The following is a 55,147-nucleotide window of genomic DNA, read 5'->3' as shown; positions in this document are numbered from 1 at the left end:
GCAATTGCGGCTCGGCACCCGCAGGCCGTGCAGAGCGTGACGTCGAGGACGGGAGCCTCGGCGTACACAGGATCAGACACAGTGTGCATGGAGAACGTGTCGCCGTTCATCACCAGCACCGCCGATGCGATGCCGGAGACGCGTGCGGGCTCCATGGAGGGGAGGGAGAGCATCACCTATGCCGCCCGCTTCTGTTCGACGGGGGGCGTGTGGCTCGCCATGAAAGCACGGATCTTCGCGTCTGTTTCGGGCCAGACCCGCCGCCCGCCGCGAATGTCGCGAACGAAATGGGGATCCTTAGCGGCCAGCCGGCCAAACGTAACTGGAGCCATGTCGTGCAGCGTCAGGAACGCTTCGATCGTCTCCGGCAGCGGGGGAATTGGCGTGTCCATGGACCAACCATGTACGTAGGAAGCGTCCTACCGTCAAGCAGGATTAGTAGGAACTCTCCTATCATTCACGCTGATCCGGAAATGTGGGATGCATCCTACATGACTGACGAGCCGCTCCCGACGCCATTGCAGGAAATCTTGCTTCGCACGATCTCCACGTCTGGCAAGACGCGAGAGCATTTCGACACGCTTTATCGCGCCAAGATGGGGAAGACCGGGAAGCCGATTTACGACATCATGCGAGGCGTCAGCAAACGCCCGCAGCCTGACACGTTGCGCGCGATCGCGCAGGTCATGGGCATGGAATCAGAGAAGCTGGTCCGCATCGTGTACGGGCAGCCGCTCGCCGTCGCAGCCTCGGTCCCGGATCAGCCGGTCGCGCACTCCGCAGATGGCGGCGACACGGTTGAGATCATCAAGCTGGACCTGGCATTCTCCATGGGAGCGGGCGCAAACGTAGACGATTACGTCGAGGAAGAGCGCGTCGCGTTCGACTTGGGCTATGTCCGGTCGTTTACACGCACGTCACCCGAAATGCTGCGCATCGCAACGGGGGTAGGGGACAGCATGCACCCGACCTTGAACAGCGCGGATCTGGTTTGGATCGACATTACGCAGCGGACGCTCAACCAGGCTGACCGGATATGGGCGGTATCGATCAACGGCGCGGCAGCTATCAAGCGTCTCCGGCCAGTCAAGGATGGGCGTATCCTGGTGGTGTCGGACAACCCTTTGGTCGAGAATTACGAAGTCGAGCCGGGCGAGCTCCTGATCGGCGGTCGGGTCATCCGGTTCGCCCGCGACCTATAAAAGCACGCATCGATGCGGCGAGTCGTTATGTAGGACGTGTCCCACTTAACCGTTGACAGCGTAGGACGTGTCCTACTATAGCGCTTCTATCAGGCTACTCCGGCCCGGTAGGAGATCGACGTGGGCTTTTCCCGCTCAGCATTTCAAACTCGGAAGCCGCCGCGGGCAGGGCGCCCAGCGTGGAAGTGCGCCGAGGAATACAAGCGGTGGCTGCGAAAGCTACCGTGCGCGCGGTGTAAGCATGTCGGCAGCGACACGAACCCGATCGTAGCCGCGCATGTCGACATCGCAGGCGGGAAGGGCGCATCGACCAAAGTCGCTGACCGCCACTGCCTGCCGCTCTGTAATCACTGCCATATCGAGCAGACCGATGTCGTCGGCTGGCCGACCTTCGAGAAGCACCTGGATGGCGGCGACGCCGTGGTGCTGGCCGGCGTCTACTTCATCGAATGGCCCGGCCGCCGGGAATGGGAGCGCGAGCTTTCCGCCAACCCGGCGCCGCAGCGCGGGGCGCTCGCATGACCGGTCGCACGATCAAGTCGCACGACCCTGACCTCGATCAGACGATCCTCGATATGTCATCGGCATGCCATCGGCTGGCGATTGCCGAGGAACGGGTTGCGCTCGCGCACCGCGCTGAGAATTCGCACCAACTGCTGCCCGGCGCGGTCGCGCAGGCCGCAGCGATCCGCGATACCATCGCGGCGCGCGCGCACCGCCTCAACCTCAAGCCATTCGGGCTGCGGCTGATCATCGAGGAACACGAGCGCCTGCGCCAGAAGATGGGGCGCCGCCCGAACATGGAGCAGCTGGAGCGCGCGGTCGAGGCCGCTGCCGCGCAGCTGGCGCGCTTGGCGCAAGCTGATGCAGCCCACCAGTACGACGCCGAGCTCGTCGCGCGCCGTTCGCAGCACATGGCCGGCGCGAGCGTCAAGGCCATCGAATATCTGAGGGCCTGCGCATGACCTATGCCCCACGCCCGCGCGCCATGGGCGAGATCATCGGCCGGCAGCCCGCCACCATCTACGTCACGCCGTCGAAGGCACCGTCGTGCTGGTACGGATCGATCCGTGGTGGCGTGAAGACCGGCTTCGGCGACCACAGCGTCACCGGGGGCGATCGTTTTACGGTCGAGCAGAGCCGGTCTCTGATCAGCCGCGGTATCGACGTACTCACGGCGCCCGCCATGAAGGTGCAGCGTAACGCCGCAGACCACGAGATCTACAGCGGCCTTGGGCTTCCTGCGGTCTACCAGTTCGACTGCCCGATCCTTTCAACGCGCGCAGACGGCAGGGTGCGGGTGATCGCCCCCAACGGCGCCGAGAAGCTCGTCGAGGCTGATGGCTGGACCACCGCCTCGCGCTCGCGCGGCCACACGCGCAGGGCCGCATGACCGGGCCAGCGCTGCCTTGGCCCCAGCTGCCACCCGTTCCCGATCTCGCCGGCCGCGTGTCGCCCGAGATCATGATCGACCTCATTTTCTCAATCGCAAGCCGTGGAGTTCGCCCGTGACCTGGGACCTGTTCATGTACGGCGCCGGTATCGGCTGCCTGTTGTCGATGTTCGTCATCGCGGCTGTAGTCTTCGTCGAAGACCTCTATCACCGCTGGCCCCAGATCATGACCGCCCTGCGCGGCAACGATCGGCGCGGCTTCGTGCCCCTTTCCCCGACTGCCTCGGTCCGTCCCCGCGGGATTCGCCATTCCCGGCCGCCCGTCGTCGAGGCCGACGCCCAGCCAACCTGTTCGAAGGTCGTTGCATGAGCGCTCGCCATTTCGTTGGCGTCGGTGCCGGCAAGGATAGCCTTGCAACAGCGCCGGTTGCGAACGACCGCGCGGAACGCACGCCGGACCGTGGAACGACAGACCGCGCCCTATCAGTACGCTGCGCAGGATTGATGAGTGCCGCGCCTGTCGTCTGCTACCTCCGGAAATCGGTCGTCCGCACGACGAGATCTCCGGCGCGAAGGCCCTCGATACGCCATCGATTTTCGACCGCGGCTCGAAGTAGAGTGGCTACTCTTTCCGGCGATTTGTTACGTTCGAGCAGCGCAAAATGTACGGCCGCCGCTGGTGACAGCTGGCCACGGACAATGGTTGTCACCGGTTCGAAAACTCCGGGGGCACTATTGTCGGTGAATTCCAGTTGGAAGCTGCCGTCGTCATTGATCATAAGCCGCCGGCTCCATCTGATCCGTCACCTGTCTCATTGCGGGACTGGGCAGGTCAATAGCGGCCTGCCCATAAATCACCTCGGTAAGCGTCCTTGCGCCGGTAGCATTCGGTCGAGCTCAGTCCGTCTCGCTGGTGCCGCTTCCGTCGTCGGTCGACTTCCACTTACCCTCGGCAACTTGATCATCGTCATCGCCGTCAATGGCTTGCTCATATGCAGCGCTCTCATCCGCGATGCCGGCGTCGGTGCTTTTTTTCGCCGTGTCCGCGAAGTCAGCCTTGCTCGGGTCGGCTGGGTTGCTCTCGGTCATGATCAACTCCTCTGCTGGAGCGACCTCAACGCGCCATTGCGGTCGGCAGGGCCCGATCGATCTTCCTATCTCACATCAATAGCCGAGAGCTCCCGGCGATGAGCCTTGCTCCGCAGCGGCTGCCTGATTGGCCGGTCTACATGGCCCGTGAACTCGCGCTCTCGTACGCCAGTGTTGCAGCGTTGACCAAGGTTCAGCGAGGCGGTGGCAGTTGGCTTGCCCCGCTCGCCCTTGCCGCAAAAGCCCACCTCACAGATCAGGAAGGACAGAGCCGATGAGCGCCGCCGTCTTCAACGTCACAGGCCTCGCCGATCGGTGGGGCTGCGGGACCGACACAATCTACAGCCTGATCCACAGCGGGAATCTGGTTGCCTTCAAGCTGGGCGGAAAGCTGCTCAGGATCCGCGCCGAAGAGGTGGAGCGTTACGAATGTCAGAATATAGCATCCAACGATACCGAGGCGTCCTTGCGATCGTCTGGTTCGAAGAGGGCAAACGACACCGGCATTCGCTTGGAACGACTGATCGATCGTCAGGCGAGTCCGCAGCGCGCGCGTTCTGGCAGCGGCGCGCAGTAGGCGGCCAGGCGGACACCGTCGGCGAGGCGGTGCGAGCCTATTTGAAGGCTCGGGCCGGGATGCTGTCGATCAAGCGCGCCGAGGTGGCGTGGAAGGCCGCGCAGGAGTTCTGGGACAAGCTGCCGATCGGTCGCGTCGACATTCAGGCGTCAGAAGATTACCGCGCCCGCCGCGCCCATTGCCGCGCGATCACCGTGCGCAACGAACTTGCCGTGATCCGCGCCGCGCTGAACTGGGCAGCGAAGCACAAGATGATCACGGCCGCGCCGTTTATCCAGATGCCGAAGCTGCCGGCGTCGCAGGTCGGCCACCTCTCGAAGGCGGACTTTCGCAAGCTGGTCGACTCGGCGGTCCGGCCGCACGTGCAGCTGTTTATGAAGCTGGCGGTCGGGACCGGGGCGCGGTCCAACGCGCTGCTCGATCTCAAATGGGACCAAGTCGATTTCGCCCGTGGGCTGATCACGCTCAACCCGGTCGATCGGGTGCAGACGAGCAAGTACCGGGCGACGGTGCCGATGAACGCCCAGCTGCGGGCGACGCTCGAGGAAGCGAAGGCCGGCGCGCTGTCGGACTATGTGATCGAGCACGGGCTGGAGAAGATTGGGTCGGTGAAGAAGGGGTTCGCCGCGGCATGCGTGCGCGCAGGCATCAAGGCCACGCCGCATATGCTTCGCCATAGCGCGGCCGTTTGGATGGCCGAGCAGGCGGTCCCGATGACGCAGATTGCGCAGTTCCTAGGCCACACGGACGGCAGGATCACCGAGCGCGTGTACGCGAGGTTTGCACCTCAATTCCTGTCCACCGCCGCCGATGCGCTCGAATGGTAGGTTCAATTGCACCAATGAACTACAGTTGGAAGGAGCAACAAATGGCTAAAAAGCTGGTGCCCCCGGCGAGATTTGAACACGCGGCCTACGGTTTAGGAAACCGTCGCTCTATCCGGCTGAGCTACGGGGGCATCGAGGCTTTTTAGGTCGGTCGGGCGAGGGGATCAAGCGGGGCCTGCGCGCCGCGGATTCTGTCGTCACATCGCCGGTGATGCCGATCAGGCGACGTCGGCCACTTCGTCGAAGCGGCCGGCGTCGCCTGGCATCACGGTCGGGCTCAGGCCTTCACGTGCTGCGAGATGTACTTGTTCATCTCGAACATCGTGCACTTGTCGCGACCGAAAACCTTCTTGAGCTTCTCGTCGGCGAGGATCTCACGCTTGTTCTCGGGATTCTGAAGATTGTTGGCCTTGATATAGACCCACACCTTGCTGATCACTTCGCTGCGCGGCAGCTTGTCCTTGCCGACGATCTCAGCGAGCTCGGGAGAGGGCTGGACGGGGGCGTGGATGCCGCCGGTCTTGGGAGCTGTAGCCATAAGCATTCCTTCCTGTTCGCGTGCGTGCGTTAGGCACTGCGCGCGTGGTCACGCCTTGTTGAGCGCGCCCGCCTTGTGCGCTGCCTTGCCGCCATTGTCACTCCTTACGATGTATTGCGGGTCGTCCGAGGAGGCGCGGACGGTATGTCCCTTGATCTTGGTATCGCTGGTTTGCTTCTTTTCGACCACGCCGTGCGCCTCGCCGCCGGGCGACTTCCAGGTGACCTCGTCGCCCTTTTTGGGATCCTTCACTCTGCCATCTCCTTGATTAGTAAGGATCAAGCGCGTGATTAACGCATTGGTTGCACGGCGCGCGGGTTGCGGATGCCACCACCTCCGGGCATCAGGGCGGCCAGTCAGGAGACCCGTTCATGAAGACCCGCGCTGCCGTCGCGTTCGAAGCGAAAAAACCACTCGAGATCGTCGAGCTCGACCTGGAAGGCCCGAAATTCGGTGAGGTCCTCGTCGAAATCATGGCCACGGGCCTTTGTCACACCGACGCGTACACGCTTGATGGGCTTGATTCGGAAGGTCTTTTCCCGAGCGTTCTTGGCCATGAAGGCGCCGGCATCGTGCGCGAGATCGGCGCGGGCGTGACGAGCGTTGCGGTCGGCGATCACGTCATCCCGCTCTACACGCCAGAATGCCGCCAGTGTAAGTCGTGCCTCAGCGGCAAGACCAACCTGTGCACCGCGATCCGCGCGACACAAGGGAAAGGGCTGATGCCCGACGGCACGACGCGGTTCAGCTACAAGGGGCAGCCGATCTTCCATTACATGGGCTGCTCGACCTTCTCGAACTTCACCGTGCTCCCCGAAATCGCGGTCGCCAAGATCCGCGAGGACGCGCCGTTCGACACGTCCTGCTATATCGGCTGCGGCGTGACGACGGGGGTGGGCGCGGTGGTCCACACGGCGAAGGTCCAGCCCGGCGATACCGTCGTCGTGTTCGGGCTCGGCGGGATCGGGCTGAACGTGATCCAGGGCGCGAAGCTCGCAGGCGCCGGGATGATCGTCGGCGTCGACATCAACCCCGACCGCGAGGAATGGGGCCATCGCTTTGGCATGACGCATTTCGCCAACCCGAAGGAGGTGGGCGACATCGTCCCCCACATCGTCGCGATGACCGATGGCGGTGCCGACTTCACCTTCGACGCGACCGGTAACACCACCGTGATGCGTCAGGCGCTCGAGGCGTGCCACCGCGGCTGGGGCACGTCGATCGTGATCGGCGTGGCCGAGGCGGGCAAGGAGATCAGCACGCGCCCGTTCCAGCTCGTCACCGGGCGTAACTGGCGCGGAACCGCGTTCGGCGGCGCGCGCGGGCGGACGGACACGCCCAAGATCGTCGACTGGTACATGAACGGGATGATCGAGATCGACCCGATGATCACGCACCGCCTGACGCTCGACGAGATCAACAAGGGCTTCGACCTGATGCACGCCGGCGAGAGCATCCGCTCCGTCGTGATCTATTGAGAGGGAACGCCATGTTTTCGCACATCATGATCGGCGCCGACGATATCGGCGCATCGAAGGCGTTCTACGATGCCGCGCTGGGCGCGCTCGGCGTGCCGGCGGGTATCGTCGATGAATGGGGCCGGGTGATCTACGCGCATGGCGGCAGCCGTTTCCTGCTGACCAAGCCGATCGACGGCGAGCCTGCGACGCACGCCAATGGCGGCACGCTGGGGTTCGCTGCCGAATCGACCGACGCCGCCGATGCGTGGCACGCGGCGGGGCTGGCCGCGGGGGGGACCGCCTGCGAAGATCCCCCCGGCATCCGTGAGGCGACCGGCGGACGAAGGCTGTACCTCGCCTATCTGCGCGATCCCGCGGGCAACAAGCTGTGCGCGCTGCACCGGGTCGCGTGATGGCGATGGAGACGGTTTCCACCACCAAGGCATTTGGCGGAACGCAAGGCGTGTACCGCCACGCGTCGGCCGCGACCGGCACCGACATGACCTTCGCGGTCTATGTCCCGCCGCACGACGATGACGCACGCCTGCCCGTGCTGTGGTTCCTTTCGGGACTGACCTGCACCCACGCGAACGTCATGGACAAGGGCGAATACCGGCGCGCGTGCGCCGAGCACGGCGTCATCCTGATCGCGCCGGACACGAGCCCGCGCGGCGACGCGGTGCCCGACGACGAGGGCTATGATTTTGGCAAGGGTGCGGGGTTCTACGTCGATGCGACCGAGGAACCCTGGGCCGCGAACTTCGCGATGAAGCGGTATGTCGAGGACGAGCTCCCCGCGCTGATCGCCGCTGAATTCGCCATGGCGGACATGGCGCGGCAGGGGATCATGGGCCATTCGATGGGTGGGCATGGTGCGCTGACGATCGCGCTGCGCAATCCCGACCGGTTCGCGAGCGTCTCGGCGTTCGCGCCCATCGCGTCGCCGCTGCACTGTGCGTGGGGCGAGAAGGCGCTGGGCGGGTATCTCGGCCCGGATCGCGGAACGTGGCGCGCCTATGACGCGTGTGCGTTGATCGACGACGGCGCGCGGATCGCCGACATCCTCGTCGACCAGGGCGATGCCGACGGCTTCCTGCACGCGCAGCTCAAGCCCGATCTGCTCGAGGCGGCGTGTGCCGCGGCGGGGATCGACCTGACGTTGCGGATGCAGCCGGGCTATGATCACAGCTATGCGTTCATATCGACCTTCATGGCGGACCATGTCGCCTGGCATGCGGAACGCCTGGGACCGCGCTGACCGGCACCCTACGGCCAAGCACCGCAGACCCGTGCGGCGACGCTGGCCGGTCGCGCGACCGTGCGTTGGCGCCTATACGCTGTATGGGAACGGCATGGGCGCTGCGGGGACGAGCCGCGGCGGCCCATGCGCCGTGATGCAATGCGGCCGATTTAGACCTATGACACCCTGGACGCCGCAGTCGCGGCAGAATGATGGAGCGCCGTGATGATCGCTGAAACGCCTTTCTCCGATACGGTCGGAGCAGATGGCAAGCTGATCGTCCCGCAAGACGTCGAGGCGGCTATCCGCACGCTGATCCGCTGGACCGGTGACGATCCCACGCGGGAGGGATTGATCGATACGCCGCGACGCGTCGCGCGGGCCTGGAAGGAATATTGCGCGGGCTATGGCGACGATCCCGCCCAACATCTCGCGCGCGTGTTCGAGGAGGTCGGGGGCTATGACGAGATCGTGCTCCTGAAGGACATCCCGTTCCAGTCGCATTGCGAGCATCACATGGCGCCGATCATCGGTAAGGCGCACATTGCCTATCTGCCGCGCAACCATGTCGTCGGGATTTCGAAGCTCGCGCGGGTGCTGCATGGTTTCGCGCGCCGGTTGCAGGTGCAGGAGCGACTGACCGCAGAAGTGGCGGACTGCATCTGGGAAAACCTCAAGCCGCTCGGCGTGGCGGTCGTCATCGAGGCGAGCCACGCGTGCATGACCGCGCGCGGCGTCCGGACGCCGGGGGTTGCGATGGTGACGAGCCGGATGATGGGCGTGTTTCGCGACGACGAGCGCAGCCGCAAGGAGGTGTTGTCGCTGATGGGGCACCGCGCCTGATGCCAGCGCTGTGCCGGACCGTGCTGGTGACGGGCGGGGCGAAACGGCTGGGCGCGGCGATCGTCCGGCGGCTGGCGGCGGACGGGCATGCGGTGGTCGTGCATCAGGGGCATTCGCCCGATGAGGCCGCGGCGCTGGTCGAGGAGATCGCCGCGATCGGCGGGCGTGCGGCGGCGGTCGAAGGCGATCTGAGCGATCTGGGCGCGATCGGCGATCTGTTCGCGGCGGCGCGGGACGCGATCGGCGGGCCGATCGACGGGCTGGTCAACTGCGCATCGAAGTTCGACTTTGATCGGCCGCCCGGAGTCGATCCTGCGTTGTTTGCCGAGCTTGCCGCGATCAACTGCGGCGCGCCGGTGCTGCTCGCGTCGGCGCTGACGTCGCAGGAGGATGTCCGCGACGGCGCGGTCGTCAACCTGCTCGACCAGAAGGTCGCGAACCTCAACCCCGACTTCTTCTCCTATAGCTGCGGCAAGATCGCGCTCGAGGGGGCGACGGTGATGCTGGCGCAGGCGCTGGGGCCGCGGATCAGCGTCAACGCGGTGGCGCCGGGGTTGACGCTGCCGAGCGGCGACCAGACCGACGCCGAGTTCGCGGCGGTGGCGAGCGACAATCTTCTGCGGCGGCCAGTCGGTGCGGACGCGGTGGCGGACGCGGTCGCGTGGTTGCTGGCTGCGAAGGGCGTGACCGGGCAGACGCTGTTCGTGGATTGCGGCCAGCGTTTCCTCGCGCGTGACGGCGACGTGATGTTCGAGGGGCGCAGCGGGGGGCGCAATGGCTGAATTCACGACGATCCTCGACGGGCTCGAGGTGATGATGCGGCTGGGAATCCACCCGCACGAGGTCGCGCCGCAACGCGTGGTCGTCGCGGTCGAGATGACGGTCGCGTATCCGGCGCCGCTCGGCGAGGATGCGATCGAGGAGGTGCTCGATTATGATTTCGTCCGCGAGGGGATCCTCGCGCTCGCGGCGGACCGGCCGTTCGCGTTGCAGGAGACGCTGTGCGAGGCGATCGCCGCGCTGTGTCTCGGCGATGCGCGCGTCCGGCGGGTGAAGGTGCGGACGGTGAAGGCCGACGTCTATCCGGATGCCCGGGTCGGCTGCGAGATCGTGCGCGAGCGCTGACCGCCGTCATCCTGACGAAAGTCAGGATCCAGAGCCACGCGCGCCAGCGTCCGTGGCTCTGGATCCTGGGTCGAGCCCAGGATGACGGGGGTGGGGTGGTTTAAGCCCGGTTCGCCGCGGACAACACCGCGCGCACCGAGGCGGTGGCGATGTCGGTGTCCATGCCGACACCAAACACCGTCTTGCCCGCCGCGGTCCGGCATTCGACATACGCTGCCGCCTGCGCGTCTGCGCCGTGACCGATCGCGTGCTCGTTGTAATCCACCACATCGAGCGTCGGCCCGGTCGACTCCGCGATCGCCGCGATCACGCCCGAGATCAGCCCGTTGCCGCGCCCCGAGATCGACCGTTCCTCGCCATCGATCGCGACGCGGCCGATGAAGACGCGCTGGCCCGCGGTTCCGCTCTCCTCGTAATCGCGCAGGGTCACGCGGTCGTCCGCCTGCGGCATGTAGGTCCGCTCGAACAGACTCCAGATATCCGCGGCATTCAGCTCGCGGCTCGTCTGGTCGGCATAGGCCTGGACGTGGCGGCTGAAATCGGCCTGGAGACGCTTGGGCAGTTTCAGCCCCTTGTCCTGTTCGATCACCCAGGCGACGCCACCCTTGCCCGACTGCGAATTGACACGGATCACCGCCTCGTAGCTGCGGCCCAGATCGGCGGGGTCGATCGGGAGATACGGGACCTCCCACAACGTGTCGTTCTTCGCCTCCTGCGCGGCGAACCCCTTCTTGATCGCGTCCTGGTGCGACCCGGAAAATGCGGTGAAGACGAGGTCGCCGGCATAGGGCGTGCGCGGGTGGACGGGGATGTTGGTGCAGTAGTTGACCGTGTTCACGACGCCGTCGATGTCCGACAGGTCGAGCTTCGGGTCGACGCCTTGCGTGTACATGTTGAGCGCGACGGTCACGAGATCGCAATTGCCGGTGCGCTCGCCATTGCCGAGCAGGCAGCCCTCGACGCGGTCCGCGCCCGCCATCATACCGAGCTCGGCCGCGGCGACGCCGGTGCCGCGGTCGTTATGCGTGTGCAGGCTGATCGCGACCGAGTCACGATTGCGGATGTGGCGGCCGAACCATTCGATCTGGTCGGCATAGATGTTCGGCGTCGCGCACTCGACGGTGGCGGGCAGGTTGAAAATGATCGGGTTCTCGGGCGTCGGCATCAGGACGTCCATCACCGCCTCGCAGACCTCGAGGCTGAACTCGAGTTCGGCGGTCGAGAAGGTCTCAGGGGAATATTCGAACTGCCAGCGGACGTTCGGCTGCTTGGCGGCCTCGTCGCGCAGCACCTTGGCGCCGTCGATCGCGATCTGCTTCACCTGTGCGCGGTCCATGCCGAACACGATCTTGCGCCATGCCGGGCTGACCGCGTTGTAGAGGTGGACGATCGCGGTCTTGGCGCCGACGAGGCTGGCAAAGCTCGTCTCGATCAGGTCGCGGCGCGACTGGGTCAGCACCTGGATCGCCACGTCGTCGGGGATGCGGCCGGTCTTTACGAGCCCCGAGATGAAGTCGAATTCGGTCGCGCCGGCACTCGGGAAACCGACCTCGATCTCCTTCAGCCCGACCTTGCAGAGCAGGTCGAAGAAGCGCGTTTTCTTCTCGGCATCCATCGGGTCGATCAGCGCCTGGTTGCCGTCGCGAAGATCGGTCGACAGCCAACGCGGCGGTGAAACGATCGTCTTCGATGGCCATTGGCGGTCGGGCAGGTCGATTTGCGGGAAGGGTCGGTATTTGGTCGATGGGTCGCGCAGCATGGCTCGTGTCTCTCGTGATCGGGAGCGTTCGGGTCAGCCCTTAGGCGCGAGGCGCGGGGGCTGGCCACCACGCAAACGATCGGCGCGCCTAAGGGCGCGTAAGTCGAAGCAGCAGGAGGCGACCGTGAGTCATTGCGTCTTCCCTATCGCGCGGACACGGTAAATGTCCAGCGCGATAGGGCAGGGTTACGTATTATTGCGCAGCGAACGCCGCGTTGATCGTCAGGTCGACCCGGTCAGAGACCACGGGTACCGCCGCACCGAGCCCGAAATCGCTCCGCTTGATCGAACTCGTCGCGCGGAAGCCGAAGTTCACCTTCTTGTTCATCGGGTTCGTGCCCGCGCCGACGAACGTCGCCTGCAGCACGACAGGCTTGGTGACGCCCTTGATCGTCAGGTCACCCGTGATCGTCGCCTTGTCGCCGGTCGCGACGACCTTGGTCGAGACGAACTTGGCGGTCGGGTGCGTGGCGACGTCAAAGAAATCCTTTGACTTGAGATGGCCGGTGAACGGTGCGGAGGTGACCGACAACTGGTCGATCGCGAAATTGACCTCGACCTTGGTTGCGTTCGGCTTGGCGGGATCGATCATGATGCTGCCGCCCGATGCGCCGAACTGACCTTCGAGCATCGAGAAGCCCATATGGTTGACCTGCCACGTGACCTGCGTGTGGTTGGGGTCGACCGCATAGGTGCCGGCGGCGACGCGGGCTTTGACGGGGGCGCCGGGGACGGCGGCGGTCTGGGCGAGGACGGGAGCGGCGGTGAGGGCGAGGATGGTGGCTAGGACTAGGCGCATGCGGGGTCTCCTGTTGAACGCGCGATGCTGGCCGAGCGGAGGGAGCGCGTCAAATGACGTTATGCCAACGCTGTGTTTCGGATTTGGGTCGGTGGGGGGTAGGGGAGGCACGCTCGTTGCTGCTCCCCCGCGGACGCGGGGGCCCAGCTAAACCACGATCACCGCCCGGAATCCTGGGGCCCCGCCTTCGCGGGGGAACAAGAGTGGCGGGAGAACTGGGTAGCGGGAACGAGAGTAGCGGGGAACGGGAGTGGTGGGGGAGAGGCGCGCTTACCCTCAAACGCCACCACCCCGGCGAAGGCCGGGGCCCAATTGGGGGACGACGGTAACGGAGAATTGTCCTCTGTTACTACGACCTTTCCAGTTGGACCCCGGCCTTCGCCGGGGTGGAGCTTAGCGAATGGGCCGAGCGACGCCCATGCCCCACGCCCGCCCGTCGGCCACGGCGAAGCCGCGCCCTGTGGGCGGGCTCCGGCGTGCCGGCCGGTCGATAAAGCGAAAACTGACGGCGTCAGTTTTTAGCTTTGTCGACCAGCGCATTCTTCCCGATCCACGGCATCATCCCACGCAGTTCGCTGCCGATCTTCTCGATCGGATGCGCCAGCGCCTGCTTGCGCGCGGCCTTGAGCTCGGGCTGCCCCGCGCGGTTGTCGAGGATGAAGTTCTTGACGAAGCGGCCCGACTGGATGTCGGCCAGCACGCGCTTCATCTCGGCCTTGGTCTCGGACGTGATGATCCGCGGACCCGTGGTGATGTCGCCATATTCCGCAGTGTTCGAGATCGAATAGCGCATGTTGGCGATCCCGCCCTCATAGAGCAGGTCGACGATCAGCTTGGTCTCGTGCAGGCACTCGAAATAGGCCATTTCGGGCGCGTAGCCGGCTTCGGTCAGCGTCTCGAACCCGGCCTGGATCAGGTGGGTGATGCCGCCGCACAGCACGGCCTGCTCGCCGAACAGATCGGTCTCGCACTCCTCGCGGAAGTTGGTCTCGATGATGCCCGAACGACCGCCACCGACGCCGCTGGCATAAGCAAGCGCGATGTCGTGCGCGTTGCCCGACTTGTCCTGGTCGATCGCGATCAGGCAGGGCACGCCGCCGCCGCGGACATATTCGCTGCGCACGGTGTGGCCGGGGCCCTTGGGTGCGATCATGATGACGTCGAGATCGGCGCGCGGCTCGATCAGGCCGAAATGGACGTTCAGGCCATGAGCAAAAGCAATCGTCGCACCCTGCTTCAGATTGTCGTGCAGGTCGGTCGCGTAGATCGCGGCCTGATGCTCGTCGGGGGCAAGGATCATGACGATGTCCGCCCAGGCGGCCGCCTCGGCGTTCGACTTGACTGCGAAGCCGGCCTCGATCGCTTTCTTGGCGGTCGCCGAGCCCTCACGCAGCGCGATGGCGACGTCCTTGACGCCCGAATCGCGCAGGTTCTGCGCATGCGCATGGCCCTGCGAGCCGTAACCGACGATCGCGATCTTCTTGTCGGTGATCAGGTTCAGGTCGGCGTCGCGATCATAATAGACACGCATTGGGAGAGTCCTTTCTTGAAGCGTTGCATTGGAAAGCGTCGGCGCCCGCACATCCGTCATACCAGCGAAAGCTGGTATCTCATGCGGCTCCTGCAGGACAGGAGCCGCGGGAGACCCCAGCGTTCGCTGGGGTGACGGAGTTGGGGGCGGCGGGCTTCGTTAAAACTCGTGGGGTAAATTCAGGCCGGCTCTTTGCCGCGGGCGATCGCGACGATGCCGGTGCGGGCGACTTCGATCAGACCGACTTCGCCCATGAGTTCGACGAACTTGTCGATCTTGTCGATCCCGCCGGTCACTTCGAACACGAAGCTCGACGTCGTCGCATCGACCACGCGCGCGCGGTAGACGTCGGCGAGGCGGAGTGCCTCGATCCGGTGGTCGCCGGTGCCGCGCACCTTGACCAGCGCGAGCTCGCGCTCGACGTGCGCGCCCTGTGCGGTCAGGTCGGTGACCTTGTGGACGGGGACGAGCCGGTCGAGCTGCGCGAGGATCTGCTCCATCGTCGCGGGCGATGCGCTGGTGACGATCGTGATGCGGCTGACCGCCTTGTCGGCGGTGATCTCCGACACGGTCAGGCTCTCGATATTATAGCCGCGCGCGGTGAACAGGCCGGCGATCCGGGCGAGGATGCCCGGTTCGTTGTCGACGATGACGGCGAGCGTGTGCCGCTCGGCCTTTTCCTGGGAAATATGCATCAAACCAGCGCCTTCGCTTCGTCGTCCATCGTGCCCGACACTTCGTTCGCCTGCAGGATCATGTCTGTATGCGCCGCCCCCGATGGAATCATCGGGAAGCAGTTGGTCAGCTGCGACACGCGGCAATCGACGATCACCGGGCCGTCATAGGCCAGCATCTCGGCGATCCCGCTGTCGAGCTGGTCGCGCGTCTCGATCAGGATGCCCTTCCAGCCATAGGCCTCGCCCAACCGGACGAAATCGGGCAGCGAATCCGAATAGCTCTCGGCATAGCGGCTCTCATAGGTAAGCTCCTGCCACTGGCGGACCATGCCCATATACTGGTTGTTGAGGATGAAGATCTTCACCGGCAACCGGTATTGCGACGCGGTCGCCAGCTCCTGGATGTTCATCTGGATCGACGCCTCGCCGGCGATGTCGATCACCAGCGCGTTGGGGTTGCCGAGCTGCGCGCCGATCGCGGCGGGCAGGCCATAGCCCATCGTGCCGAGACCGCCGCTCGTCAGCCACTTGTTCGGCTTTTCGAACCCGAAATGCTGGGCTGCCCACATCTGGTGCTGGCCGACCTCCGTCGTGATGATCGGGTTGCGCACGTTCGTCGCGTCGAACAGCGCCCGGATCGCGCGCTGCGGCATGATCTCGTTCGGGTCGTTCTCGGGGAAATCGAGGCACTTCACCGCGCGCCAGCCGGCGATACGACGCTGCCAGTCGGTCGTGTCGGGCTTGGGATGCTGACGGCTCTTCCAGATCCGCACCATGTCCTCGAGCGCATGGCCGACATCCGCGATGATCCCGAGATCGACGCGCACCGTCTTGTTCACCGACGAGCGATCGATGTCGATATGCACCTTCCGCGAATTCGGGCTGAACGCATCGAGCCGTCCGGTCACGCGGTCGTCGAACCGGCTGCCGAGCGCGACGACGAGGTCGGCCTGGTTCATCGCCATGTTGGCCTCGTACGTGCCGTGCATGCCGAGCATGCCGAGCCACTGCTCACCGCTCGCGGGATAGGCGCCGAGACCCATCAGCGTCGAGGTCACCGGTGCGCCGGTGATCCGGACGAGCTCGCACAGCAGCTGGCTCGCGGCGGGGCCGGAATTGATGATGCCGCCGCCGGTGTACAGGATCGGGCGTTCGGCCGCGGCGAGCATGTCGACGAGCTGCTCGATCTGCGACTGGTCGGCCTTCACCTGCGGGCGATAGGTCTTGTGCTGGATCGGGCCGGGCTTGGTATAGCGCGCGGTGGCGACCTGCACGTCCTTGGGAATGTCGACGACCACCGGACCCGGACGACCCGAGGTGGCGATGTGGAACGCCTCATGGATCACGCCGCCGAGCTTGGCGGGGTCCTTCACGAGATAATTGTGCTTCGAGCAATGGCGCGTGATGCCGACGGTGTCGGCCTCCTGGAACGCGTCGGTGCCGATCAGCGCGGTCGGCACCTGGCCGGTGATCACGACCATGGGAATCGAATCCATCAGCGCGTCGGTGATCCCGGTGACCGCGTTGGTCGCTCCAGGCCCCGAGGTGACGAGCACCACGCCGGGCTTGCCGGTCGAGCGGGCATAGCCCTCCGCCGCGTGCGTCGCCGCCTGTTCGTGGCGCACCAGGATGTGCTTGATCCGGCCACTGCGAAACAGCGCGTCGTAGATCGGCAGCACGGCACCACCCGGATAGCCGAACACGACCTCCACGCCGAGATCGCACAGCGCCTCGATCAGGATATCGGCTCCACTCTTCTCGGTCATCACGTCATAATCCTTTCGAATGCGCCGCCTTTAGCGCCTCGTGGAGGGGGCGGCTACCGATATAAAAGATGCGTGTCAAACATCATTTGAGCAATATAGTTTCAAATTGCTGCAAGCGCGTTGGAAAATCGAGTGCATCGGTGCGCGTCCAGGCGGCCGGGGGCTGGTGCCGGAGCCAGGTATATTGGCGCTTGGCATAGCGCCGCGTGGCGAGAGATCCGGCGGCTATCGCGTCGGTCAACGACGTCTCGCCGCGGACGAGCGCGGCGATCTCGGGGACGCCGATCGCGCGGCGGATCGGTGCGTCCTGCGGGATGTCGGTGCGGGCCAGGAGCGCGGCGACCTCGCTCTGGCTGGTCTTGGCCATCTCGGCGAAGCGCTGGTCGATGCGCGCGTTCAGCCAGTCGCGGTCGGGGATGAGGATCAGCGCGCGGACGTCGAGCCGGTCGCCGATCCCGCCCACCCGTTCGGTCTGCCAGTCGGCGAGCGTGCGGCCTGTCCCGCGGACGACTTCGAGTGCGCGGGCGACGCGCGTGGTGTCGGCGGCGTTGAGCCGGGCGGCGGCGGGCGGGTCGAGCAACGCGAGCGCGTCATGCGCCTCGGCGACAGGAAGAGCGCGGACGTGCTCGCGAAGGTCGGGGTCGATCGCGGGGACGGGGGCGATGCCGTCGAGCAGCGTGCGGATATAGAGCCCGGTGCCGCCGACCAGGATCGGCAGTTTGCGCTCCGCCACCACCTCGTCGATCGCGCGCGTCGCCTCGGCGGCCCAGCGTGCGGCGGAATAGGTCGCGTCGGCGGCGTCGACATGGCCGAACAAGCGGTGCGGGGCGCTCCCCTCCTCCTCGGCCGAAGGGCGCGCAGTCAGGATGCGGAGATCGGCATAGACTTGCGCGGAATCGGCGTTGATGACGACCCCGTTGTGGCGCGCGGCGATGGCGAGCGCGAGCGCGGACTTGCCGCTCGCGGTCGGCCCTGCGATGAGCGCGACCTTCGGGAGATGTTCTATGTTCACGGCAACGCTTATAGCCTCGGGCACGCTGACCGCAGGCGATATTTCGACCGCGATGGACCGGTTGCGCGACGCCGGCTGCGCACCGGGCGCGAGCGGCTGGATCGACGAGGGCGACGCCGCCGACCTGATCTTCGGGATGGCGCCCGATGCGGCGCGCAGCGCGCTTGAGGGGGCGTTCGAGCGTACCGATGTGGTGGTCCAGCCGAGCCACACGCGCACCAAGACCTTGCTGGTCGCGGACATGGATTCGACGATGATCACCGTCGAGTGCATCGACGAGCTGGCGGATTATGCGGGCATCAAGCCGCAGATCGCCGAGATCACCGAACGCGCGATGCGCGGCGAGCTCGATTTCGAGGCGGCACTCGATGCGCGCGTCGCGTTGCTCAAGGGGCTGGCGGAGAGCGATATCGAGCGATGTCTCGCCGAGCGCGTGACGATCATGCCAGGCGCCAAGGCGCTGGTCCGGACGATGCGGTCGCGCGGGGCGCTGGCGGTGCTGGTGTCGGGCGGGTTCACACGGTTCGCGGAGCCAGTGGCAAAAGCGATCGGCTTCGATCGCGCGATCGCCAACATGCTCGAGGTTGCGGATGGCGTGCTGACGGGGACGGTGACGAAGCCGGTCGTCGGGTCGGCGACCAAGCTGACGACGCTCAACGCGGCGATTGCCGAGCGGGGGATCGCCGTGGAAGAGTCGCTTGCGGTGGGCGATGGCGCAAACGACCTGGCGATGATCGAGGCGGCGGGGCTGGGGGTCGCATTCCGTGCGAAACCGATCGTCGCGGCGGCCGCGGCGGCGCGCGTCGATCATGGCGACCTGACCGCGCTCCTCCATGCGCAGGGACTGCCGCGGCGAGACTGGATCGTCGCCTGACGCCCTGACAACCGACGTGAAGCCGCGCATGCATGCCGTCTGAGTTGTTGATATAAGTTAGCGGGTTTACCACTCCGGCCTTGTTACCCGACCAATGCGTTTTAAGGGGCTTGCTCAACGCGTTACGAGGAATGGTCGACGGGATGGATGCGGGCTGGAATGTTGAGCGCTTCAAGGAATTCACGGGCGCGGACGTCGCGGACATCGAGCGGTTCAAGCAGATGGCGGGGCCGTCGATACGGCTGAAGCGCGGTGATATCGTACGGCGCCAAGGCGCGTCCGATCCCCAGGTCTACATGCTGATCAGTGGTTGGGTGACGTGCAGCATCAACGTCGGGCAGGGCGCACGGCAGATCGTGAAGGTGCATCTGCCCGGCGATCTGGTCGGGATGCCCAGCATCGCGGCAAGCACGGCGTGCGACACGATCCAGACGCTGAGCGACGTGACGATGGGGGTGGTCGAGACCACGGCGATCGGCCGTGTCTTCGCCGAGAACCCCCGGCTTGCCGCGCTGTTCTTCCTTGTGGCGCAACAGGAACGCGTGCTGCTGATGGAGCGCCTTGCCTCGATCGGACGAACCAGCGCGATCAGCCGCGTCGCTGCGCTGATGCTCGAATTGCGGTCGCGGCTGCGGCGCAGCGATGCTGCGGTCGATACCGCGTTTCCGGCCCCCCTGACGCAGGAGGATATCGGCGATCTGACGGGGCTGACCCCGGTCTATGTCAATCGGACGCTTCGGCAGTTGCGTACCGAGGGGGTCGCGGTGTGGCGCCGCGGCGAGATCACGATCACCGACCATCCCCGGCTGATCGACTATGCCGAGCTGCCGCAGCGCGCGGAGCGCGACATCAGCTGGATCCCGGCGCGAACCGAGTGAGATGACCGAGGCGACGGACGTGCCCGGGCGCGGGCAGGTCCGTCGCCGGACGCGTCAGGGATTGACGACGACGCAGGGCTGGCCTGACGCGGCACAGGCGCGGGTCGCATCCGCGCGCGTCGCGAACCCGCCGGCCTGAAGCCGGGTGACGGCGCCGGCGGCGACATAGCTCGGCTGTGCACCACCCAGCTTTCCGCGGACACGGCTCCACAGCGTCTCGGCATTGGCGCGGTCGCGGAACGCGCCGAGCTGGATCCGCCATTTGCCCGATGCGCGTGCGGCGGCTGGCGCCGGTTTCACCGGTGCGGGCTTGGGCGCTGCCTTGGGGGCAGGTTTGGCCGGTGCCTCGGGCTTCGGCGCCGGCTTTTCGGCCTTGCGGGCAGGCGCTGCCGTGCGTGCGGGGGTGGTACTCGCGGCGACACGCGGTGGCTGTGCCGGTGTCGAGGCCGGGACGGGCGTGCGGACGGTCGGTGCGGGCGCCTGCTGCGGGCGAATGGTGGCGGGAGCGCTGGCCTGCGCCAGCTTTTGCTGCGCGGCGATCTGCTGGGCGAGCGCGGTGCCGCGCTGACGATCCTCGGCCGTGATGTACTGATCCATCTGCGCGAGCGTCTGCGAGGCGGATTGCAGCCCCGCGCTGCTGGCGCGCGTCATCAAGGCATAGGCACGGGGATAGTCGCGGGGCACGCCGTCGCCGTTGAACAGCATCGTTCCCAGCACCAGCTGCGTGCGGGGTTCGCCGCGTGCCACCGACTTCTCCAGCCAGGGCAGCGCCTCCGACTTCTTGCCCGCCTGGAACAGCGCGAGCCCGTAATTGTCCTGCGCCTGGACGTGTCCTTGCGCCGCGGCCTTGCGGAACCAGCTTTCCGCGAGCGCGGGGTCGAGCGGGACCCCGCGCCCGAGCTTGTACGCCTGGGCGAGGTTGAACTGGGCGTCGGCGTCACCGGCGATCGCGAGTGGCCGCCACTGGTCGATCGCGGTGCGATAGTCACCGCGGCTCCATGCGTCGACGCCTGCCTTCACATCCGCCGCCGCCGGCACAGCAGCGCAGGCGGCTGCCATCGCCACCGCGCCGAAAAACACGTTCCGCATCGTCCACCTCATCGAAGCCATTGCCGTTCCTCATGCCGTCATAGCCCGGTGAAGGCAAAGATCACGTTAAGCCTTTTGCCGCGCACCGCGGGGGCGATTCCTGCCTCCGCGTTAACCGCTTCTTATCCGCCATCATGGCATTCCCGACGATATTCGAGATAGGCATTCAAGGGGTTGGCGGATTCATGCGCGTTCTGGCGTTGGCATCGCAGAAGGGGGGATCGGGCAAGACCACGCTGTCGGGCCATCTCGCGGTGCAGGCCGAGCGCACCGGCCACGGGCCGGTCGTGCTGATTGACATCGACCCCCAGGCGTCGCTCACGGACTGGTGGAACGAGCGCGAGGACGAGACGCCGGCGTTCGCGCAGACGACGGTTTCGCGGCTGGCCGCCGATCTCGAGATCCTTCGGCTCCAGGGGTTCAAGCTGGCGCTGATCGATACGCCGCCCGCGATCACCATTGCGATCCAGAGCGTGATCGCGGTCGCCGAGCTGATCGTCATCCCGACCCGGCCGAGCCCGCATGACCTGCGCGCCGTGGGGGCTACCGTCGACCTGTGCGACCGTGCCGGCAAACCGCTGATCTTCGTCGTGAACGCGGCGACGCCCAAGGCGCGGATCACCGGCGAGGCGATCGTCGCGCTGTCGCAGCACGGGACGGTCGCGCCAATCACGATCCACCAGCGCACCGACTTCGCCGCCTCGATGATCGACGGCCGGACGGTGATGGAGGTCGATGCCAGGAGCAAGTCGGCGGCCGAGGTCGAGTCGCTCTGGACCTATATCTGCGACCGGCTCGAGAAGAATTTCCGGCGGACGGTGTTCGCGGTCCCGGTTCATCCGGCACCCCGAGGCCAGCGCACCGCGCCTGTGGGCTTCGGTCGCCGCGTCGTGGGGGAGGGGGCATGACGCCAAACCCGAAGCCGCTGGCGTCGCTGTCGTCGGCATTGCTGGCGCGCAAGCCGGGCGATCGCCGCGGGCCAAGGCGCATGGCGCTCAGCCTGCCGGCCGCCGACATGGCGATGGCGAACGAACTCGCGGACGATCCGGTGATGCCCGCCAAGGTCAAGCGGATCGCCTTCACGTTGCGGCTCGAACCTGCGCGGCACGCGCGGCTGAAACAGGCGAGTGCGGCGACGGGGCGATCCGCCCAGTTTCTGCTGACCGAGGCGCTGGACGCCTTCCTAGAGACAGTGCCCGGGGAGGACGCGGTCGACGCGCCTGCCGATGACGGGCGACACGTAAACCGGTGGGGTTTGATCCGATGAAGACGCGCGTTTTCCTTTCGATGGGCCTGTCTGCGCTGGTCCTTGGCGGCACGATGGTCGGGTGCAGTGCATCCGACGGCGGCACCGGCATCGCCTCGGCGAGCAGCCGCGACGATGCGTTTGCGGCGAAGGCGGGGATGGCGAACGCGCGCCGCGCCCAAGCGGCGCTTGCCAAGCGCGATGGTGACGGCGCGGTGCGGTACGCCGAGGCTGCCGTCGGGATGATGCCGCAATCCGCCGATTATCGCCTGCTGCTGGCGCAAGGCTATCTCGAGGCGGGTCGGTTCACCTCCGCGCGACAGGGATTTGCCGATGCGCTCGCGCTGGCACCCGAGAATGGCAAGGCGGCGTTGAACCTCGCGCTGATGCAGACCGCGGGGGGCGACTGGCAGGCGGCACGGCTCACGCTGGCGCAGCACGCGGCGATCATCCCGGCGAGCGATCGCGGGCTGGCGCTGGCGCTGGCGGGGGATGCGCAGGGCGCGATCACGCTTCTCACCGATGTCGCCCGCTCGTCCGAGAGCAATGCGAAGGTCCGGCAGAATCTTGCGCTCAGTCTCGCGCTGGCGGGCCAGTGGCAGGCTGCACGCGTCGTCGCGGCCACCGATCTCGCACCGACCGATGTCGATGTCCGGCTCGCGCAATGGGCCGCCTTCGCGCAGCCCGCCGCGGCCCATGAGCAGATTGCCGCGCTGCTCGGCGTTCGCGCGGTGACAGATGCGGGACAGCCCGTCGCGCTGGCGCTCAACCGCGCGCCGCTGATGGCACCGATGGCGCCGGCCTCGGGCGCCGCACCGGTCGAGGCACTGGCGGCGGCGAACACAGGCGAATCCGACGACCGTCGTGCCTTCGCGGCGGCCGGGCAGGACGATGCGACGGCAACACCGGGCGTCGTCGCAGGGTTTTCAAAGGTGACGTTCGCGCCCCGGCGCGAGGTTGTCCAGGCGCTGCCGTCGAGAAGCCCCGCGATGATGCTGCGTGACGCCACACCGCGGCTCGCCGACCGCAGCACAAGTGTTGCGCCCGATACCGCGGCGTCAGCCGTACAGGCGGCGGCAATGCGGTCTGCGATCCCGGCACGTTCGGGCGACTGGTATGTCCAGATCGGCGCCTATGACACGGTCGGCGTGGCGAAGGACGCCTGGACCCGCGCGACGCGGCGCTTTGCAGCATTTGCCGGCCAGCAGCCCAACGGGATGACGTTCAGGGCAAACGGCGACGCGTTCTACCGCTTGTCGGTCGGAGGCTTCAGCCGCGGCGAGGCGGACCGGCTGTGCCGCCGCTATCGCACGACGGGGGGCGCATGCTTCGTCCGCGAGGGCGCGGGCGACCAGATGGCGCAGTGGCTGCGCAAGGGCGGGATGCAGGTCGCTTCGCGGTAACCGACCGGGATCGCCGCCCGGACGTCTTGGCGGGCTATCCTGCGTCAGACGATCTCGCGGCCGCCCTTCCACACGCGCAGCACTTTTCCCTGCACCGGTAGTCCGTCGAACGGCGTGTTGTTCGCGCTCGCGGCAAACGCATCGCCGGTGATCTGCCACGGCGCATCCGCGTCGAACAGGAGCAGGTCGGCGGGCTTGCCAACCTCGAGCGTTCCGGTGTCGAGTCCGAGCACCGCGGCGGGGTTGCGCGCGAGCAGCGCGAACAGCCGGTCGAGCGTCGCGTGCCCGTCGCGCACGAGCATCAGCGCGAGCGGCAGGAGCGTCTCGGCACCCGCCATCCCCGCGGTCGAATCGGCGAAGGGCAGGCGCTTCTCTTCGGGTCCGCGCGGGTCGTGCGCCGAGCAGATCACGTCGATCGTACCGTCGGCGACCGCCGCCAGCGCCGCCTGGCGATCCGATTCGCTCCTGAGCGGGGGCGAGAGATGCGCGAAGCTGCGGAAATCGCTGACCGCGATGTCGGACAGATGGAGATGCGCGGGCGTGATGCCGCACGTCACCGCGACGCCGCGGCGCTTGGCCGCGCGGATCAGGTCGAAGCCCGCGGCGGTCGTGACCTGGCGGACATGGAGGCGCGCGCCGGTCTCCTCCGCCAGCATAAGGTCGCGCGCGATTGCGAGCGCCTCGGCGATCGCGGGGGCGGCGGGCAGGCCGAGCCGGGTCGCGGTCTCGCCCGCGGTCGCGACCGCGCCATTGGTTAGCCCGCCATCCTCGGCATGCGTGACGACGGCGATGTCGAGGTCGCGCGCATAGGCGAGCACGCGGTGCATAACGCCGGTATCGGCGATCCAGCGCTTGCCGGTGCCGACCGCGCGCGCGCCCGCCGACAGGCAGACCGCCATTTCGGCGAGGTCATGTCCGGCGAGCCCCTGGGTCGCGGCGGCGATCGGGTGGATCCACAGATCGGGCTTGCCGATCAGCGCGGCGCGCTGGACGATGCCGGGATCGTCGAGCACGGGCGACTGGTCGGGCATCAGCCCGACGCGGACGATCCCGCCCGCACGGAACGCGGCACGGTCGATCCGCGCGACGCCGAGGTCGACGATGCCGGGCGCGATCGTCTTGCCCGCGCAGTCGATCGTCTGCGCATCGGCCGGGATCTCGACCAGCCCGGTCGCGACGACGACGCCGTCGCGGACGAGCAGATTGCCCTTGGTGACGCCGCCGACGGGGCAGGCGAGCGTCGCGTTGGTGAGCGCGAGGATCATGCCCAGCCCTCCACGCCGCGCGATCGGCGGGTCAGCACGTCGAGACACGCCATCCGCACCGCGACGCCCATCTCGACCTGTTCGGTGATCGCCGAGCGCGCGTGGTCGGCGACCGCCGAATCAATCTCGACCCCGCGGTTCATTGGGCCGGGGTGCATCACCAGCGCATCGGGCGCCGCGCGCGCGAGCCGGTTGAGCGTCAGCCCGTAACGCATCCGGTATTCACGCGTGGAGGGCACGTACGCGCCGTCCATCCGCTCGTTCTGCAGGCGCAGCATCATGACCACGTCGGCGCCCTCCAGCGCAGCATCGAAATCGGTGAACGGGGTCACCCCCATTTTGTGGATCGCGGCGGGCATCAGCGTCGAGGGCGCGCAGACGCGGACCTCGGCCGCGAGCGCGGTCAGCGCGAGGATGTTCGAGCGCGCGACGCGGCTGTGGAGCACGTCGCCGCAGATCACGACGCGCTGCCCCGCGATCGCGCCGCGGCGGCGGCGGATGGTGAGCGCGTCGAGCAGTGCCTGCGTCGGATGTTCATGGCGGCCGTCGCCCGCGTTCAGGACGGGGCAATCGACCTTGTCCGCGATCAGCCGCACCGCGCCGCTCGACATGTGGCGGATGACGATGACGTCCGCGCGCATCGCGTTCAGCGTCATCGCGGTGTCGATCAGCGTCTCGCCCTTCTTCACGCTCGACTGCGCGGCGTGCATGTTGACGACGTCGGCGCCGAGCCGCTTGCCCGCGATCTCGAACGACAGCAGCGTGCGCGTGCTGTTCTCGAAGAACGCGTTGATCTGCGTGAGCCCGGCGAGCCGCTTGTCGGGGGTCGCATGGGTGCGGTTCGCCTCGACCCAGGTCTCCGCTTCGTCGAGCAGGAACGCGATTTCGTGCGGCTGGAGCCCGTCGATCCCGGTGAGGTGCCGGTGCGGGAAGACGGCGCCGCCCTCGATAAGGGTGGCGGGGCGGTGATCTGAACGTTGCATCAAGCGCGCTGGGTAGTGGGCTGCGACGGCGGGGGCAAGGTTTGCCGGCGTCTTTGCCGCCGTCTTTGCCCCCGGGCCGCGGATGGTTAACCCCGTTTTAGGGGCAGCGTGCGATGGGGGGCGCATGGTGGGGACAATCAACGCGAACGACGGCGTCATCGACAGCAGCGCGCATTGGTGGGAGCGGCGCTGGGTCCTGGCCGCGCTCGTCGTCGCTGCCGCGGTGCCATTGGCATGGCCGTCGCTGCCGCCGCTAAGCGACCTGCCCGGGCATATGGGTCGCTGGCATATCGCGATGGCGCTGCGCGACTCGCCCGATCTGGCGCGCTATTATGCGTTTCACTGGGCGCTGATCCCCAATCTGGGGATGGACCTGCTGGTGCCCGCGCTCGCCCGCGTGGTCGGTTTCGAGGCAGCGACCAAGCTCGCGGTGATGGCGATCCCGGTGCTGACCGTCATCGGCCTGCTATGGGCGGCGCGCGAGGCGCACGGGCGCGTTCCGCCGACCGCGATCCTCGCGGTGCCGCTCGCTTATGCCTGGCCGTTCCAGTTCGGTTTCGTCAATTTTACGCTGTCACAGGCGCTGGCCTTCTGCGCGCTGGCCTTGTGGATCCGCTGGGGGCGGGAGGGGCGGTTTGCGGTGCGCGCGGTGGCGTTCTTCGCGATCGCGTTCGTGTTGTGGGTGTCGCACAGCTTCGGCTGGGGGATGTTCGGGTTGATGGCGGCGGCCGCCGAGCTCGCGCGCATGCGTGCGGCGGGGAGGGGCTGGGGTGCCGCGCTCGGCACCACGATGCTGCAGTGCCTGCCGCTCGCGGGGCCGGTGATCATCATGGCCGCGCAGGCGGGATACGCGGCGGGAGCGGGGCCAGGAGCGGGGGCGGGTGGCCTCGGCGCGTCGGACTGGTTCAACGTGCCAATCAAGGCGCTGTGGCTGTTGTCGCTGTTCAGGGACCGGTGGCAGGCGTTCGATCTGCTCTCGCTGGTTCCGCTCGTCCTGCTGCTTTACGTCGCGGTGCGGAGCCCCGACTGGGGGTTTTCGCGGCTCATCGGCTGGCCTGCAGCAGCGTGCCTGGCGGCGTTCGTCATCCTGCCGCGGTTGTTGATGGGCGGCGCGTATGTCGACATGCGGATCGCGCCCGCCGCGATGATGCTCGCGCTCGTCGCGATCGCGCCGCCGATCGCGGCGAGGGCGACGCGAACCACCGCGCTGCTCGCCTTGCTGTTCGTCGCGGTCCGCCTTGGCAGCACGACGCTGAGCTTTGCCGAGCGCTCCGCCGAACAGCAGCGCGAGATCGCCGCGATCGCTGCGATCCCGCGGGGTGCGGCGGTTCTGTCATTGATCGCACGGCCATGTGGTAATGCGTGGACCGATCTGCGTCGCGATCACCTGCCCGGGCTGGCGATCGTCCGGCGCGACGTCTTCACCAACGATCAATGGGTGATCGCGGGCCAGCAACTGCTGAGCATCCGGCATCAGGTCGCCGCCCCCTATCTCGCCGATCCGAGTCAGAGCGTCTATCCCGCCCAATGTTCCGATATCGGGTCCAACTTCAACGCAGCGATCGCGGGCTTCCCGCGTGCGGCGTTCACGCATGTCTGGACGATCGGGTTTCCACCGGGGGCGGCACAGGCCGCGGATCTGCGCGTCGTCTGGACCAACGGGTCTTCGACCCTGTACCGGGTCGTCCGCTAGATCTGTCTGGTCACCAGCGCGTCGATCGCGCCCTGGAGGATGTACGCGGCGGCCATCTTGTCGACGAGTTCGGCGCGCTTGGCGCGGCTGGCATCCTGTTCGATCAGCGTGCGCGTGACCGCGACGGTCGACCAGCGTTCGTCCTGGAGCAGGATCGGCAGCCCCATGTCCTTAAGGTTCTGCGCGAACGCGCGCGTCGATTGCGAGCGCGGGCTTTCGCTGCCGTCGAGGTTGATCGGCAGGCCGATGACGAGCCCGACGACCTTCTGCGCCTTGATGATCTCGGCGAGCGCGGCCTTGTCCTTCTGGAACTTGGTGCGGCGGATCAGCAGCGCGGGGCTCGCGAACGACCAGCCGGCGTCGCATAGCGCGGTGCCGATCGTCTTGGTGCCGACGTCGAGCCCGATCAGCCGGCCGCCGTCGGGAAGCGCGTCGCGGAACTGCGCGGGGGAGAGCGTGATCATCGCGTGAAGGCTGCGAGGCGGCGGTTGGCGTCGGCGCGGACGTTCGCCCAGAACAGGCTGTAGTCATAGACGTGATAATTGTTGCCGGGCAGGACATAGGGCCCGAGATCGGGCGCGTCGCCGATCAGCAGGATGCCGCGATCGGCACAGCGCGCGGGCACACTGCCGGGCGTCATCGTCGCGGTGGCGAGGTCGGCGGACGGTACGAGCGTGCCGAGATTGGCGGTCGCGGGCGCCGCCGCGTCGGCGGTGCCGGTCAGCGGATTGGTACAGACGATCGGCGTATCCTTCCGCGGCTGGCCATCGAAGCCCGTCGTCTTGTCATAGGTGTCGACGATCAGCGAAGGGTCGGCAGGCTCGGCGAAGCTTTCCCACGACAGGATGCACCCGGTCTGATCGGCGGTGCGGCATTCGCCAAGGCCCATGCGCGGCAGGTCGGTGGTACGCGAGACGGGCCAGCCGACGACATAGGCCGCGACGATGCGCGTCTTCAGCTTCGGGTCGGTGGCGATGCGGTCGCGCAGCAGGCGGGTGAGGTGGAGCGCGCCCTGGCTGTGGCCGGCGAGGATGATCGGGCGGGTCGGGCCGGCTTCCTTGAGGAAGCGGTCGAACGCGGCGGTGACGTCGCCGTACGCCAGCGCGAGCGCGCGTTCGCTGTCGGCCTCGCTGGTCAGGAACGCGCCGAACGTCGCCTGACGATAGCGCGGCGCCCAGATGTCGCCCGCTTCGTTGAACGCGCTCGCCTGGCCGCGCAGGAACAGCTCCGCGCGCGCATTGGTCTCCGGATCGTCGATCGGCGCGTTCCAATGGTCGCGGTTGATGTACGATGTCGGGTGGATGAAGAAGATCGCGGCGCCCGTGCCCGGCTTGCCGGGGGTGTAGCCGGGCGGTGTCCAGAGCGCCGGATTGCCGGGGCGGTCGGGTCGCGCGAGCCACAGGACCTTGCGCGCATAGATGTTGCGCGGCGCCTCGCGCTGCGGCTGGAACGTCTCGCTGGGGACCATCGCGATCCGCATCAGGTCGGTGCCGAAAAGCCGATAGGCGAGCAGGGCGGCGATCGCGAGGACGATCATCGCGGTGACGAAATAGAGGAATTTGCGGGCCAAGCGGGACCTTCCGTGCAGGCGGTTTGGCCCCCGTGCCGCAAGCGGGGGGCGGTTGCAACGGGCGCGTCTCGCTAAGCGGGGTGTGAGGTTCCGATGAATCCTCCCCCGCCAGGGGGAGGTGGCGCCGAAGGCGACGGAGGGGGCGGACACGGATCAGGCGTTTCCCGTTCCTCCCCCTCCGTCAGGCTGACGCCTGCCACCTCCCCCTGGCGGGGGAGGATGAGGGGGAGCTCGGCTTAAACATATTGCGCGGCCGCGCCGCGCGGTGCTAGCCGAGCGCCATGTCCGTAGATACTGCAACCGTGAAGCGGATCGCGAGCCTTGCGCGCATCGCGATCACCGACGAGGACGCCGCCCGCATGGCGCCGGAACTCGGAAACATCCTTGGCTGGATCGAGATGCTGGGCGAGGTCGATACGACCGGCGTCGAGCCGATGACCGCCGTCATCCCCAACACGCTGCGGCTGCGCGACGACGTCGTCAACGCCGACCCGCTGACCGGCGGCAATATCCGCGAGCAGGTGCTGGCCAATGCGCCCGTAGCTGAACACGGTTTCTTCGCCGTGCCCAAGGTGATCGAATAATGACCGACCTTACCGATCTCGGCATCGCCGGCATCCGCGACGGCGTGCGCGACGGCAGCTTTTCGGCGCGCGACGTGGCCGATGCGTTCATCGTCAAGGTGAGCCAGGCCAAGGCGCTCAACGCGTTCCTGGTCGAGACGCCCGAGCATGCGATCGCCGCCGCCACCGCCGCCGATACCGCGCGCGCCGCCGGCGAGACGCTCAAGCCGCTGGCCGGCGTGCCGATCGGCATGAAGGACCTGTTCTGCACCAAGGGCGTCACGACGACCGCGGCGAGCCATATCCTCGAAGGCTTCACGCCGACCTATGAGTCGACCGTCTCGCAGAATCTGTGGGATGCGGGCGCGGGGATGCTCGGCAAGCTGAACATGGACCAGTTCGCGATGGGATCGTCGAACGAGACCTCCGCGTTCGGCAATGTGATCAGCCCGTGGAAGCGCAACGACGGCAATGGAGTGGGGGGCAACGCCGCGCTCGCACCCGGCGGATCGTCGGGTGGTTCGTCGTCGGCGGTCGCCGCGCGGCTTTGCCCCGGCGCGACCGGCACCGACACCGGCGGCTCGATCCGCCAGCCCGCCGCCTTCACCGGCATTTCGGGCATCAAGCCGACCTATGGTCGCTGCTCGCGCTGGGGGACGATCGCGTTCGCCTCGTCGCTCGACCAGGCCGGGCCGATGGCGCGCGACGTCCGCGACTGCGCGATCCTGCTCGAGGCGATGGCCGGGTTCGATCCGAAGGACGGCACCTCGCTTCAGCTCGACGTGCCGAAATGGGAAGCGGGTCTGTCGGCCAGCCTCGCGGGCCTGCGCGTCGGTATTCCCAAGGAATACCGCGTCGACGGGATGCCCGAGGAGATCGAGGCGCTCTGGCAGAAGGGCATCGACTGGCTGAAGGATGCCGGCGCGACGATCGTCGAGGTCTCGCTCCCGCACACCAAATACGCGTTGCCCGCCTATTACATCATCGCGCCGGCCGAGGCGTCGTCGAACCTCGCGCGCTATGACGGCGTGCGCTACGGCATCCGCGACCTGCCGGCCGGATCGGGGCTGCAGGACATGTACGCCGCGACGCGCGCCGACGGCTTCGGCCCCGAGGTGAAGCGGCGCATCATGATCGGCACCTATGTGCTGTCGGCGGGCTTCTACGACGCCTACTATACGCAGGCGCAGAAGGTGCGGACGCTGATCGCGCGCGATTTCGAGAAGGCGTGGGAGACGTGCGACGTCCTGCTCACGCCGACCGCCCCGTCCGCGGCGTTCGCGCTCGGCGAGAAGTCGGCCGATCCGATCGCGATGTACCTGAACGACGTCTTCACCGTGCCGTCGTCGCTGGCGGGTCTGCCGGCGATGTCGGTGCCGGGTGGTCTCGACAAGCAGGGGCTCCCGCTGGGCTTGCAGATCATCGGCAAGCCGCTCGACGAACAAGGCGTGCTGAACGCGGGGCTCGCGATCGAACAGCGGGCAGGATTTACGGCACGGCCAGAGGCTTGGTGGTAACATGAGCGATTACAGAATCCAGGGCGAAACCGGCGAGTGGGAGGTCGTGATCGGCCTCGAAGTCCATGCGCAGGTGACGTCGAACGCCAAGCTGTTCTCGGGCGCGGCGACCGCGTTCGGGGCTGAGCCCAACACGCAGGTGAGCCTCGTCGATGCGGCGATGCCCGGCATGCTGCCGGTGCCGAACCGCGAATGCATCCGCCAGGCGGTGCGCACCGGCATGGCGATCGAGGCGCAGATCAACAAATGGTCGCGGTTCGACCGGAAGAATTATTTCTACGCCGATCTGCCGCAGGGCTATCAGATCAGCCAGCTCTATCATCCGATCGTCGGCGAAGGCGCGATCGACATCAGCCTCGACGAGAAAAATCCCGATGCCGCGGGCAAGCGGATCGGCGTCGAGCGCATCCATGTCGAGCAGGATGCGGGCAAGCTGATGCACGACCAGCATCCGACCCAGTCCTATGTCGATCTCAACCGCTCGGGCGTCGCGCTGATGGAGATCGTGTCGAAGCCCGATCTCGCATCGCCTGCGGAAACCGGAGCTTACCTGCGAAAGTTGCGGTCGATCCTGCGCTATGTCGGATCGTGCGACGGCAACATGGAAGAGGGCTCGATGCGCGCCGACGTCAATGTCAGCGTGCGCAAGCCCGGCGACGAACTCGGCACGCGGACTGAGACGAAGAACGTCAATTCGGTACGCTTCGTGATGGCGGTGGTCGAGCAGGAGGCCAGGCGCCAGGTCGAGGTGCTCGAGGCCGGTGGCAAGATCCAGCAGGAGACGCGGCTCTACGATCCCGATCGCAACGAGACGCGCTCGATGCGGTCGAAGGAAGATGCGCATGATTACCGCTACTTCCCCGATCCGGACCTGTTGCCGCTCGTGCTCGACGACGCGTTCCTCGAGGAATGCCGCGCGTCGCTGCCCGAACTGCCCGACGCGAAGCGGGCGCGGTATGAGGCGCTCGGGATCACGGCGTATCAGGCGACGGTGCTGACCGCCGAGGTCGAGGCGGCGCGCTGGTTCGATGCGTTGCTCGATGCGGGCGTGAAGCCGGCGGCGGCGGCGAACTGGACGACGTCGGAGCTGTTCGGTGCGCTCAACCGGACGGGCAAGGATATCGCCAATTCGCCGGTATCGCCTGCGCAGGCGGCGGAACTGCTCGGGTTGATCGCTGATGGTACGCTGTCGGGGAGCCTCGCCAAGCAGGTGTTCGAGGTGATGCTCGAGACCGGCGACGGCGCGGCGAAGGTCGTCGAGGATCGCGGGCTCAAGCAGACCAGCGATACCGGCGCGATCGAGAAGGTCATTGCCGAGGTGATGGCGGCGAATGCGGACAAGGTCGCGGATTATCGGGGCGGCAAGGACAAGCTGTTCGGGTTCTTCGTCGGGCAGACGATGAAGGCGATGGGGGGGAAGGCTAACCCGGCTGTGGTGAACGAGGTGCTGAAGAGCGCGCTTGGGGAGTCGGTGGCGCACTAACACTTCCACGCCCAACCTCTCCGTTCTCCCGCGAAGGCGGGAGCTTAGGGTAATGGAGCGCAGCGCTGCTTGATTCCTGGGCCCCCGCATTCGCGGGGGAACAAGAGCGTTCGCGGAAACGTCAACAATGGCACCACCCCGGCGAAGGCCGGGGTCCAGTTGGCAGACGCTGCTGATCAGGCGCTGCTCCCTGTTACCTCGACCTCCCAACTGGACCCCGGCCTTCGCCGGGGTGGTGGTAAGTGCGAGGCTAGGGACGAAGGCACGAGCCAAACTCGCGTTACGGGTCCACCTTCTGCGGATGATGCGGCACCAGGATGAGGACATTCTCCTCGACCCGCCACGACGCGAGGCGCGACAGGAAGTTCATCCCGAGCACGTTGGTGTCCCCGAACGCGGGCGACACCACCACCTGCAGGTCGCGCGCGACGATCGCGCCGAGCTTCAATTCGCCAATCTTCCCCGACTGCGCCGGGATCGCGCCATTGGCGGTCTGCAGCACGATCGGCACGACGCTGGTCCGCGCATCGATCCCCGCGGCGTCAGCGGTCTTCGTCGACAGCGCGGTGATGGTCGCGCCGCTGTCGATCAGCAACCGCCGCTCGACCCCATCGATCCGCGCGCGCGCCCAGAAATGCCCGTCGGGCGACATGCGGATCCGCACCTCGCCGCCGACGACCTCCTGCTCGTCGATCCGGAGCAGCTTCGCGATCTTGCCCAGATAGGGATCGAACTGGCTCCGCTGGCCGATCGCCACGAACAGCAGCGCGACAAGGGCGAGTGTCATCGCGCCATTCACGAGCGTGCGGATGATCGGAATACGCTGCGCAACGACAACCACGAGGACCGCGACGGCGATCGCGCCATAGAGCGTCTGATGCTGCGCAAAATCAGGAAAGGTGAAGATCGGCGGGTCCTCGGGCGGCAGGGTGAAACGGGAACATAGTATCGACGCAAGGCTGTATCGAGGCTGACCGGTTGTGCGTCGTGCGATTGGCTGATCGCAAGCCGGTCCAGAACGGTCCGGGTTGCCGTCGCGCAGGCATGTCGCGGACGCTACATCTGGTCCTGCGCGGGGCCGGGGTGGGCGAGATATGCTTCGACATGGTAGCTATGCGGCTGTGCTCCTGACGGCGGCGACCGCGTTGGCCGCGATGGCGCCCGCGACGACGGTGCCGGTCGCGTCGGCCGAAGCGGGGGACGTCGACCGGCTGCGCGTGATGACCCCGGCGGATTTTCAGGCTCGGACGAGCGTGTCCGACGATGCGCTCGACCGGTTCGCGACGCTGACCACCACGAACGGGTTCGTCGAGCACCGGAGTTTCGGCGGGCACACCCCCGACGACGTGTTCCTGCGCGCATTTGTCGAAAAGGCGACAGGACGCGTCAGCTATCAGGTCTATGTAACCATCCGGTATCGCGGCAATAGCTGGGCGCAGTGGGACAGTGCGAACTACGAAACGCCGGGAGGGCCGCAGGCCGCGCGCGTCGACCGGATTGCCCGATTGCGGACCGTGTGTCGTCGGGGATGGGTCTGCCCGCGCTCCGAAACGATCGGGTTTGGGGTGGCAGCGAGTGTTTTCCGTCAACAGGCCGAGCGGTACGTGCCGGGCATGCTAACCCCGTGGCAGTTCAAGGTGTCCGCGAGGGCGGGCAGTGCGCGCATCCTGATGCTGTCGACCGCGGAGATCGCCGGCATGCTGATGGCGGTCGACACGTATCGCGCCAACCACCATCTGCCGCAGTCCTAGATAGGCTTCGACGCGGTTACTGAGCGTCCGATTCCTGGTTCTTGGTCACGCCGCCCGTGCCGCCGACACCGTCGGGAAGCCCCGTATCGGTGAAGGTACCGGGCTCTGCCCCGCCGTCGCCACGCTCGACCGCGTCGGACCGGGAGGCGACAGCCTGTTCGATGTCGCTTCGCGTGTCCGCATTGCGGTCCTCGGGGAGCGTATCGGGATCAGTGCCCGAATGCGTCGGTGATTTCGTGTCAGGCATGATGGTCCTCAGAACTCTGGCTGGACGGGGGCCGGATCATTCGACGGCATGCCGGGTGCGGGGACGTCGCTGTCCGGCGCGGGCGGCGTGAACTCCGGGGGTGGCGCCGTCGGCTCGCTTGGCGGCGTCGGGGCAGGGGTCTCTTGCGGCGGCTGGGTGGCCATGATCGTCTCTCCTTCTCGTGCATCAACGCGCGCAATCGTCGGGAGTTGCCCCGGTGGTGCCAACCGTGTTGCCTTGCGTGCTTGCCCCGGGATACAACGTTGGTATAGACGCGCCCGCTACGGCGATGTCCTGTGCGGGCGTGGCGGAACTGGTAGACGCAGCAGGTTTAGGTCCTGCCATCGCAAGATGTGGGGGTTCGAGTCCCTTCGCCCGCACCACTCCGCCGCCTAGGCGGGGCGACACCCAGACGAATTTTTCCCGAATGCTCTTTTAGACAAAGGCCGGACATGCAGACTGTCGAGACGTTGAACGAGGGCCTCAAGCGCGCCTACACCCTCACCATCACTGCGAAGGATATCGATGCGAAGGTCGATGTCGAGCTGAAGCGCCTCGCGCCGCAGATGAAGATGCCGGGCTTCCGTCCGGGCAAGGTGCCGGCGAACCTCATCCGCAAGATGCACGGCCCCGCGCTGACGCAGGACGCGCTGAACGCGGCGATCCAGGAAAGCGTCCAGAACCTCGTCGCCGAAAAGCAGCTTCGCCCCGCGATGCAGCCTTCGGTCGAGCTGGAAGACGGCTATGACCTCGGCAAGGATGCGGTCGTCAAGGTCGAGATGGAGGTCCTGCCGCAGGTCCCAGCCCCCGCGATCGACGGCCTGAAGCTCGAGCGCCTGACCGTGCCCGTCGCCGATGAGGCGGTCACCGAGCAGCTCCAGAAATTCGCCGACCAGCAGAAGAAGTGGGACGACGCTGCTGACGACTACGTCGCGGCGATGGGCGACCTCGTCACCGTCGATTTCGTCGGCAAGACCGCCGATGGCGTCGCGTTCGACGGCGGCACGGGCACCGACATGGGCGTCGAGCTGGGCGCAGGACGTCTGATCCCCGGCTTCGAGGACCAGCTCGTCGGCGTGAAGACGGGCGACGACAAGGTCCTGAACGTGACCTTCCCCGAGGAGTATCAGGAGAAGTCGCTCGCGGGTCAGCCGGCCACGTTCGACATCACCGTCAAGTCGGTCAAGACCGCGGGCGAGAGCAAGATCGACGAGGATCTCGCCAAGTCGCTGGGTCTCGAGAGCCTCGAGCAGCTCACGGGGCTGCTCAAGGGTCAGATCGAGCAGGAGCATAACGGGCTCACGCGCACGCACATGAAGCGCAAGCTGCTCGACCAGCTCGCCGAGGGTCATGACTTCGAGGTTCCGCCGTCGATGGTCGAGGCCGAGTTCAACCAGATCTGGTCGCAGCTCCAGCACGAAGCCACGCACGAAGCCGATCCCGAGGCCGCGATGGCCGAGATGGAAGGCGAGCGCGACGATTACCGCAAGATCGCCGAGCGTCGCGTGCGCCTTGGCCTGCTGCTGTCGGAAATCGGCCAGGCGAACGGCGTCGAGGTGTCGAACCAGGAAATGCAGCGTCTGCTTGCGCAGGCAGCGCAGCAGTATCCGGCCGAGCAGCGTCAGCAGTTCATGCAGTATGTCCAGCAGGAGCCGATGGCGGCCGCCCAGCTGCGCGCACCGCTGTACGAGGACAAGGTTGTCGACTTCCTGTTCGAGAAGGCCGAGATCACCGATCGCGAAGCGACCCGCGAGGAGCTGGAAGCTGCGATCGAGAGCGAGGACGGTTTCGCCAGCGGCACGCACGTGCATGACCATGACAACCACAAGCCGAAGAAGAAGGCTGCCGCCAAGAAGAAGGCAGCGCCTGCCGACGACGCGGCCGTGACCGAAGAGGCAGCCGCCTCGGACACCGCGGAAGACGCGCCGAAGCCCGCCAAGAAGGCCCCTGCCAAGAAGAAGGCGGCACCGGTCGAGGCCGAGACCGCCGTGACGGAATCGTCGCCGGTGGCGGCAGAGAACGCCGAGGGCACCGAAGCTGCCGACGCACCGGTGAAGAAGCCGCGCGCGAAGAAGGCGCCGACCAAGACCGAGGCGTAAGTCGGTTCGCGTGCCTTATCGCTGAGGCACGCCCCCTTCGACTGGGCTACCTCCCCGGCGGAGCCCGGGGTCTCGTTGGAAAGGGAGCTGTAACGGCGCGCAATGCTCCGTTATTCACCGCATCCAACCGGGCCCCGGCTTCCGCCGGGGATTTGCGTTTATTGGACGACGCGGTGATCGCCACGCCGTCTTCGACTGTACAGGGCAGGGCATGACCGAACCGAGAATCGCCGTCCTGCTGCCGTGCTACAACGAAGAGGCGGCGATCGCGCAGACGGTCGCGGGGTTCCGCGCGGCGCTGCCGGGCGCAACGATCTACGTTTATGACAACAACAGCGCCGACCGCACGGTTGCGGTTGCACGCGCGGCGGGTGCCGTCGTGCGGACTGAGCGGATCCAGGGCAAGGGCGCGGTCGTGCGGCGGATGTTCGCGGACGTCGACGCCGACATCTATGTGATGGCGGACGGCGATGCGACCTATGACGCGGCGTCCGCGCCGGCTTTGGTCGCACGCGTGCTCGACGAGCAGCTCGACATGGTCGTCGGCTCGCGAATCAGTCAGGTCCAGGAGAGCTATCGCCGCGGGCACCGGTTCGGCAACGCGTTGCTGACCGGTATGCTCGCGCGGCTGTTCGGGCGCAGCTTCACCGATATCCTGTCGGGCTACCGCGTGTTCTCGCGGCGGTTCGTGAAGAGCTTCCCGTCGCTGTCGGCGGGGTTCGAGATCGAGACCGAGATCAGCGTCCACGCGCTCGAACTCAAGATGCCGATCGGCGAGGTCGAGACACCCTATTTCGCGCGGCCCGAGGGGTCCGAATCGAAGCTGAGCACCTATGCCGATGGCTGGCGGATCCTGCGGACGATCATGACGCTCTACCGGATCGAGCGGCCGCTCTGGTTCTTCGGCGCGATCGGCGGCGCGTTCGCCTTGCTCGCGCTGCTGCTCGGCATCCCGCTCGTGCTGACCTATCTCGAGATTCACCAGGTGCCGCGCTTTCCGACTGCGATCCTGATCACGGGGCTGGGCATCTTCGCCGCGCTGAACGTATTCACGGGGCTTATCCCATAGGTGTGCAGAATGTCGCCGGGCCACAGCAGGATGAAGATGTGCACGAGCCCGAACGCGAACAGCAGCAGGTTGCGGACAAGGGTCTTGAGATCGCTCGCGGTGCACATGCTTCTGCTTCCATCAAGCGGGAGCGCTGCAGCGCCCGCAGGTGCGTGCGGGCCCCTCCCTCTCCCCGGAGGGGCGAGGGGAAGCGTTGGATGGGCTTGAACTCCCCCGTGCGAGCGCCGATGTTGGCGGTTCACTGGGGCATAAGAGAGATTTCCATGCACAATCCGTTCGAGACCGGCGATTTCGCGAGCCCGTTGGCCAGCGCCGGGCTCGGCCTGCAGCAGACGCACGCAGGCCTGGTTCCCATCGTCATCGAACAGTCGAACCGCGGCGAGCGCTCGTTCGACATCTTCTCGCGCCTGCTGCGCGAGCGCATCATCTTCGTGACCGGTGGCGTCGAGGACGGCATGGCCTCGCTGATCACTGCGCAGCTGCTCTTCCTGGAGTCCGAGAACCCGAAGAAGGACATTTTCATGTACATCAACTCGCCGGGCGGTGTCGTCACGGCGGGCATGGCGATCCATGACACGATGCAGTATATCCGGCCGCGTGTCGGGACGGTGTGCATCGGCCAGGCCGCGTCGATGGGCAGCTTCCTGCTGGCCGCGGGCGAGCCGGGGATGCGCGTCGCGCTGACCAACGCGCGGATCATGATCCATCAGCCATCGGGCGGAGCACAGGGCATGGCGACCGACATCGAGATCCAGGCGAAGGAGATCCTCCGGATCCGTGCGCGTCTGAACGAGCTGTACGCCAAGTACACCGGCCAGCCGCTCGAGGCGATCGAACTCGCGATGGATCGCGACAAGTTCCTGTCGGCGGACGAGGCCAAGGCGTTTGGCCTGCTCGACGAAGTGTTCGAAAAGCGGCCCGCGGTCGCCGACGATACGAAGCCTGCATAAGGCGAATCGTAAGCCTCGCGGGTTTATTTGATTGTAGGATATCCGGGGTGCGTTACGATGACCGCCCCGGAAACGGCACGTGCACCGACATGCACGAGAGGTGATTGAATGACGAAGCTGAGCGGTGGCGACTCGAAGAGCACCCTCTATTGCTCGTTCTGCGGCAAGTCGCAGCACGAGGTGCGCAAGCTGATCGCCGGGCCGACGGTCTTCATCTGCGACGAGTGCGTCGAGCTATGCAACGACATCATCCGTGAGGAAACGAAATCGGCGCTGGTGTCCAAGAAGGACGGCGGCGTGCCGACTCCGCAGGAGATCTGCGACGTCCTCGACGATTATGTGATCGGCCAGAAGCGCGCCAAGCGCGTCCTGTCGGTGGCGGTGCACAATCACTACAAGCGGCTCAATCACGGCGCCAAGGGTGCCGATGTCGAGCTGTCCAAGTCGAACATCCTGCTCGTCGGGCCGACGGGTTGCGGCAAGACTCTGCTCGCGCAGACGCTCGCCCGCATCCTCGACGTGCCGTTCACGATGGCCGATGCGACGACGCTGACCGAAGCCGGTTACGTCGGCGAGGATGTCGAGAACATCATCCTCAAGCTGCTTCAGGCCTCCGACTATAATGTCGAGCGGGCGCAGCGCGGGATCGTCTATATCGACGAGATCGACAAGATCAGCCGCAAGGCCGAGAACCCCTCGATCACGCGCGACGTGTCGGGCGAAGGCGTGCAGCAGGCGCTGCTCAAGCTGATGGAAGGCACGACCGCAAGCGTTCCTCCGCAGGGTGGTCGCAAGCATCCGCAGCAGGAATTCCTGCAAGTGGATACGACGAACATCCTGTTCATCTGCGGCGGTGCGTTCTCGGGTCTCGAGAAGATCATCGGCGATCGTCTGCAGGGCAAGTCGATCGGCTTTGGCGCGTATGTCGCCGGACCGGACGAGCGCAAGACCGGCGAGACGCTGAAGTCGGTCGAGCCCGAGGATCTGCTCAAGTTCGGGCTCATCCCCGAGTTCGTGGGGCGCCTGCCGGTGATCGCGACGCTCGAGGATCTCGACGTCGACGCGCTGGTGAAGATCCTGAAGGAGCCGAAGAACGCGCTGGTCAAGCAGTATCAGAAGCTGTTCGAGATGGAGGACGTCGCGCTCGGCTTCACCGACGACGCGCTGGTCTCGGTCGCCAAGAAGGGCATCGAACGCAAGACCGGTGCACGCGGGCTTCGTTCGATCCTCGAGAGCATCCTGCTCGACACGATGTTCGACCTGCCGGGCATGGACGGCGTCGACGAGGTGATGATCGACAAGGACGTGATCGAGGGCCGCAAGGAACCGATCCGCGTCTATGCCGAGAAGAAGAAGGCCGGCGACGCGGCGTAATCCGCGTACGTAGCGATAGAGAAAGGGGCGTCGATCGGCGCCCTTTTTTTTTGCCCGCAGATGTTGGACGTGCGCGGATCAACGCTGGATCGGGTGGCCGTGACGGCAGAATGTCGCGACGGGCTGAATCTGCGCGAGTGATTTGCAATAGCGTCCGTTTGATCGGTATATGGCCGGCAAAACGGGAGAGCCAATGTGAAGATCGCGTGGATGGGTGCGGCGTTGCTGGTGCTGGCATGGACTGCGCAGGCGCATGAGGTCTGGGTCGAGCGCGATGGTGCGGGACCGGCGCGGATCTATCTGGGCGAACCGGCAGAAGCGCAGCCGCCGGGTGGCGATCCCGAATTCGCCAATCTGAAGACGCCGCGCGTGCTGTCCAAGGCTGGCGCGACGCTGGTCCGCAAGGCGGGGTTCCTCGAGGCAGCGCTGCCTGCGGGTGACGTACGGGTCTGGGACGACGACGTGTTCGCGCCCTGGGGTGATCCCGACAAGCAGGAAGGCATCATCTATTATGCGCGCGCCGGTCGTGCCGAAGCGCGCGCGCGGCTGCCGTTCGAGATCGCACCCGCGACACCGAACGGAGCGCGCTTCGTCGTGACGCGCGAGGGGCGGGCCGTGCCGGGTGCGAAGGTGACGATCGTGTCGCCGGCGCGCGTCTCGACCAATGTCGTCGCCGATGCCAAGGGCATGATCGCGCCGCGGTTCACCGAGAAGGGCCGCTATCTGCTGTCGTCGACGGCAAAGGATTCGGTCGAGCACCGTCTGCCGCGCGGGCCGGTGACGACGCTGCACCGGATCACGACGACGACGTTCGTCGTTCGCTGACCAAAACGCTGGGGAAGGCGCTGACGGGGGTCAGGGCCCCTGCGTCTTGAGATAGGCGATGACGTCGGCGCGGTCCGCAGGGTCGCGCAGGCCGGCAAAGTTCATCGTCGTGCCGGGGACGAGCGCGCGCGGATTGGTCAGCCACCGGTCCATGCGCGCCTCGTCCCAGCGCCCGCCGAGCGCCTTGAGCCCTGCGGTATAGGAAAAGCGCGCGCGGCGCTCGCCGATCGGGCCGCCCATCACGCCGTAGAGATTAGGTCCGTCGGTGTCGGTCGAATCGCGGCCGATCGTGTGGCAGGCAGCGCAGCGCCGGAATATTCGGGCGCCCGCCTCGGCGGAGGCGACGCCGCTCGCGGCGCGCCGGGTGTCGCCTGCTGGATCCGAACCGCACCCGGCAAGCGACAGCACCGCTATCGGCACCAACGCGGTCCAGCGCGCCGTGATCACGGCCGCTGGCGCGCCGCGAGCGCGAGCCCGGCGGCGATCTGCAGCACGGCGTAGAGCCGCCGGCGGGTCGGACGATCGACGAAAGGTGCGACGAGCGTCTCTGTGCCGAGTGCGTCGTCCTTCCACAGGTCGACGTGGCGGCGCGGCTGCGTCAGCCCGATCAGGCCGTCGCCGACCATGAAGATCGCCGCCATCTCGGCTGCGCGCGCCATCCAGGGGGCTTTCGGCCCTGCCTCGGCGACGGGAGGCGTCTCGCGGCCTGCGTCGCTCGCGTTGTCGCGGCGGGGCGGGGAATCGGTCATTGCGGCTTGCCCTTTGCCGCATCGGCCTTTGCCGCCTGCGCCGTTTTCCAGGCGGCGACATCCTCGAGCGCTGGACTGCGGCGGAGCAGCAGTGCGTCGGGATCGATCACGACGTGCGCCGCGGCGGGCACCGCGACGCTTGCCTTGCCGCCCGTCATCGGCAGCGTCCGAAGCTGGCCGTCGACGGTGATCTGGACGGGGAGCGGGAAGGGGCCGTTGCCGGGGACCTTCCACGCGAGCGTCAGCGTGTCGGCGGTGCGCGTCTCGACAAGGTCGGGAAGCGCGGCCTGGCGCAGATAGACGTCGAAGAACCAGCCATAATCCTTGCCGGTGACGGTGCGGACCAGCGCTTCATATTCGCGGGTCGAGCCAAAGCGGGGGCTGAAATTGCCGGGCTTCGGATCGGCGCGGCCATAGACCGCGCGGCGCGTGACGTCGAAGAACGCGGTGTCGCCGATCAGCGAACGCAGCGTGTGGAGCATCCACGACCCCTTGTTGTAGATGTCCTGACCCGCTCCCCCCTTGTCGAGCTCGTAGACCTCCTCCTCGGTCGTGACGCGCTGCTGCGTGATCGGCCTGCGGTTCAGGATCGCACCACGGCTGCCCAGCATCATCGTCGCATAGCGCGCGCGCCCCTCGCGCCACTGTCCGTAGAGCGGCTGCATGTAGCTTCCATAGCCTTCGTGCAGCCAGTAATCGTCCCAGTTGGCGGCGGTCAGCTGATTGCCGAACCATTCATGCGCGAATTCGTGTTGGAACAGCCAGTCGAACCCTTCGGGCGCCTTCGCATAGTCGTTGCCATACGCGTTGATCGTCTGGTGCTCCATGCCCTTGTGCGGGGTCTCGACGACGCCGACCTTCTCGTCGCCGAACGGATAGGGACCGATCATGCTTTCGAAGAAGTCGAGCGTCGGCGCGAACTCGGCGAACAGCTTTTCCGCCTGTGGTTTCTCACCCGGCAGATACCAGTAATACATCGGGATGCTGTTGCCGTAGCGGCTCTTGTAGGTGCCGCTGATCTCCTCATAGGGGCCGACGTTGAGCGCGATGCCATAGGTGTTGGGATGCTTCGCGCGCCAGTTCCACCGCGTGCGACCATCGGGCAGCGTGTCGACGCCGAGCAGGACGCCGTTCGACGGGGCCTTCAGCCCCTTGGGCACGGTGATGTGGAGATCGACCAGCGCGGGTTCGCCGGTCGGGAAGTCGAGGCACGGCCAGAACAGATCGCAGCCATAGCCCTCCGCGGTGGTCGCGAACCAGGTGCGGCCACCCGGGGTCTGCGACCAGACCATGCCGTCGTCCCACGGCGCGCGCACCGCGACGTGCGGCGTGCCGCCATAGGTGATCCTGACGCTGGTCTTCGCACCTGCGGCGAGCGGCCGCGCGAGCGTGATCGTCAGCCGGCCCTCGGGATTGCTCCACGCGGATCTGGCGAGCGCGACACCGTCGACCGCGATCGCGCTGACGGGGAGGTTGCGATCGAGATCGATCGGCAGCCGCGCGATCGGCGCCGTCGCAGTGAAGGCGAGCGTCGCGACACCGTTCAGCGTGCGCGTGTCGGGCAGCACCTCGAATACGAGATCGGCGTGATCGAAGCGCAATGCGGTTTGTTCGGGGGTCAGTACGCCGCCCGACCGCTCGGTCTGCGCGGTGATCGCGGGTTCGCCCTTTTGCGGGAGCTGGGCCGAGAGGGGCGGGGCGAGCAGCGCGGCGGGAAGCGCGCAGATGCTGGCGGTGAGGAGAAGACGCGGGATCATGCGCCGCGTTGTCGCGCGCGGGGCGGGACGACACAAGAGTGATACGGTGACGGTGGTGGCAGGCTGGTCCCCGGACCTGAACTTCGCCAGGACCGGGGTCGGGATCGGCTAGTTCCGGGGGGGCTGCGCGGCGCGCCATGCCTGGAAGGCGTCGACCTGATCGGATTGCATCAGGATGCGCGCCATCGGGTCGATGACGACGTGCGCACCGGCGGGGACGGTCAGCGTGGCGGTGCCGCCCGGCATCGGGACGATACGGGTCTGGCCGTCGACCTCGACCTCGACGGGAAGCGGGAAGCGGGTGTTGCCGGGGACCTGCCAGCGCAACGTCAGCGTGTCGGCGGTGCGCGTCTGGACCAGCCTGGGAAGCGCGGCCTGATAGAGATACACGTCGAAGAACCAGCGATAATCCTTCCCCGTCACCTGGTTCACATAGGCGATGAACTCCGGCGTGGTGCGGAACTGCGGGCGGAAATTGCCGGGCCGGGGGTCCTCGCGGCCGTATACTTCGAGCCGGAGCAGCCGCGCGAAGGCCGCGTCGCCGATCAGGTTGCGCAGCGTATGCAGCGTCCATTCGCCCCTTGTGTAGATGTCGCCACCACGACCCGGTGCCTTCTCGTAGACGTCCTCGGCGGACTGCGGCGTACCCGTCACCAGCGGCGACTTCGCCTGGATACCCGCGCGTGCGGCGAGCATCATCGCGGTGTAGCGGCCGTCGCCCTCGCGCCAGCGGCCGTAAAGCGGCTGCATATAGGCGGTGAACCCCTCGTGCAGCCAGAAGTCGTCCCAGTTGCTCGCGGTCAGCTGGTTGGCGAACCATTCATGCCCGAATTCATGCTGGAAGAGATCGTCGAAACCGTTGACGGTCTTTGCATAGGCGTTGCCATATGCGTTGATCGTCTGGTGCTCCATGCCCTTGTGCGGGGTCTCGACGACGCCGACCTTCTGGTTCGCCCAGGGATAGGGGCCGACGATGCTTTCGTAGAAGTCGAGCGTCGGCGCAAACTCGGCGAACAGCGCCTCGGCCTGCGCCTTTTCGCCTGGCAGGTACCAATAGGACATCGGAATGACGTTGCCGAAGCGGCTCTTGTAGCTGCCGCTGATCTCCTCATAGGGGCCGACGTTGAGCGCGATGCCGTAGAGCGTCGGGTCGAGCGCGCGCCAGTTCCACGTCGTGCGGCCGTCGGGGAGCGTCGTGACGCCCATGAATTTGCCGTTCGACGGCGCCTTCAGGCCCTTGGGGACGGTGATGTGCAGGTCGATGCTGTCGGGCTCGTAGGTCGGATAGTCGATGCACGGCCAGAACAGGTCGCAGCCCTCCATCTGGACCGCGGTCGCGACCCAGGGCTGACCGGCGGGCGTGCGCGACCAGACGAAGCCGCCGTCCCAGGGCGCGCGGACCGCGACGTGCGGCGTGCCCGCATAGGTGATCCGCGCGGCGACCTTGCCGCCTTTCGCGATGCGGCGCGGCAGCATGATCGTCATGCGCCCTTCGGGGTTGCGCCATGCGCCCGGCTTGAGATCGACACCGTCGATCGCGACCGCGCTGACCGGGAGATTGCGGTCGAGGTCGATCACCAGCCGGTCGGTCGTCGCGGTGGTGGTGAAACGCAGCGTCGCGACGCCGGCGATTTGCTCGCGGTCGGGAAACACCTCGATCGCGAGGTCCGCGCTGTCGAAGCGGACGCGCTTCTGCGCAGCGTCCAGGGGGCCACCCGACTGCGTGGTCTGTGCCGTCAGCGGCGGCTTGCCCGGATCCGCCAGCGCCGGGGCGGCGAGCAGGATCGCGAGACCCGCAAGCGGCGCCGTGAGAGGACGCAGGCGGACGGCGGACGGCATGCGGACCATGTGGCAGGATCTCCGGAGATTGTCGTGCCGGTGTCCTCGCTCAAACGCCGCATGGCAAGGGGCGATGGGGGAGGATCAGGGGGATGACAGGCGTCAAGATACGCGTGAGATTGATGGACGCGCGATCCGCACCATATAATGTGATGACGCGGACCTCGTTTGGTCCGGTACCGGAGCTTGCATGACCCAATATCCCGTCCTTCCCCTGCGCGACATCGTCGTTTTCCCGCACATGATCGTGCCGCTGTTCGTCGGTCGTGACAAATCGGTCGCGGCGCTCGAAGCAGCGATGGCGGCCGACAAGGAGATCTTCCTCGTCGCGCAACTCGATCCGGCCGAGGACGATCCCTCGCGCGACGACCTGTACACGATGGGCGTCACCGCGACCGTGCTCCAGCTGCTCAAGCTGCCCGACGGCACCGTCCGCGTGCTGGTCGAGGGCAAGGTCCGTGCGACGCTCGAGACGCTCGACGAGAGCGGCGATTTCCTGAAGGCCGAGGTCGCGACCGTCGCCGATGTCGAGGTAGAGGGCGCCGAGGTCACCGCGCTGATGCGATCGGTGGTCGATCAGTTCGAGAATTACGCCAAGCTCAACCGCAAGCTGCCGACCGAGACGGCGACGCAGCTGTCCGAGATCACGGACGCTGCAAAGCTGTCCGACGCGGTGGTCGCGAACATCCAGATCAAGGTCGCCGACAAGCAGGCGATGCTGATGCAGACCGATCCTGCCAAGCGCCTCGAAATGGCGTTTGCGGCGATGGAAGGCGAGCTCGGCGTCCTGCAGGTCGAGAAGAAGATCAAGAGCCGCGTCAAGCGCCAGATGGAGAAGACGCAGCGCGAATATTACCTCAACGAGCAGTTGAAGGCGATTCAGCGCGAGCTCGGCAACGAGGGCGACGAGGGTGAAGGCGACGAAATCGCCGAGCTGACTCAGAAGATCGCGACGCTCAAGATGAGCAAGGAAGCACGCTCGAAGGCGACGGCCGAACTCAAGAAGCTCAAGACGATGGCGCCGATGAGCGCCGAGGCGACCGTCGTGCGCAACTATCTCGACGTCCTGCTGGGGCTTCCCTGGGGCAAGAAGTCGAAGATCAAGAAGGACATCTCGGCGGCACAGGCGGTGCTCGACGAGGACCATTATGCGCTCGAGAAGGTCAAGGACCGGATCATCGAGTATCTGGCGGTCCAGGCGCGCACCAACAAGCTGAAGGGGCCGATCCTGTGCCTCGTCGGCCCTCCGGGCGTCGGCAAGACCTCGCTTGGCAAGTCGATCGCCAAGGCGACCGGCCGCGAGTTCATCCGGCAGTCGCTGGGCGGCGTGCGCGACGAGGCCGAGATTCGCGGGCATCGCCGTACGTATATCGGCTCGCTGCCGGGCAAGATCGTCACCAACCTGAAAAAGGCAGGGGCGTCGAACCCGCTGTTCCTGCTCGACGAGATCGACAAGCTCGGTCAGGATTTCCGTGGCGATCCCGCGTCCGCGCTGCTTGAGGTGCTTGATCCCGAGCAGAACGGCAAGTTCCAGGATCATTATCTCGAGATCGACCTCGATCTGTCCGACGTGATGTTCGTGACCACCGCGAACACGCTGAACCTGCCGCAGGCGCTGCTCGACCGGATGGAGATCATCCGTCTCGAGGGCTATACCGAGGACGAGAAGGTCGAGATCGCCGAGCGGCACCTGATCGCCAAGCAGATCGAGGCGCATGGCCTGAAGGACGGCGAGTTCATCCTGACTCAGGAGGGGCTGCGCACGCTGATCCAGCAATATACCCGCGAGGCGGGCGTGCGGACGCTCGAGCGCGAGATCGCCAAGCTCGCGCGCAAGGCGCTGCGCCGGATCCTCGAGGGCAAGGCGACGAGCGTGACGATCACCCCCGACAACATTGCCGAGTTCGCGGGCGTGCAGAAATACCGCCACGGCCTGTCCGAGACGGAGAACCAGATCGGCGCGGTCACCGGGCTCGCCTGGACCGAGGTCGGTGGCGAATTGCTGACGATCGAGAGCGTCACCGTGTCGGGCAAGGGCGCGGCGAAGCTGACGGGCACGCTCGGCGACGTGATGAAGGAGTCGATCGAAACCGCGTTCAGCTACGTCAAGGCGCGCGCGCCGAGCTATGGCATCAAGCCGTCGCTGTTCAACCGCAAGGACATCCACATCCATCTGCCCGAGGGCGCCACGCCCAAGGACGGGCCGTCGGCGGGTGTCGGGATCGTGACGTCGATCGTGTCGACGATGACCGGCGTGCCCGTGCGGCGCGAGGTCGCGATGACCGGCGAGGTGACGCTGCGTGGCCGCGTGCTGCCGATCGGCGGGTTGAAGGAGAAGCTGCTCGCGGCGCTGCGTGGCGGCATCGAGACGGTGCTGATCCCGCAGGAGAACGAGAAGGACCTTGCCGACATCCCAGCGAACATCAAGGAAGGGCTGAAGATCATCCCCGTCAGCCATGTCGACGAGGTGCTCCGCCTCGCGCTGACCGAGCCGCTCGAGGCGATCGAGTGGACCGATGCGGACGAACTGGCGGCGCTGCCTCCTGCGCCGATCCCCCCGGTGGGGGCCACGCTGCACCACTGAGCGTGATGTGCCGCCGATCCCGCCGTCCGCATGGGGCGGCGGCGGGATAGGGGCGTTCAGCGCTCCCGATCCGCGATCGATCGCGTGTAAATGCTGGGCTCGGCACGGGAAACAGCCGTGCCGAGAGCTTTGTGCGGCGGATTAATTTGACAGCGGACCGGCTGGCCGGGTTACTGCCGGGGAAGCATGGTCGCGATCCGGTCGCGAGCGATTCGATAGTCTCTGGGGGATTAAGAGTATGAACAAGCAGGAACTGATCGCTACGGTCGCCGATACGTCCGGACTGGTGAAGGGCGATGCGACCAAGGCGGTCGAAGCCGTATTCGACGCGATCTCCGCGTCGCTCAAAAAGGGTGAAGAGGTCCGTCTCGTCGGATTTGGCACCTTCTCGATCTCGAAGCGCAAGGCCTCGACCGGACGCAATCCGCGTACCGGCGAGCCGATGACGATCAAGGCATCGACCCAGCCCAAGTTCAAGGCGGGCAAGGGGCTGAAGGATTCGGTCAACTGATCGGGCGATCATGACGAGAGGGCTGGACAGCGCGGGCGGCCGCGCTTAAAGGCCCGCTTCCGAACGAGTTTCGGGCGCGTAGCTCAGCGGTAGAGCACACCCTTCACACGGGTGGGGTCACAGGTTCAATCCCTGTCGCGCCCACCAGATTTACGCCGGTCCTCTCCATTGCGAGCGGGCCGGCGTTTCTGTTTCTACAGGTGTTTTAGTGCCTTAGTCGATCTTTGATGCCTCTGTGATCGACTGCGTGATTGTAATAGATCGGCATTCTACATTTCACGCTGCGCCGCAGCATCCCATATATGATGCGTCGCACAAATTTGAGGAGCTACCCCATGTCGATCATCGGCACCCAGCTGAAGCCGTTCACCACCCAGGCGTATCGCCAGGGCAAGTTCATCGAGGTGTCGGACGCCGACGTCACGGGCAAGTGGGCGGTCTTCTTCTTCTACCCGGCCGATTTCACGTTCGTCTGCCCGACCGAGCTCGAGGATCTGGCCGACAATTATGCAGCGTTCCAGAAGATGGGCGTCGAGGTCTACAGCGTGTCGACCGACACCCACTTCTCGCACAAGGCCTGGCACGACACGTCGCCGGCGATCGGCAAGATCGATTACACGATGCTGGGCGACCCGTCGGGCACCATCACGCGCAACTTCGACGTGATGCGCGAGGGCCAGGGCCTAGCCGATCGCGGTACGTTCGTCGTCGATCCGCAGGGCGTGATCCAGCTGATGGAAATCACCTCGGAAGGCGTCGGTCGCAACGCGATGGAGCTGCTGCGCAAGGTCAAGGCCGCACAGTATATCGCAGCGCACCCTGGCGAGGTCTGCCCCGCCAAGTGGGAAGAGGGTCAGACCACGCTCGCCCCGTCGCTCGACCTCGTCGGCAAGATCTGAGCCACTGACGGAGCCAGTCGCCCGGCTTCGTCACCAAAGGGGAAGGGGTTCGCGCCTTCCCCGGCCTGCCGGACTTCGGTTCGGCAGCCACCCTGCCGCATGACCCTCGGTGTCGTGCGGCACGGTGGACCCCGGACCCGGTCCGGGGTGACGATTTTCGCGACGGCAGCCTGCCGCGCGTTCCTTTTGACCGACAGGAGAGCGTCCGTGCTCGATGTGAACCTTACCGCGCAGCTCAAGACCTATCTGGCGAACATCGTCCAGCCGATCGAACTCGTTGCCTCGCTCGACGACGGCGCGAAGTCGCGCGAGCTCGAGGGCCTGCTGACCGAGATCGCGGCGCTGTCCGATTCGGTGTCGATGGTCCGCAAGGATGACGACAAGCGTCGCCCGTCCTTCATGATCCGCCGCGCCGGGACCGATATCGGCGTGCGCTTCGCGGGCATCCCGATGGGGCATGAGTTCACGTCGCTGGTGCTCGCGTTGCTTCAGGTCGGCGGGCATCCGTCAAAGCTGACGCAGGAGGTGATCGAGCAGGTCCGCGGGCTCGACGGCGATTTCGCGTTCGAGACCTATTTCTCGCTCAGCTGCCAGAACTGCCCCGAGGTGGTGCAGGCGCTGAACCTGATGAGCGTGATCAACCCGCGGATCAGCCATGTCGCGATCGAGGGCGGCGTCTTCCAGGACGAGGTCACCAGCCGCAACATCCTGTCGGTGCCGGCGATCTTCCTCAACGGCGAGCCGTTCGCGCAAGGCCGGATGAGCGTCGAGCAGGTCGTCGCCAAGCTCGACACGGGCAGCACCGCGCGCGCCGCCGAGAAGATCGCGGGCAAGGATCCGTTCGACGTGCTCGTCGTCGGTGGCGGCCCCGCGGGTGCGGCGGCGGCGATCTACGCCGCGCGCAAGGGCATCCGCACCGGCATCGCGGCCGAGCGGTTCGGCGGACAGGTGCTCGACACGATGTCGATCGAGAATTTCATCTCGGTCGCGCATACCGAGGGGCCCAAGCTCGTCGCGCACATGGAGCAGCATGTCGCCGAATATGGCGTCGACGTGATGAACCTGCAGACCGCGAGCAAGCTGATCCCGGCCACGCAGGTCGGTGGCCTGCACGAGGTGCAGCTGGCGAGCGGCGCGTCGCTCAAGGCACGCACCGTGATCCTGTCGACCGGTGCACGCTGGCGCCAGATGAACGTGCCGGGCGAGGAGGCGTATCGCAACACGGGCGTGACCTACTGCCCGCATTGCGACGGCCCGCTGTTCAAGGGCAAGCGCGTCGCGGTGATCGGCGGCGGCAATAGCGGCGTCGAGGCGGCGATCGATCTTGCGGGCCTCGTCGCGCATGTCACGCTGATCGAGTTCGACAGCGACCTGCGCGCAGACGCGGTGCTCCAGCGCAAGCTCGCCAGCCTGCCCAACGTCAAGGTCGTCACCTCGGCGATGACCACCGAAGTGCTCGGCGACGGCAAGCAGGTGACGGGGCTGAGCTACAAGGACCGCAACCACGACACGGTGCATCAGGTCGAGCTCGAGGGGATCTTCGTCCAGATCGGGCTGGTGCCCAACACCGAATGGCTGACCGACACCGTCGCGCTGACGATGCGCGGCGAGATCGAGGTCGATCACCGCGGCGAAACGTCGATCCCCGGCGTGTTCGCGGGCGGCGACGTGACGACCGTGCCGTTCAAGCAGATCGTGATCGCGATGGGCGAGGGGTCGAAGGCGGCGCTGGCGGCGTTCGATTACATGATCCGGCTGGCGCCCGAAGAGCAGGACGCGCTCGCCGCCTGAGGGGGGCGCGGCTTCACCCCCTCCGTCATCCCGGACTTGATCCGGGACCCAGGGTTACGGGCGGGGGCGTTCGTGGCTCTGGATCCTGACTTTCGTCAGGATGACGGGGCGTTTGTGGAATGCGCCTCTCCCGCTTCCGTCATCCTGGACTTGATCCAGGATCCAGAGTTGCGGGCGGGGGCGTTCGTGGCTCTGGGTCCTGACTTTCGTCAGGATGACGGTGAGGGATGGCCGTGACCGGACATCCCGGCACCACAAAAGAAAACGGCCGGGGGTTACCCGGCCGTTTCGTTACTTCTTCTTGGCTTTGCGCGCCGCGTATTTGGCGTCGCGGAGCGCTTTCTTGTCGGCGTCGGACATTTGCGACTTGGCTTCGGCTTCGAGCGCGCGCGCTGCGGCTTCGGCGGCGGCGGCCTTTTTGGCGGCCTTGGCCTCCTCCTCGGCATCGCGCTTGGCCTGGCGCTTGGCGCGCTCGGCTTCCTCCTTGGCGGCGCGGGCGGCGGCGCGCTCGGCGACAACCGCGGGATCGATCGCAGGCTTGGCGCGCAATTTCTCCAGCGCCTTCAGCTTCGCGTCGTTCGCGGAGGCAGTACGTTCCTGAAAACCGGGGTCCTTGAAAGAGGCCATACTCGTCGAAAATTCCTGTAATCGCGGTGAAATCCGCGGGATTGCCCGGATCCGGGCCGTGCTTGCGTCCGTGGTCCTTAAATCATTGTGCCGCGCAGCGAAAGCCGGGTGATTCGTTTGGGATTGCGCCGCGCCAACTAATCTGCCGCAAGAACCGCTTAGCGCGCATCGCCCGCGTCGAGCGTCACAGCACTGCAATATTACAGTCATTCAACCGTCACCAAAACCGCATCGCACTGTCATCTGTGCCGCCTAACCGCGGTCTCGAGATCGGCAGGGGGACCCGAGTCGATCCACGCAATCAATGATCGACCGGGAGTTCCGTGAATGACCAGCTTCAAGCGCATCGGCCTTATCCTGCTGACGAGCACCGCCTGTGCGGCGCTCTCGGCGTGCGGAGGCGCGGACAGCGTCGCGTCGCCGGGCGCAGGCTCGGTCATCATCAACCCGCCGGCGGTAACGCCGACGCCCACGCCGACCCCGACGCCCACGCCGACCGCGATCACCGCGGCGCAGTTCGCGGCCGTCACCCCGGTCAACGGCATCTCGGTCACCGCGGACGAACAGCTCGCGATCGTCAACGCCGGCACCAACAACAACGTCAGCGGCGTCAGCAACACGCTCAACGGCATCTACCCGGTCGCCGCGACCTCGCTGACCACCGCGATGGACCCGTCGACGCTCAACAGCTTCTTCACCAGCACCAACTATGTCGGCGCGCTCAACGGCCCGACCGACACCGCGTTCCAGGGCTGGACCTGCAACTCAACCTCGGCCGAATTCGGCGGCGCGGGCGCACGCTGCACCGCAGTGCCCTCGGTCGGCGCGGTCACCGCGGCGAGCGTCTGCCCGACCGGCACGACCGATGACGGCTTGGTTGCGACGTTCCGCGCGTGCCGCCTGCCGACGGTAATCAGCGGTACGCTCAACCTGCCGAAGATCGCGGGCGTCTTCTATCGCCTGCGCGGCCAGACCGAGGTCGGCACCGACGTCGGCACGACCGGCGCGGATAACAATGCGATCCTCAACATCGAGGCGGGCGTCGTGATCGCGGCGGATTCGAGCGAGACGACCAACGACCTGCTGATCGTCAACCGCGGGTCGAAGATCAACGCGGTGGGTACCGCGACCTCACCGATCGTCTTCACCTCGCAGCAGAACCTCGCGACGAACGGCGTCAGCGATGCGACGCAGGGGCAGTGGGGCGGGATCATCCTGCTCGGCCGCGCACCGATCGCGGTCTGCGCCACCGGGACGGGCCCGAACAACGCCGCAGGCGGCAGCGCGACCTGCCAGCAGGCGATCGAGGGCGTCACGGGTCGCTTCTATGGCGGCCCGACCGCCAACGACAGCAGCGGCACGATGCAGTTCGTCCAGATCCGCTACAGCGGCATCGCTATCAGCGACGGCAACGAGCTGCAGGGCCTGACGCTCGGCGGCACTGGGTCGGGCACCGTGCTCGACCACATCCAGAGCCATAATTCGGCGGATGACGGCGTCGAGATCTTCGGCGGCACGAGCAACCTGAAGTATATCGCGATCACCGGCGCGGACGACGACGGCTTCGATATCGACAATGGCTATCGCGGCTTCATCCAGTTCATGATCGCCGCACAGCGCACGATCGGCGCGACGGCGGATTCGTTCTCGACCGAGATCGACTCGAACAATGCCGAGGATCTGCTGCCGCGCACGTTCGGCCGCTACGCCAACTTCACCTTCATCCAGACCGCGCTGGCCCCGGCCGCAATCCGTCTGCGTGGCGGTGCGGACATGACCTTCGTCAACGGCGTGGTGAAGACTCCTGCGAACGTCGCCTGCGTCAACATGATCGCGGGCGAGCAGACGACGGGCGGCCGCACGACGGTTCGTCCGGCGGATGCGGCGCTGCAGGACGTCGGGCCGCCCGCGTTCAGCTCGATCTACTTCGCCTGCCAGGGCCGCTGAGGCGGGCGCCATCTGAATGCGCCGTGATGCCGGGGCGGTCCTTGGGGGGCCGTCCCGGCATTCGCCTATGACTTATCGAATCGGGATTACAGGCCATGTCCAAGCGCCTCGCCTACGGAACGCTCCTCCTCCTCACCTCGACGCTGGTCGCCCCGGCCGCGCTCGCCCAGACCGCGCCCGCGCCGGCCGCACCGCCGCGCCCGACGCAGACGCCCGAGGCCGACGCAGCCCAGACCAACGCCGCGACGCCGGGCACGTCCGCGCAGGAGGAGGCGACGCCGCAAGCCGGGGTCGAGGTCTCGAGCCCGGGCTATGACGCCTCGGCGGGCGAGGACATCGTCGTCGTCGGGCGCAACATCCCGAACACCGTGCGCGCGACCGCACAGATCGTCTCGGTGCTGTCGAGCGCTGACATCGCGCGGACGGGCGAGGGCGACATCGCCGGCGCGCTGTCACGCGTCACCGGGCTCAGCGTCGTCGGGAACGGGTTCGTCTATGTCCGGGGGCTGGGCGATCGCTATTCGTCGTCGCTGCTCAACGGATCGCCGCTGCCGAGCCCCGAGCCGCTGCGCCGCTCGGTCCCGCTCGACATCTTCCCGACCGCGATCGTCGGATCGGCGCTGGTCCAGAAGACCTATTCGGTGAACTATCCGGGCGAGTTCGGCGGCGGCGTGATCAACCTCACGACCAAGGCGATCCCCGAGAAGAACTTCCTGAGCGTCGGCGGTTCGATCTCGGCGGATACCGCGACGACCAGCGAGCTCGGCTACACCTATTATGGCGGCGATGCGGACTGGATCGGCTTCGACGACGGCACGCGCAAGGTGCCCGCGTTCATCAAGAACGCGCCGAACGGAACGGGACTGATCCCGACCGACCAGGTCGCGCAGCTCAGCAACGCGAGCACGACCCTGCTCCAGCGCAACAACCAGCTGCCGGCGAACTGGTCCGGGGAGATCAGCGGCGGGTCGGTGTTCAATTTCGGCTCGGACCGGCTGGGCGTCATCGCGTCGCTGAGCGCGAGCAACACGTTCCGCACGCGATCGTCGACCCAGCAGGATTCGGTGTCGACCGACGGTACGCTGCGCAACGACTTCCAGACGCTGCTGACCGACAACCGGATCGTCACCAACGCGCTGATCGGGCTCGGCTATGAATTCGGGCCGAACACGATCCGTTCGACCACGGTCTACATCCACGACACGCTGAAGCAGGCGCGCGGATCGTCCGCGCTGGTCTACAACAATTCGAGCGGTCTGCGTTTCCAGCAGAACACCAACTGGTTCGAACGCCAGCTGTTCGAGAGCCAGCTGGTCGGCGAGTTCAAGCTGACCGACGCGCTGAAATTCGACGCGCGCGGCGCCTATGCCAATTCGAAGCGCAACGCGCCGTACGAGCGGCAGTTCGACTATCTCTGCTCGGCGACGACGACGACCGGCCTGCCGATCAGCGTCGAGGCGCCCAACGGCTCCGACGGCGCGCAGTGCAACGGCGCGTACCAGGTGACGCAGCGTTTCACGCCGTTCGCTTCGATCATCTTCAGCGACCTGAACGAGGATCTGTACACGGGGCAGGGCGACCTGTCGTACAAGCTCGACACCGAGCGGCCGATGACGCTGTCGACGGGCTATTTCTATTCGGACACGACGCGCAATTCGACGCGCCTCCAGTTCAATTACCAGACCGCCGCGGGCGGCGGTACCGCGCCTGGCTATCCGTACAATCT

At 66.5% G+C, this 55,147-nt stretch carries 57 protein-coding genes and 3 tRNA genes (1 of these 60 running past the window's edge); 36 read left to right on the top strand and 24 right to left on the bottom strand.

What is annotated here, in order from left to right; all coding sequences use genetic code 11:
* Positions 1-176: 176 nt before the first annotated feature.
* Positions 177-392: a hypothetical protein gene (locus ASE72_RS01920; protein WP_056015928.1), complete on the bottom strand. Its 216-nt coding sequence runs from the start codon at positions 390-392 to the stop codon at positions 177-179.
* Between the two features lie 99 nt (positions 393-491).
* Here ASE72_RS01920 and ASE72_RS01915 point away from each other — a divergent pair, with 99 nt between their 5' ends.
* From ASE72_RS01915 to ASE72_RS01895, 5 genes are all read left to right on the top strand, one after another.
* Positions 492-1,202 (top strand): S24 family peptidase, encoded by a 711-nt coding sequence (locus ASE72_RS01915; protein ID WP_162235447.1) that lies wholly within the window; start codon positions 492-494, stop codon positions 1,200-1,202.
* A 120-nt stretch (positions 1,203-1,322) separates the two neighbouring features.
* Positions 1,323-1,724, top strand: a complete 402-nt coding sequence (locus ASE72_RS01910; protein ID WP_056015922.1) for a DUF968 domain-containing protein — start codon at positions 1,323-1,325, stop codon at positions 1,722-1,724.
* Complete coding sequence (locus ASE72_RS01905; RefSeq protein ID WP_056015919.1) at positions 1,721-2,167, top strand: hypothetical protein; 447 nt, start codon at positions 1,721-1,723, stop codon at positions 2,165-2,167. The genes ASE72_RS01910 and ASE72_RS01905 overlap by 4 nt, the downstream gene beginning before the upstream one ends.
* Complete coding sequence (locus tag ASE72_RS01900) at positions 2,164-2,595, top strand: hypothetical protein (RefSeq protein ID WP_056015916.1); 432 nt, start codon at positions 2,164-2,166, stop codon at positions 2,593-2,595. Before ASE72_RS01905 ends, ASE72_RS01900 begins: the two co-directional genes overlap by 4 nt.
* Before the next feature lie 115 nt (positions 2,596-2,710).
* Positions 2,711-2,965: a hypothetical protein gene (locus ASE72_RS01895; RefSeq protein ID WP_056015913.1), complete on the top strand. Its 255-nt coding sequence runs from the start codon at positions 2,711-2,713 to the stop codon at positions 2,963-2,965.
* 527 nt (positions 2,966-3,492) lie between these two features.
* On the opposite strand, the gene ASE72_RS01890 is transcribed toward ASE72_RS01895, so the two are convergent.
* Positions 3,493-3,684, bottom strand: coding sequence for a hypothetical protein (locus tag ASE72_RS01890; protein WP_156350043.1), 192 nt, complete (start codon positions 3,682-3,684; stop codon positions 3,493-3,495).
* Between the two features lie 274 nt (positions 3,685-3,958).
* Here ASE72_RS01890 and ASE72_RS20745 point away from each other — a divergent pair, with 274 nt between their 5' ends.
* Both ASE72_RS20745 and ASE72_RS01885 read left to right on the top strand, forming a co-directional pair.
* Positions 3,959-4,261: a helix-turn-helix transcriptional regulator gene (locus ASE72_RS20745; RefSeq protein ID WP_082445724.1), complete on the top strand. Its 303-nt coding sequence runs from the start codon at positions 3,959-3,961 to the stop codon at positions 4,259-4,261.
* A gap of 59 nt (positions 4,262-4,320) precedes the next feature.
* Positions 4,321-5,088 carry a tyrosine-type recombinase/integrase gene (locus ASE72_RS01885; RefSeq protein ID WP_235532192.1) on the top strand — a complete coding sequence of 256 codons (768 nt, stop codon included), beginning with the start codon at positions 4,321-4,323 and terminating at the stop codon, positions 5,086-5,088.
* A 54-nt stretch (positions 5,089-5,142) separates the two neighbouring features.
* Here ASE72_RS01885 and ASE72_RS01880 read toward each other — a convergent pair.
* The 3 genes from ASE72_RS01880 to ASE72_RS01870 all read right to left on the bottom strand — a co-directional run bounded on the left by ASE72_RS01880 (position 5,143) and on the right by ASE72_RS01870 (position 5,878).
* Positions 5,143-5,219, bottom strand: a tRNA-Arg gene (locus ASE72_RS01880).
* Positions 5,220-5,365: 146 nt separating this feature from the next.
* A complete protein-coding gene (locus tag ASE72_RS01875) occupies positions 5,366-5,626 on the bottom strand; it encodes an SWIB/MDM2 domain-containing protein (protein WP_056015904.1) in 261 nt (86 codons plus the stop codon).
* A 48-nt stretch (positions 5,627-5,674) separates the two neighbouring features.
* Positions 5,675-5,878, bottom strand: coding sequence for a DUF2945 domain-containing protein (locus tag ASE72_RS01870; protein WP_056015902.1), 204 nt, complete (start codon positions 5,876-5,878; stop codon positions 5,675-5,677).
* A 119-nt stretch (positions 5,879-5,997) separates the two neighbouring features.
* Here ASE72_RS01870 and ASE72_RS01865 point away from each other — a divergent pair, with 119 nt between their 5' ends.
* The 6 genes from ASE72_RS01865 (at position 5,998) to ASE72_RS01840 (ending at position 10,294) form a co-directional block, all read left to right on the top strand.
* Positions 5,998-7,104, top strand: coding sequence for an S-(hydroxymethyl)glutathione dehydrogenase/class III alcohol dehydrogenase (locus tag ASE72_RS01865; RefSeq protein ID WP_056015900.1), 1,107 nt, complete (start codon positions 5,998-6,000; stop codon positions 7,102-7,104).
* An 11-nt stretch (positions 7,105-7,115) separates the two neighbouring features.
* A complete protein-coding gene (locus ASE72_RS01860) occupies positions 7,116-7,499 on the top strand; it encodes a VOC family protein (protein WP_056015898.1) in 384 nt (127 codons plus the stop codon).
* Positions 7,499-8,344 (top strand): S-formylglutathione hydrolase, encoded by an 846-nt coding sequence (gene fghA, locus ASE72_RS01855; protein ID WP_056018737.1) that lies wholly within the window; start codon positions 7,499-7,501, stop codon positions 8,342-8,344. Before ASE72_RS01860 ends, fghA begins: the two co-directional genes overlap by 1 nt.
* 207 nt (positions 8,345-8,551) lie before the next feature.
* The gene (folE, locus tag ASE72_RS01850) at positions 8,552-9,169 is read left to right on the top strand and encodes a GTP cyclohydrolase I FolE (RefSeq protein WP_056015896.1); all 618 of its coding nucleotides are present in this window, start codon (positions 8,552-8,554) and stop codon (positions 9,167-9,169) included.
* Positions 9,169-9,951 (top strand): SDR family oxidoreductase, encoded by a 783-nt coding sequence (locus ASE72_RS01845; protein WP_056015893.1) that lies wholly within the window; start codon positions 9,169-9,171, stop codon positions 9,949-9,951. Before folE ends, ASE72_RS01845 begins: the two co-directional genes overlap by 1 nt.
* Positions 9,944-10,294 carry a dihydroneopterin aldolase gene (locus tag ASE72_RS01840; protein ID WP_056015892.1) on the top strand — a complete coding sequence of 117 codons (351 nt, stop codon included), beginning with the start codon at positions 9,944-9,946 and terminating at the stop codon, positions 10,292-10,294. Before ASE72_RS01845 ends, ASE72_RS01840 begins: the two co-directional genes overlap by 8 nt.
* A 100-nt stretch (positions 10,295-10,394) precedes the next feature.
* On the opposite strand, the gene leuA is transcribed toward ASE72_RS01840, so the two are convergent.
* The 6 genes from leuA to miaA all read right to left on the bottom strand — a co-directional run bounded on the left by leuA (position 10,395) and on the right by miaA (position 17,838).
* The gene (gene leuA / locus ASE72_RS01835) at positions 10,395-12,053 is read right to left on the bottom strand and encodes a 2-isopropylmalate synthase (RefSeq protein WP_056015890.1); all 1,659 of its coding nucleotides are present in this window, start codon (positions 12,051-12,053) and stop codon (positions 10,395-10,397) included.
* A gap of 193 nt (positions 12,054-12,246) precedes the next feature.
* Entirely contained in the window at positions 12,247-12,852 is a 606-nt protein-coding gene (locus ASE72_RS01830; protein ID WP_056015888.1) for a YceI family protein, read from the bottom strand.
* Positions 12,853-13,363: 511 nt separating this feature from the next.
* Complete coding sequence (gene ilvC, locus ASE72_RS01825) at positions 13,364-14,383, bottom strand: ketol-acid reductoisomerase (RefSeq protein WP_055872745.1); 1,020 nt, start codon at positions 14,381-14,383, stop codon at positions 13,364-13,366.
* A 179-nt stretch (positions 14,384-14,562) separates the two neighbouring features.
* Entirely contained in the window at positions 14,563-15,078 is a 516-nt protein-coding gene (gene ilvN, locus ASE72_RS01820) for an acetolactate synthase small subunit (protein WP_031395186.1), read from the bottom strand.
* The gene (locus tag ASE72_RS01815; RefSeq protein WP_056015886.1) at positions 15,078-16,826 is read right to left on the bottom strand and encodes an acetolactate synthase 3 large subunit; all 1,749 of its coding nucleotides are present in this window, start codon (positions 16,824-16,826) and stop codon (positions 15,078-15,080) included. Before ASE72_RS01815 ends, ilvN begins: the two co-directional genes overlap by 1 nt.
* A gap of 82 nt (positions 16,827-16,908) precedes the next feature.
* A complete protein-coding gene (gene miaA / locus ASE72_RS01810) occupies positions 16,909-17,838 on the bottom strand; it encodes a tRNA (adenosine(37)-N6)-dimethylallyltransferase MiaA (RefSeq protein ID WP_056018734.1) in 930 nt (309 codons plus the stop codon).
* Between miaA and serB the strand changes: the two genes are divergently transcribed.
* Both serB and ASE72_RS01800 read left to right on the top strand, forming a co-directional pair.
* A complete protein-coding gene (gene serB / locus ASE72_RS01805) occupies positions 17,831-18,712 on the top strand; it encodes a phosphoserine phosphatase SerB (protein WP_056015884.1) in 882 nt (293 codons plus the stop codon). The genes miaA and serB overlap by 8 nt on opposite strands.
* Positions 18,713-18,843: 131 nt before the next feature.
* Positions 18,844-19,590, top strand: coding sequence for a Crp/Fnr family transcriptional regulator (locus ASE72_RS01800; RefSeq protein WP_056015882.1), 747 nt, complete (start codon positions 18,844-18,846; stop codon positions 19,588-19,590).
* 54 nt (positions 19,591-19,644) lie between these two features.
* Here the strand turns inward: ASE72_RS01800 and ASE72_RS01795 are convergent, their stop codons facing one another.
* Positions 19,645-20,679, bottom strand: a complete 1,035-nt coding sequence (locus tag ASE72_RS01795; RefSeq protein ID WP_056018732.1) for an SPOR domain-containing protein — start codon at positions 20,677-20,679, stop codon at positions 19,645-19,647.
* A 185-nt stretch (positions 20,680-20,864) separates the two neighbouring features.
* On the opposite strand from ASE72_RS01795, the gene ASE72_RS01790 reads away from it, so the two are divergent.
* From ASE72_RS01790 to ASE72_RS01780, 3 genes are read left to right on the top strand one after another with little or no spacing between them, the layout of a single operon-like run.
* The gene (locus tag ASE72_RS01790) at positions 20,865-21,587 is read left to right on the top strand and encodes a ParA family protein (RefSeq protein ID WP_056018729.1); all 723 of its coding nucleotides are present in this window, start codon (positions 20,865-20,867) and stop codon (positions 21,585-21,587) included.
* The gene (locus tag ASE72_RS01785; RefSeq protein WP_056015880.1) at positions 21,584-21,946 is read left to right on the top strand and encodes a CopG family ribbon-helix-helix protein; all 363 of its coding nucleotides are present in this window, start codon (positions 21,584-21,586) and stop codon (positions 21,944-21,946) included. The genes ASE72_RS01790 and ASE72_RS01785 overlap by 4 nt, the downstream gene beginning before the upstream one ends.
* Positions 21,943-23,328, top strand: coding sequence for an SPOR domain-containing protein (locus tag ASE72_RS01780; protein WP_056015877.1), 1,386 nt, complete (start codon positions 21,943-21,945; stop codon positions 23,326-23,328). Before ASE72_RS01785 ends, ASE72_RS01780 begins: the two co-directional genes overlap by 4 nt.
* A 44-nt stretch (positions 23,329-23,372) precedes the next feature.
* Here the strand turns inward: ASE72_RS01780 and ASE72_RS01775 are convergent, their stop codons facing one another.
* A complete protein-coding gene (locus tag ASE72_RS01775) occupies positions 23,373-24,593 on the bottom strand; it encodes a dihydroorotase (RefSeq protein WP_056015874.1) in 1,221 nt (406 codons plus the stop codon).
* Positions 24,590-25,576 carry an aspartate carbamoyltransferase catalytic subunit gene (locus ASE72_RS01770; protein ID WP_056015871.1) on the bottom strand — a complete coding sequence of 329 codons (987 nt, stop codon included), beginning with the start codon at positions 25,574-25,576 and terminating at the stop codon, positions 24,590-24,592. Before ASE72_RS01770 ends, ASE72_RS01775 begins: the two co-directional genes overlap by 4 nt.
* 124 nt (positions 25,577-25,700) lie before the next feature.
* Here ASE72_RS01770 and ASE72_RS01765 point away from each other — a divergent pair, with 124 nt between their 5' ends.
* Positions 25,701-27,269: a hypothetical protein gene (locus ASE72_RS01765; RefSeq protein WP_056015869.1), complete on the top strand. Its 1,569-nt coding sequence runs from the start codon at positions 25,701-25,703 to the stop codon at positions 27,267-27,269.
* Here the strand turns inward: ASE72_RS01765 and ruvX are convergent.
* Both ruvX and ASE72_RS01755 read right to left on the bottom strand, forming a co-directional pair.
* Positions 27,266-27,733 (bottom strand): Holliday junction resolvase RuvX, encoded by a 468-nt coding sequence (ruvX, locus tag ASE72_RS01760; RefSeq protein WP_056015867.1) that lies wholly within the window; start codon positions 27,731-27,733, stop codon positions 27,266-27,268. The genes ASE72_RS01765 and ruvX overlap by 4 nt on opposite strands.
* Positions 27,730-28,839, bottom strand: a complete 1,110-nt coding sequence (locus ASE72_RS01755) for a DUF3089 domain-containing protein (RefSeq protein ID WP_056015864.1) — start codon at positions 28,837-28,839, stop codon at positions 27,730-27,732. Before ASE72_RS01755 ends, ruvX begins: the two co-directional genes overlap by 4 nt.
* Before the next feature lie 281 nt (positions 28,840-29,120).
* On the opposite strand from ASE72_RS01755, the gene gatC reads away from it, so the two are divergent.
* The 3 genes from gatC to gatB are packed head-to-tail and all read left to right on the top strand — an operon-like array spanning position 29,121 to position 32,402.
* The gene (gatC, locus tag ASE72_RS01750; RefSeq protein WP_031396405.1) at positions 29,121-29,423 is read left to right on the top strand and encodes an Asp-tRNA(Asn)/Glu-tRNA(Gln) amidotransferase subunit GatC; all 303 of its coding nucleotides are present in this window, start codon (positions 29,121-29,123) and stop codon (positions 29,421-29,423) included.
* Positions 29,423-30,919, top strand: coding sequence for an Asp-tRNA(Asn)/Glu-tRNA(Gln) amidotransferase subunit GatA (gene gatA / locus ASE72_RS01745; RefSeq protein ID WP_056015861.1), 1,497 nt, complete (start codon positions 29,423-29,425; stop codon positions 30,917-30,919). The genes gatC and gatA overlap by 1 nt, the downstream gene beginning before the upstream one ends.
* A gap of 1 nt (position 30,920) precedes the next feature.
* Complete coding sequence (gatB, locus tag ASE72_RS01740) at positions 30,921-32,402, top strand: Asp-tRNA(Asn)/Glu-tRNA(Gln) amidotransferase subunit GatB (protein ID WP_056015858.1); 1,482 nt, start codon at positions 30,921-30,923, stop codon at positions 32,400-32,402.
* A 280-nt stretch (positions 32,403-32,682) separates the two neighbouring features.
* Here the strand turns inward: gatB and ASE72_RS01735 are convergent, their stop codons facing one another.
* Positions 32,683-33,189 carry a retropepsin-like aspartic protease family protein gene (locus ASE72_RS01735; RefSeq protein ID WP_082445852.1) on the bottom strand — a complete coding sequence of 169 codons (507 nt, stop codon included), beginning with the start codon at positions 33,187-33,189 and terminating at the stop codon, positions 32,683-32,685.
* 307 nt (positions 33,190-33,496) lie between these two features.
* Between ASE72_RS01735 and ASE72_RS01730 the strand changes: the two genes are divergently transcribed.
* Positions 33,497-34,153, top strand: coding sequence for a hypothetical protein (locus ASE72_RS01730; RefSeq protein WP_056015854.1), 657 nt, complete (start codon positions 33,497-33,499; stop codon positions 34,151-34,153).
* Positions 34,154-34,169: 16 nt separating this feature from the next.
* Here the strand turns inward: ASE72_RS01730 and ASE72_RS01725 are convergent, their stop codons facing one another.
* On the bottom strand, positions 34,170-34,400 hold the full coding sequence (locus ASE72_RS01725; protein WP_056015851.1) for a hypothetical protein: 231 nt from the start codon (positions 34,398-34,400) through the stop codon (positions 34,170-34,172).
* An 8-nt stretch (positions 34,401-34,408) separates the two neighbouring features.
* The gene (locus tag ASE72_RS20600; protein WP_200916144.1) at positions 34,409-34,564 is read right to left on the bottom strand and encodes a hypothetical protein; all 156 of its coding nucleotides are present in this window, start codon (positions 34,562-34,564) and stop codon (positions 34,409-34,411) included.
* Positions 34,565-34,698: 134 nt separating this feature from the next.
* On the opposite strand from ASE72_RS20600, the gene ASE72_RS01720 reads away from it, so the two are divergent.
* The 6 genes from ASE72_RS01720 (at position 34,699) to ASE72_RS01695 (ending at position 40,717) form a co-directional block, all read left to right on the top strand.
* Positions 34,699-34,783, top strand: a tRNA-Leu gene (locus tag ASE72_RS01720).
* Positions 34,784-34,852: 69 nt separating this feature from the next.
* The gene (tig, locus tag ASE72_RS01715; RefSeq protein ID WP_056015848.1) at positions 34,853-36,499 is read left to right on the top strand and encodes a trigger factor; all 1,647 of its coding nucleotides are present in this window, start codon (positions 34,853-34,855) and stop codon (positions 36,497-36,499) included.
* 211 nt (positions 36,500-36,710) lie between these two features.
* Positions 36,711-37,568 (top strand): glycosyltransferase family 2 protein, encoded by an 858-nt coding sequence (locus tag ASE72_RS01710; RefSeq protein WP_082445723.1) that lies wholly within the window; start codon positions 36,711-36,713, stop codon positions 37,566-37,568.
* A 263-nt stretch (positions 37,569-37,831) separates the two neighbouring features.
* Positions 37,832-38,518: an ATP-dependent Clp protease proteolytic subunit gene (locus ASE72_RS01705; RefSeq protein ID WP_056015844.1), complete on the top strand. Its 687-nt coding sequence runs from the start codon at positions 37,832-37,834 to the stop codon at positions 38,516-38,518.
* A gap of 108 nt (positions 38,519-38,626) precedes the next feature.
* Positions 38,627-39,892 (top strand): ATP-dependent Clp protease ATP-binding subunit ClpX, encoded by a 1,266-nt coding sequence (gene clpX / locus ASE72_RS01700; protein ID WP_031396414.1) that lies wholly within the window; start codon positions 38,627-38,629, stop codon positions 39,890-39,892.
* Between the two features lie 195 nt (positions 39,893-40,087).
* A complete protein-coding gene (locus tag ASE72_RS01695) occupies positions 40,088-40,717 on the top strand; it encodes a DUF4198 domain-containing protein (protein WP_235532191.1) in 630 nt (209 codons plus the stop codon).
* Between the two features lie 30 nt (positions 40,718-40,747).
* Here the strand turns inward: ASE72_RS01695 and ASE72_RS01690 are convergent, their stop codons facing one another.
* The 4 genes from ASE72_RS01690 to ASE72_RS01675 form a co-directional block, all read right to left on the bottom strand.
* Positions 40,748-41,137, bottom strand: coding sequence for a c-type cytochrome (locus ASE72_RS01690; protein WP_235532190.1), 390 nt, complete (start codon positions 41,135-41,137; stop codon positions 40,748-40,750).
* Between the two features lie 23 nt (positions 41,138-41,160).
* On the bottom strand, positions 41,161-41,466 hold the full coding sequence (locus tag ASE72_RS01685; protein ID WP_235532189.1) for a hypothetical protein: 306 nt from the start codon (positions 41,464-41,466) through the stop codon (positions 41,161-41,163).
* A complete protein-coding gene (locus ASE72_RS01680) occupies positions 41,463-43,223 on the bottom strand; it encodes a M1 family metallopeptidase (protein WP_082445722.1) in 1,761 nt (586 codons plus the stop codon). Before ASE72_RS01680 ends, ASE72_RS01685 begins: the two co-directional genes overlap by 4 nt.
* A gap of 108 nt (positions 43,224-43,331) precedes the next feature.
* Positions 43,332-45,071, bottom strand: coding sequence for a M1 family metallopeptidase (locus ASE72_RS01675; RefSeq protein WP_235532188.1), 1,740 nt, complete (start codon positions 45,069-45,071; stop codon positions 43,332-43,334).
* Positions 45,072-45,252: 181 nt separating this feature from the next.
* On the opposite strand from ASE72_RS01675, the gene lon reads away from it, so the two are divergent.
* The 5 genes from lon to ahpF all read left to right on the top strand — a co-directional run bounded on the left by lon (position 45,253) and on the right by ahpF (position 50,847).
* Positions 45,253-47,646, top strand: coding sequence for an endopeptidase La (gene lon, locus ASE72_RS01670; protein WP_056015838.1), 2,394 nt, complete (start codon positions 45,253-45,255; stop codon positions 47,644-47,646).
* A gap of 238 nt (positions 47,647-47,884) precedes the next feature.
* A complete protein-coding gene (locus tag ASE72_RS01665; RefSeq protein ID WP_056015835.1) occupies positions 47,885-48,157 on the top strand; it encodes an HU family DNA-binding protein in 273 nt (90 codons plus the stop codon).
* 72 nt (positions 48,158-48,229) lie between these two features.
* Positions 48,230-48,304, top strand: a tRNA-Val gene (locus ASE72_RS01660).
* A 188-nt stretch (positions 48,305-48,492) separates the two neighbouring features.
* Positions 48,493-49,056, top strand: coding sequence for an alkyl hydroperoxide reductase subunit C (gene ahpC, locus ASE72_RS01655; protein WP_056015832.1), 564 nt, complete (start codon positions 48,493-48,495; stop codon positions 49,054-49,056).
* A gap of 207 nt (positions 49,057-49,263) precedes the next feature.
* A complete protein-coding gene (ahpF, locus tag ASE72_RS01650) occupies positions 49,264-50,847 on the top strand; it encodes an alkyl hydroperoxide reductase subunit F (protein WP_056015829.1) in 1,584 nt (527 codons plus the stop codon).
* Between the two features lie 291 nt (positions 50,848-51,138).
* Here ahpF and ASE72_RS01640 read toward each other — a convergent pair whose 3' ends face one another.
* Positions 51,139-51,474, bottom strand: coding sequence for a DUF6481 family protein (locus ASE72_RS01640; protein ID WP_056015824.1), 336 nt, complete (start codon positions 51,472-51,474; stop codon positions 51,139-51,141).
* A 327-nt stretch (positions 51,475-51,801) separates the two neighbouring features.
* Between ASE72_RS01640 and ASE72_RS01635 the strand changes: the two genes are divergently transcribed.
* Together ASE72_RS01635 and ASE72_RS01630 are read left to right on the top strand one after the other, a co-directional pair.
* Positions 51,802-53,421: a hypothetical protein gene (locus ASE72_RS01635; protein WP_056015821.1), complete on the top strand. Its 1,620-nt coding sequence runs from the start codon at positions 51,802-51,804 to the stop codon at positions 53,419-53,421.
* Positions 53,422-53,516: 95 nt separating this feature from the next.
* Positions 53,517-55,147: the 5' portion of a TonB-dependent receptor domain-containing protein gene (locus ASE72_RS01630; RefSeq protein WP_056015818.1), read on the top strand. The gene runs 1,162 nt beyond the window's last position; only the first 1,631 of its 2,793 coding nucleotides appear in the window; it begins with the start codon at positions 53,517-53,519; its stop codon lies beyond the right edge, outside the window.

This window comes from Sphingomonas sp. Leaf20 (genome assembly GCF_001421535.1).
Taxonomy (GTDB): Bacteria; Pseudomonadota; Alphaproteobacteria; order Sphingomonadales; family Sphingomonadaceae; genus Sphingomonas.
The sequence above is the reverse complement of the archived record's forward strand: the minus strand, read 5'-3'. Positions and strand labels throughout refer to the sequence as shown.

Coding starts and splice junctions, on each gene's coding strand:
- ASE72_RS01920 (WP_056015928.1), bottom strand. CDS start 392: ATGGACACGCCAATTCCCCCGCTGCCGGAGACGATCGAAGCGTTCCTG.
- ASE72_RS01915 (WP_162235447.1), top strand. CDS start 492: ATGACTGACGAGCCGCTCCCGACGCCATTGCAGGAAATCTTGCTTCGC.
- ASE72_RS01905 (WP_056015919.1), top strand. CDS start 1,721: ATGACCGGTCGCACGATCAAGTCGCACGACCCTGACCTCGATCAGACG.
- ASE72_RS01900 (WP_056015916.1), top strand. CDS start 2,164: ATGACCTATGCCCCACGCCCGCGCGCCATGGGCGAGATCATCGGCCGG.
- ASE72_RS01890 (WP_156350043.1), bottom strand. CDS start 3,684: ATGACCGAGAGCAACCCAGCCGACCCGAGCAAGGCTGACTTCGCGGAC.
- ASE72_RS20745 (WP_082445724.1), top strand. CDS start 3,959: ATGAGCGCCGCCGTCTTCAACGTCACAGGCCTCGCCGATCGGTGGGGC.
- ASE72_RS01885 (WP_235532192.1), top strand. CDS start 4,321: ATGCTGTCGATCAAGCGCGCCGAGGTGGCGTGGAAGGCCGCGCAGGAG.
- ASE72_RS01875 (WP_056015904.1), bottom strand. CDS start 5,626: ATGGCTACAGCTCCCAAGACCGGCGGCATCCACGCCCCCGTCCAGCCC.
- ASE72_RS01865 (WP_056015900.1), top strand. CDS start 5,998: ATGAAGACCCGCGCTGCCGTCGCGTTCGAAGCGAAAAAACCACTCGAG.
- ASE72_RS01860 (WP_056015898.1), top strand. CDS start 7,116: ATGTTTTCGCACATCATGATCGGCGCCGACGATATCGGCGCATCGAAG.
- fghA (WP_056018737.1), top strand. CDS start 7,499: ATGGCGATGGAGACGGTTTCCACCACCAAGGCATTTGGCGGAACGCAA.
- folE (WP_056015896.1), top strand. CDS start 8,552: ATGATCGCTGAAACGCCTTTCTCCGATACGGTCGGAGCAGATGGCAAG.
- ASE72_RS01845 (WP_056015893.1), top strand. CDS start 9,169: ATGCCAGCGCTGTGCCGGACCGTGCTGGTGACGGGCGGGGCGAAACGG.
- ASE72_RS01840 (WP_056015892.1), top strand. CDS start 9,944: ATGGCTGAATTCACGACGATCCTCGACGGGCTCGAGGTGATGATGCGG.
- leuA (WP_056015890.1), bottom strand. CDS start 12,053: ATGCTGCGCGACCCATCGACCAAATACCGACCCTTCCCGCAAATCGAC.
- ASE72_RS01830 (WP_056015888.1), bottom strand. CDS start 12,852: ATGCGCCTAGTCCTAGCCACCATCCTCGCCCTCACCGCCGCTCCCGTC.
- ilvC (WP_055872745.1), bottom strand. CDS start 14,383: ATGCGTGTCTATTATGATCGCGACGCCGACCTGAACCTGATCACCGAC.
- ilvN (WP_031395186.1), bottom strand. CDS start 15,078: ATGCATATTTCCCAGGAAAAGGCCGAGCGGCACACGCTCGCCGTCATC.
- ASE72_RS01815 (WP_056015886.1), bottom strand. CDS start 16,826: ATGACCGAGAAGAGTGGAGCCGATATCCTGATCGAGGCGCTGTGCGAT.
- serB (WP_056015884.1), top strand. CDS start 17,831: ATGTTCACGGCAACGCTTATAGCCTCGGGCACGCTGACCGCAGGCGAT.
- ASE72_RS01800 (WP_056015882.1), top strand. CDS start 18,844: ATGGTCGACGGGATGGATGCGGGCTGGAATGTTGAGCGCTTCAAGGAA.
- ASE72_RS01795 (WP_056018732.1), bottom strand. CDS start 20,679: ATGCGGAACGTGTTTTTCGGCGCGGTGGCGATGGCAGCCGCCTGCGCT.
- ASE72_RS01790 (WP_056018729.1), top strand. CDS start 20,865: ATGCGCGTTCTGGCGTTGGCATCGCAGAAGGGGGGATCGGGCAAGACC.
- ASE72_RS01785 (WP_056015880.1), top strand. CDS start 21,584: ATGACGCCAAACCCGAAGCCGCTGGCGTCGCTGTCGTCGGCATTGCTG.
- ASE72_RS01780 (WP_056015877.1), top strand. CDS start 21,943: ATGAAGACGCGCGTTTTCCTTTCGATGGGCCTGTCTGCGCTGGTCCTT.
- ASE72_RS01775 (WP_056015874.1), bottom strand. CDS start 24,593: ATGATCCTCGCGCTCACCAACGCGACGCTCGCCTGCCCCGTCGGCGGC.
- ASE72_RS01770 (WP_056015871.1), bottom strand. CDS start 25,576: ATGCAACGTTCAGATCACCGCCCCGCCACCCTTATCGAGGGCGGCGCC.
- ASE72_RS01765 (WP_056015869.1), top strand. CDS start 25,701: ATGGTGGGGACAATCAACGCGAACGACGGCGTCATCGACAGCAGCGCG.
- ruvX (WP_056015867.1), bottom strand. CDS start 27,733: ATGATCACGCTCTCCCCCGCGCAGTTCCGCGACGCGCTTCCCGACGGC.
- gatC (WP_031396405.1), top strand. CDS start 29,121: ATGTCCGTAGATACTGCAACCGTGAAGCGGATCGCGAGCCTTGCGCGC.
- gatA (WP_056015861.1), top strand. CDS start 29,423: ATGACCGACCTTACCGATCTCGGCATCGCCGGCATCCGCGACGGCGTG.
- gatB (WP_056015858.1), top strand. CDS start 30,921: ATGAGCGATTACAGAATCCAGGGCGAAACCGGCGAGTGGGAGGTCGTG.
- ASE72_RS01735 (WP_082445852.1), bottom strand. CDS start 33,189: ATGACACTCGCCCTTGTCGCGCTGCTGTTCGTGGCGATCGGCCAGCGG.
- ASE72_RS01730 (WP_056015854.1), top strand. CDS start 33,497: ATGCTTCGACATGGTAGCTATGCGGCTGTGCTCCTGACGGCGGCGACC.
- ASE72_RS01725 (WP_056015851.1), bottom strand. CDS start 34,400: ATGCCTGACACGAAATCACCGACGCATTCGGGCACTGATCCCGATACG.
- ASE72_RS20600 (WP_200916144.1), bottom strand. CDS start 34,564: ATGGCCACCCAGCCGCCGCAAGAGACCCCTGCCCCGACGCCGCCAAGC.
- tig (WP_056015848.1), top strand. CDS start 34,853: ATGCAGACTGTCGAGACGTTGAACGAGGGCCTCAAGCGCGCCTACACC.
- ASE72_RS01710 (WP_082445723.1), top strand. CDS start 36,711: ATGACCGAACCGAGAATCGCCGTCCTGCTGCCGTGCTACAACGAAGAG.
- ASE72_RS01705 (WP_056015844.1), top strand. CDS start 37,832: ATGCACAATCCGTTCGAGACCGGCGATTTCGCGAGCCCGTTGGCCAGC.
- clpX (WP_031396414.1), top strand. CDS start 38,627: ATGACGAAGCTGAGCGGTGGCGACTCGAAGAGCACCCTCTATTGCTCG.
- ASE72_RS01685 (WP_235532189.1), bottom strand. CDS start 41,466: ATGACCGATTCCCCGCCCCGCCGCGACAACGCGAGCGACGCAGGCCGC.
- ASE72_RS01680 (WP_082445722.1), bottom strand. CDS start 43,223: ATGATCCCGCGTCTTCTCCTCACCGCCAGCATCTGCGCGCTTCCCGCC.
- ASE72_RS01675 (WP_235532188.1), bottom strand. CDS start 45,071: ATGGTCCGCATGCCGTCCGCCGTCCGCCTGCGTCCTCTCACGGCGCCG.
- lon (WP_056015838.1), top strand. CDS start 45,253: ATGACCCAATATCCCGTCCTTCCCCTGCGCGACATCGTCGTTTTCCCG.
- ASE72_RS01665 (WP_056015835.1), top strand. CDS start 47,885: ATGAACAAGCAGGAACTGATCGCTACGGTCGCCGATACGTCCGGACTG.
- ahpC (WP_056015832.1), top strand. CDS start 48,493: ATGTCGATCATCGGCACCCAGCTGAAGCCGTTCACCACCCAGGCGTAT.
- ASE72_RS01640 (WP_056015824.1), bottom strand. CDS start 51,474: ATGGCCTCTTTCAAGGACCCCGGTTTTCAGGAACGTACTGCCTCCGCG.
- ASE72_RS01635 (WP_056015821.1), top strand. CDS start 51,802: ATGACCAGCTTCAAGCGCATCGGCCTTATCCTGCTGACGAGCACCGCC.